The 43,477-nt window shown below is 33.6% G+C and carries 38 protein-coding genes; 18 read left to right on the top strand and 20 right to left on the bottom strand.

Annotated features, from left to right (window positions below; genetic code table 11):
- Nucleotides 1-222 precede the first annotated feature (222 nt).
- Both trpS and AC2A1C_RS12360 read left to right on the top strand, forming a co-directional pair.
- Entirely contained in the window at nucleotides 223-1,194 is a 972-nt protein-coding gene (gene trpS / locus AC2A1C_RS12355) for a tryptophan--tRNA ligase (protein WP_484026044.1), read from the top strand.
- 281 nt (nucleotides 1,195-1,475) lie between these two features.
- On the top strand, nucleotides 1,476-2,312 hold the full coding sequence (locus tag AC2A1C_RS12360) for a T9SS type A sorting domain-containing protein (RefSeq protein WP_484026046.1): 837 nt from the start codon (nucleotides 1,476-1,478) through the stop codon (nucleotides 2,310-2,312).
- A gap of 48 nt (nucleotides 2,313-2,360) precedes the next feature.
- Here the strand turns inward: AC2A1C_RS12360 and AC2A1C_RS12365 are convergent, their stop codons facing one another.
- The 6 genes from AC2A1C_RS12365 to AC2A1C_RS12390 form a co-directional block, all read right to left on the bottom strand.
- Nucleotides 2,361-3,059 (bottom strand): YjjG family noncanonical pyrimidine nucleotidase, encoded by a 699-nt coding sequence (locus AC2A1C_RS12365; RefSeq protein ID WP_484026047.1) that lies wholly within the window; start codon nucleotides 3,057-3,059, stop codon nucleotides 2,361-2,363.
- 30 nt (nucleotides 3,060-3,089) lie between these two features.
- Nucleotides 3,090-3,224 (bottom strand): hypothetical protein, encoded by a 135-nt coding sequence (locus AC2A1C_RS12370; protein ID WP_484026049.1) that lies wholly within the window; start codon nucleotides 3,222-3,224, stop codon nucleotides 3,090-3,092.
- A 48-nt stretch (nucleotides 3,225-3,272) separates the two neighbouring features.
- Nucleotides 3,273-3,863, bottom strand: coding sequence for an RNA polymerase sigma factor (locus tag AC2A1C_RS12375; protein ID WP_484026050.1), 591 nt, complete (start codon nucleotides 3,861-3,863; stop codon nucleotides 3,273-3,275).
- Nucleotides 3,864-4,032: 169 nt separating this feature from the next.
- Nucleotides 4,033-4,521, bottom strand: a complete 489-nt coding sequence (locus AC2A1C_RS12380; protein WP_484026051.1) for a hypothetical protein — start codon at nucleotides 4,519-4,521, stop codon at nucleotides 4,033-4,035.
- 101 nt (nucleotides 4,522-4,622) lie between these two features.
- Entirely contained in the window at nucleotides 4,623-5,903 is a 1,281-nt protein-coding gene (gene metK, locus AC2A1C_RS12385; protein WP_484026053.1) for a methionine adenosyltransferase, read from the bottom strand.
- 152 nt (nucleotides 5,904-6,055) lie between these two features.
- Nucleotides 6,056-7,009, bottom strand: a complete 954-nt coding sequence (locus tag AC2A1C_RS12390) for a LysR substrate-binding domain-containing protein (RefSeq protein ID WP_484026054.1) — start codon at nucleotides 7,007-7,009, stop codon at nucleotides 6,056-6,058.
- A gap of 295 nt (nucleotides 7,010-7,304) precedes the next feature.
- On the opposite strand from AC2A1C_RS12390, the gene AC2A1C_RS12395 reads away from it, so the two are divergent.
- Genes AC2A1C_RS12395 through AC2A1C_RS12410 form a run of 4 tightly spaced genes read left to right on the top strand, consistent with a single transcriptional unit; the run spans nucleotide 7,305 to nucleotide 9,969 of the window.
- Entirely contained in the window at nucleotides 7,305-8,075 is a 771-nt protein-coding gene (locus tag AC2A1C_RS12395) for an enoyl-CoA hydratase/isomerase family protein (protein ID WP_484026055.1), read from the top strand.
- Nucleotides 8,076-8,082: 7 nt separating this feature from the next.
- Nucleotides 8,083-8,520: a deoxycytidylate deaminase gene (locus tag AC2A1C_RS12400; RefSeq protein ID WP_484026056.1), complete on the top strand. Its 438-nt coding sequence runs from the start codon at nucleotides 8,083-8,085 to the stop codon at nucleotides 8,518-8,520.
- A gap of 31 nt (nucleotides 8,521-8,551) precedes the next feature.
- Nucleotides 8,552-9,460 (top strand): site-specific tyrosine recombinase XerD, encoded by a 909-nt coding sequence (xerD, locus tag AC2A1C_RS12405; protein WP_484026058.1) that lies wholly within the window; start codon nucleotides 8,552-8,554, stop codon nucleotides 9,458-9,460.
- The gene (locus AC2A1C_RS12410; protein ID WP_484026059.1) at nucleotides 9,457-9,969 is read left to right on the top strand and encodes an NUDIX hydrolase; all 513 of its coding nucleotides are present in this window, start codon (nucleotides 9,457-9,459) and stop codon (nucleotides 9,967-9,969) included. Before xerD ends, AC2A1C_RS12410 begins: the two co-directional genes overlap by 4 nt.
- Here the strand turns inward: AC2A1C_RS12410 and AC2A1C_RS12415 are convergent.
- The 10 genes from AC2A1C_RS12415 to AC2A1C_RS12460 all read right to left on the bottom strand — a co-directional run bounded on the left by AC2A1C_RS12415 (nucleotide 9,966) and on the right by AC2A1C_RS12460 (nucleotide 21,052).
- Entirely contained in the window at nucleotides 9,966-10,424 is a 459-nt protein-coding gene (locus AC2A1C_RS12415; protein ID WP_484026060.1) for a heme-binding domain-containing protein, read from the bottom strand. The genes AC2A1C_RS12410 and AC2A1C_RS12415 overlap by 4 nt on opposite strands.
- A complete protein-coding gene (locus AC2A1C_RS12420) occupies nucleotides 10,421-12,148 on the bottom strand; it encodes an Ig-like domain-containing domain (protein ID WP_484026062.1) in 1,728 nt (575 codons plus the stop codon). The genes AC2A1C_RS12415 and AC2A1C_RS12420 overlap by 4 nt, the downstream gene beginning before the upstream one ends.
- A gap of 85 nt (nucleotides 12,149-12,233) precedes the next feature.
- On the bottom strand, nucleotides 12,234-12,962 hold the full coding sequence (locus AC2A1C_RS12425; protein ID WP_484026064.1) for a sulfite exporter TauE/SafE family protein: 729 nt from the start codon (nucleotides 12,960-12,962) through the stop codon (nucleotides 12,234-12,236).
- A complete protein-coding gene (locus tag AC2A1C_RS12430) occupies nucleotides 12,953-13,402 on the bottom strand; it encodes a FixH family protein (RefSeq protein ID WP_484026066.1) in 450 nt (149 codons plus the stop codon). The genes AC2A1C_RS12425 and AC2A1C_RS12430 overlap by 10 nt, the downstream gene beginning before the upstream one ends.
- A gap of 2 nt (nucleotides 13,403-13,404) precedes the next feature.
- Nucleotides 13,405-14,856, bottom strand: coding sequence for a cytochrome c oxidase accessory protein CcoG (gene ccoG / locus AC2A1C_RS12435; protein ID WP_484026067.1), 1,452 nt, complete (start codon nucleotides 14,854-14,856; stop codon nucleotides 13,405-13,407).
- A gap of 94 nt (nucleotides 14,857-14,950) precedes the next feature.
- Nucleotides 14,951-15,829, bottom strand: coding sequence for a cbb3-type cytochrome c oxidase N-terminal domain-containing protein (locus AC2A1C_RS12440; protein WP_484026069.1), 879 nt, complete (start codon nucleotides 15,827-15,829; stop codon nucleotides 14,951-14,953).
- A 6-nt stretch (nucleotides 15,830-15,835) separates the two neighbouring features.
- Nucleotides 15,836-16,048, bottom strand: coding sequence for a cbb3-type cytochrome oxidase subunit 3 (locus tag AC2A1C_RS12445; protein ID WP_484026071.1), 213 nt, complete (start codon nucleotides 16,046-16,048; stop codon nucleotides 15,836-15,838).
- 12 nt (nucleotides 16,049-16,060) lie between these two features.
- Complete coding sequence (gene ccoN, locus AC2A1C_RS12450; protein WP_484026073.1) at nucleotides 16,061-18,340, bottom strand: cytochrome-c oxidase, cbb3-type subunit I; 2,280 nt, start codon at nucleotides 18,338-18,340, stop codon at nucleotides 16,061-16,063.
- A gap of 36 nt (nucleotides 18,341-18,376) precedes the next feature.
- Nucleotides 18,377-18,556, bottom strand: coding sequence for a cbb3-type cytochrome oxidase assembly protein CcoS (ccoS, locus tag AC2A1C_RS12455; protein WP_484026074.1), 180 nt, complete (start codon nucleotides 18,554-18,556; stop codon nucleotides 18,377-18,379).
- 120 nt (nucleotides 18,557-18,676) lie between these two features.
- Nucleotides 18,677-21,052: a heavy metal translocating P-type ATPase gene (locus tag AC2A1C_RS12460; protein ID WP_484026076.1), complete on the bottom strand. Its 2,376-nt coding sequence runs from the start codon at nucleotides 21,050-21,052 to the stop codon at nucleotides 18,677-18,679.
- Nucleotides 21,053-21,131: 79 nt separating this feature from the next.
- On the opposite strand from AC2A1C_RS12460, the gene AC2A1C_RS12465 reads away from it, so the two are divergent.
- From AC2A1C_RS12465 to AC2A1C_RS12475, 3 genes are read left to right on the top strand one after another with little or no spacing between them, the layout of a single operon-like run.
- The gene (locus AC2A1C_RS12465) at nucleotides 21,132-21,845 is read left to right on the top strand and encodes a Crp/Fnr family transcriptional regulator (protein ID WP_484026077.1); all 714 of its coding nucleotides are present in this window, start codon (nucleotides 21,132-21,134) and stop codon (nucleotides 21,843-21,845) included.
- Nucleotides 21,846-21,898: 53 nt separating this feature from the next.
- Nucleotides 21,899-22,714 (top strand): 3-methyl-2-oxobutanoate hydroxymethyltransferase, encoded by an 816-nt coding sequence (gene panB / locus AC2A1C_RS12470; RefSeq protein WP_484026078.1) that lies wholly within the window; start codon nucleotides 21,899-21,901, stop codon nucleotides 22,712-22,714.
- Nucleotides 22,695-23,546 carry a carboxylesterase family protein gene (locus AC2A1C_RS12475; RefSeq protein WP_484026079.1) on the top strand — a complete coding sequence of 284 codons (852 nt, stop codon included), beginning with the start codon at nucleotides 22,695-22,697 and terminating at the stop codon, nucleotides 23,544-23,546. Before panB ends, AC2A1C_RS12475 begins: the two co-directional genes overlap by 20 nt.
- Nucleotides 23,547-23,647: 101 nt before the next feature.
- On the opposite strand, the gene AC2A1C_RS12480 is transcribed toward AC2A1C_RS12475, so the two are convergent.
- A complete protein-coding gene (locus tag AC2A1C_RS12480) occupies nucleotides 23,648-29,146 on the bottom strand; it encodes a T9SS type A sorting domain-containing protein (RefSeq protein ID WP_484026080.1) in 5,499 nt (1,832 codons plus the stop codon).
- A gap of 264 nt (nucleotides 29,147-29,410) precedes the next feature.
- Here AC2A1C_RS12480 and AC2A1C_RS12485 point away from each other — a divergent pair, with 264 nt between their 5' ends.
- Nucleotides 29,411-30,109, top strand: coding sequence for an RluA family pseudouridine synthase (locus tag AC2A1C_RS12485; RefSeq protein ID WP_484026081.1), 699 nt, complete (start codon nucleotides 29,411-29,413; stop codon nucleotides 30,107-30,109).
- An 87-nt stretch (nucleotides 30,110-30,196) separates the two neighbouring features.
- On the opposite strand, the gene AC2A1C_RS12490 is transcribed toward AC2A1C_RS12485, so the two are convergent.
- From AC2A1C_RS12490 to AC2A1C_RS12500, 3 genes are all read right to left on the bottom strand, one after another.
- Nucleotides 30,197-32,401, bottom strand: coding sequence for a TonB-dependent receptor domain-containing protein (locus AC2A1C_RS12490; protein ID WP_484026082.1), 2,205 nt, complete (start codon nucleotides 32,399-32,401; stop codon nucleotides 30,197-30,199).
- Between the two features lie 72 nt (nucleotides 32,402-32,473).
- The gene (locus tag AC2A1C_RS12495) at nucleotides 32,474-32,983 is read right to left on the bottom strand and encodes an isoprenylcysteine carboxyl methyltransferase family protein (protein WP_484026084.1); all 510 of its coding nucleotides are present in this window, start codon (nucleotides 32,981-32,983) and stop codon (nucleotides 32,474-32,476) included.
- 95 nt (nucleotides 32,984-33,078) lie between these two features.
- Nucleotides 33,079-35,349, bottom strand: a complete 2,271-nt coding sequence (locus AC2A1C_RS12500; protein ID WP_484026085.1) for an aconitate hydratase — start codon at nucleotides 35,347-35,349, stop codon at nucleotides 33,079-33,081.
- A 298-nt stretch (nucleotides 35,350-35,647) separates the two neighbouring features.
- Here AC2A1C_RS12500 and AC2A1C_RS12505 point away from each other — a divergent pair, with 298 nt between their 5' ends.
- From AC2A1C_RS12505 to AC2A1C_RS12540, 8 genes are all read left to right on the top strand, one after another.
- Nucleotides 35,648-35,893 carry a DUF2752 domain-containing protein gene (locus tag AC2A1C_RS12505; RefSeq protein ID WP_484026095.1) on the top strand — a complete coding sequence of 82 codons (246 nt, stop codon included), beginning with the start codon at nucleotides 35,648-35,650 and terminating at the stop codon, nucleotides 35,891-35,893.
- A gap of 37 nt (nucleotides 35,894-35,930) precedes the next feature.
- Nucleotides 35,931-36,680 (top strand): WG repeat-containing protein, encoded by a 750-nt coding sequence (locus tag AC2A1C_RS12510; protein ID WP_484026086.1) that lies wholly within the window; start codon nucleotides 35,931-35,933, stop codon nucleotides 36,678-36,680.
- 224 nt (nucleotides 36,681-36,904) lie between these two features.
- Nucleotides 36,905-39,010 (top strand): TonB-dependent receptor, encoded by a 2,106-nt coding sequence (locus AC2A1C_RS12515; protein WP_484026087.1) that lies wholly within the window; start codon nucleotides 36,905-36,907, stop codon nucleotides 39,008-39,010.
- An 80-nt stretch (nucleotides 39,011-39,090) separates the two neighbouring features.
- Complete coding sequence (locus AC2A1C_RS12520) at nucleotides 39,091-39,762, top strand: T9SS type A sorting domain-containing protein (RefSeq protein ID WP_484026088.1); 672 nt, start codon at nucleotides 39,091-39,093, stop codon at nucleotides 39,760-39,762.
- Nucleotides 39,763-39,887: 125 nt separating this feature from the next.
- On the top strand, nucleotides 39,888-40,559 hold the full coding sequence (locus AC2A1C_RS12525; RefSeq protein WP_484026089.1) for a hypothetical protein: 672 nt from the start codon (nucleotides 39,888-39,890) through the stop codon (nucleotides 40,557-40,559).
- A gap of 19 nt (nucleotides 40,560-40,578) precedes the next feature.
- A complete protein-coding gene (locus AC2A1C_RS12530) occupies nucleotides 40,579-41,091 on the top strand; it encodes an acyl-CoA thioesterase (RefSeq protein ID WP_484026091.1) in 513 nt (170 codons plus the stop codon).
- 143 nt (nucleotides 41,092-41,234) lie between these two features.
- On the top strand, nucleotides 41,235-42,164 hold the full coding sequence (locus tag AC2A1C_RS12535; RefSeq protein ID WP_484026092.1) for a 2-hydroxyacid dehydrogenase: 930 nt from the start codon (nucleotides 41,235-41,237) through the stop codon (nucleotides 42,162-42,164).
- Between the two features lie 65 nt (nucleotides 42,165-42,229).
- The coding region (locus tag AC2A1C_RS12540; RefSeq protein ID WP_484026093.1) for a serine hydrolase domain-containing protein at nucleotides 42,230-43,477 on the top strand (1,248 nt) is incomplete at its 3' end.

The raw sequence follows: 43,477 nt of genomic DNA on the forward strand, positions 1-43,477 counted from the left end.
TACAAATGTAGATGTTATCGATGAGGAAAGATTAATCGCTGCTTAAGTCGAACTCACGTTATTTAGATTTGTGGTTTGGTGTAGAACCAAAATTCGGAGGTGAAAAGATTGAAATAAAGTAACTTTGAAGTGAAGCCTCTTTGTAAAGTTTTTTAACTTTCCTATTTTTGCCAATAGAATTTTGGAAAATCTAAAATCTAAAATCTAAAATCTAAAATTTTAATGTCACGAATTTTAACCGGAATACAAGCAACAGGAACTCCACATTTGGGAAATCTTTTAGGTGCTATTATTCCTGCAATTGAATTATCTGAACAGCAAAAAAACGAATCCTTTCTCTTTATTGCTGATCTGCACGCTCTAACACAGATCAAAGATCCTGAAATTTTTAAGCAAAACACTTACGAAACTGCTGCAGTATGGCTTGCTTGTGGTTTAGATACCGAAAAAGTATACTTTTACAGACAGAGTGATATTCCGGAAGTGTGTGAGCTTTCGTGGTATCTTTCCTGTTTTTTTCCTTATCAGAGACTTACATTGGCACATTCTTTTAAAGATAAAGCGGATCGTTTGCAAGATGTAAATGCCGGACTTTTCACCTATCCAATGTTAATGGCTGCAGATATTCTTTTATACGATGCGGAAATTGTTCCGGTTGGAAAAGATCAGTTACAGCATTTGGAGATTACGCGAGATGTGGCAGAAAAATTCAATCGTCAAATGGGTGATGTTTTTGTGCTTCCGGGAGCAGAACTTCAGGAAAACACAAAATATGTTCCGGGAACTGATGGATTTAAAATGTCAAAATCCAGAGGAAACATCATCAATATTTTTCTTCCTGAAAAAGAACTGAAAAAACAAATCATGGGAATCGAAACCGATTCTAAATCTTTGGAAGAACCAAAAGATCCTGAAACCGACAAAGTTTTTGCTATTTATGAACTGATTGCAGATCCTGCACAAACAGAAGAATTAAGAAAAAAATATCTTGCCGGAAATTTCGGATATGGACATGCCAAAACCGAACTTCTGAATTTAATTTTATCCAAATACTCAAAAGAACGCGAGCTTTTCAATTATTACATGAACAATCTGGAAGAATTGGAAACAAAATTGCAGGAAGGCGCAGAAAAGACTAGAAAAATTGCAGCCGAAACCCTGAAAAGAGTAAGAACAAGCTTAGGAATAAGTTAAGATCCTTTCCAAAAGAAAGGATTTTTTATTTACAAATAATTAAAATTCTCATTCATAACCAATAACATATCAATTTAAACTCTTTGCAATAAATATAAAGCATATCATTCTATTTATCATAAAACTGAGCTAATAAAAAAATAAAATATCATTTTTCAAAAATATAATCTAATAGCAATATAAAATTTTCTTTTCTGAAAGGCTGAAGAAAAAATACGAATTCTAATTCTGTATTACTTAGCCAAAAAGTACTTTATACTTTTGAAGAAAGAAAAAAACAAATGAAAGCAAAATTACTTTTTTTAACAGGTTTGCTATTTTTTGCAAACGGAAACTCTCAGCTTAAAACTATTGATCTGAGCAGTGGTGTGAACGACAACAATTCATTGATGGCTATCAATACTGAAGATCCGGATTGGAAATGTGTTTTGGCTGATAATACGATTGTACCTACAACAACAAGATCTGCGGAAGCCAATTGGTCAAATGCTTTACTTAATAATACGGATCATAGCCTTTGGATAAAAGGAGGTTCTCCGGATGTTGGTTATTATAACTACAAGAGTAAAATTTTTGAAATTCCTGCTAATGCTATCAATGCTGTACTTAATCTTCGAAGTTTGTCTTATGTGCGAAACTGGACAAGTCTTGTAAAAGTAAATGATGATAATTCTGAAACTGCTACACAAATAACAGCTACTATTTGGGATGCTGTAGATGGTGCGGTTGGTTGGTGGAATGGAAGAAGCCCCGAAGTGGTCAATTATTCTTTAGCTCCCGGAAAATATTATATTTTGGTAAAAGTATATTCCAATAATCCTACAAAATGGCAATCTATTGACGTTCACTCAAAAGTAACGTATGAGCTACCGACTTTTGGTGTTTCAGAAACCAAAAAAGATATTGATATTTATCCAAATCCTGCAACTGATTTCATTACAGTTAGTGATAAAAACTTTACTTCTTATAAGATAAGTTCTATTAATGGAGATCTAATTAATACCGGAAAAATTAATAATAGTAAGATTAATCTTCAAAATTTAAAATCAGGAGCATATCTTGTTACCTTAATTTCGGAAGAGCATAAGGAAATCACTAAAAAGGTGATAAAGAAATAAATTTTTATTGATTGATAATTTTAAACCTGTACTCGTGTACAGGTTTTTTTATAGAAAATTCTTAAGCTCAGTTAATGCTTTAATAGTTATAATATTTTCTGCTTCAAGATCATCATTAAAAACATCAAAAAATACAGCTTCCAGGCCAAAAGCTTTTGCACCTTCCACATCTGCAATCCAGTCATCGCCAATCATTATAGACTCTTCTTTTTTAGCCTTTGCTTTTTGCAATGCGTATTCGTAAATTTCAGGTTGTGGTTTTCGGATATTGATTTCATCGGCACTGGTAATGGTTGTAAAGTAATTTTTGATTCCTGAAAACTCGGTTTTTTTATACGTTACTTCCTGAAAACCATTAGACAATATGTGCAATTCATAATTTTTTTTAGATAAATATTCCAAAATTTCCAAAGTTCCGGAAACCAATTCGTTGTAATTCAGAATTTCATCAAGAAAATTATGCTCAAAACGTTGAGATAGAGGCTCATCATCAATTCCAAAAAAAAGAAAAGAATCATAAAAACGATGTTTCCGCAGATATTCTTTATCTATTTTCCCATCTCGGATCTGTGCCCAAAGATTTTCATTAATAGTAAAATATTCTTTGTGAAATTCTTCAAAATCAAGCTGATACTTTTCTCTTACATTCTCACGAATAAAAATATCTTTCAAAGTAAGCCAGGCGTTTTTACGGTGATCCCAAAGTGTATTGTCCAGATCAAAAAAAATATGCCTTATGTTTTTCATAAGGCACAAAGGTAATCAAAATTAATTTTTTTAGTTTTTAGAAACCGTATAACTTTTCCCGGCAGCTTCTACTACTGCAATACTTTTGGAAAATTTTAGTAGAAAGTCAATTGTTTGTTTTCTGGGTTTCAAAACTTTAACAGTAAGAGTGTTGTTTTTTCTCATAGGCAACTCCTTTTTTCTTTGAAACGTTGCTCTGAAAAAAATATTGTATCATCTTGTTAAAATAATATTATTTTCCTCCATAATTTTTCGGAGGTTGATTAAGGCATAGCGTACTCTTCCCAAAGTAGTATTAATGCTGGTATCCGTATGCTCTGCAATTTCCTTGAAACTGAGACCATCAAAAAACCGCAACTTTATTACTTCTTGCTGATTTTCAGGAAGGTAATCTAACATTTTAGTCAAATCTTCATTTATCTGATGCGTAATCAATCTTTCTTCTATATTCTCTTCTTTTTCTGCAATAAGGTCGAAAATAGAAAATTCTTCGCTTTCGAATGAAGTTTCCGAAACCTTGTTAAATTTAGCTTTTAATCTGAAATGATCTATAATAAGATTGTGAGCAATACGTTTTGCCCAAATAATAAATTTTCCCTCTTCATTATAACGGTTTTCCTTGAAGGTAATAATAACTTTCATGAATGTTTCCTGGAAAATATCATTAGCAAGATCTTCATCCATAATTTTGTAAAAGATGAAGGTAAATAAATCTTTCTGATGCCTTTCTATGAGTATAGAAAGAGCCTTTTCGTTGCCATTTTTGTATGTGGTAATAAGTTGGCTATCTGAGTACGTATTCATAAATTTTCCCTTTATTCACAGACTACTCCTCCAGATTTAAAAATCCGAAAAAAAAGGCTGTGTTAGTAATAAAGTAAAAATCTATTCGATAGCTAAAATTTTGAGTCTGTAAAAATAATAAAAAAGTTAATACTTTGTTAATTTTTTTTGCAAAAAAAGCATTTTTTTTCTATTTAGACAAATCATTTATTACTACAAGAGGGATATTTAATGTGAAATTGATATTCAGACCTTTCAATTCCTTCCCATTTATTCCTTGTTTATCTAAAGAAAATCCATAACCTCCTGACAAATCTACAATTCCAAATAATGTAACTCCGATTTTTGGAGCAATGTATTTGGTTGTCACTTCCGCACCTGCCAGAAAATAATATGAATGATAAAAATCTACATTTTTCTCAAAGTTCAGAAGAACATCTCCCTGAATTTTTGGAAGAATTGCAAATTTGGAATGTACCGAACCTATCATTGCAGAAGCTCCCAATCTGTAGATGACATCATCATTATTCAAAAAAAACAATCTTCCTCCTACTTCTCCAAAACTCTGATTTTGGTATGCATACCCAACATTCACCATCTTATGAACGGCAACTTGGGCATTCACTTTCTGAAAAAAGACCAGAAAAAAAAGCGGAAAGAGAACGAAGATTCTTTTCATTATGTTAAGTTGTTTTACGTTCAGCAAAGTTAAATGAAAATCAAAGAATAAAAAACTGCTTTACCAGAAGGAAAAGCAGTTTATTTATTGTAAAAAAGAAATTACAATTGAAACTCTTTTTTAATTTCCTCCACTTTATCCAATTTTTCCCAGGTGAAAAACTCAAGATTATCAATAGTTTTCAGCTCTCCGTTTGGTTTTTTGAACGATTTGCTGCCTACATAATAATCTCTTCCCATATGTCCGTAAGATGCGGTTTCCTGATAAATAGGATTTCTGAGTTTTAGATTTTGTTCGATAGCGAAAGGTCTCAAATCAAAAATTTTCTTCACTTTTTCGGCGATTTCTCCATCATTGAGATTCACTTTAGAAGTTCCATAGGTTGTGATATAAAGACCGCAAGGTTTCGCAACTCCAATTGCATAAGACACTTGTACCAAAACTTCGTCTGCAATTCCTGCTGCTACTAAATTTTTAGCAATATGTCTGGTAGCATAAGCTGCACTTCTATCTACTTTAGAAGGATCTTTTCCCGAAAACGCACCACCTCCATGCGCACCTTTACCTCCATAAGTATCTACAATTATTTTTCTTCCTGTAAGTCCGGTATCTCCATGAGGACCACCAATTACAAATTTTCCTGTCGGATTAATGTGATAGGTAATCTGACCATCAAATAGCTTCTGAATTTCCGGCTTTTGAATTGCTTTTACTCTTGGAATAAGAATTTCGATAATGTCTCTTCTAATTTGTGCAAGCATTTCCTCTTCACTTCCAAACTCGTCATGCTGGGTAGAAACTACGATAGAATCAATTCTTACCGGTTTATGATCATCAGAATACTCGATTGTAACCTGTGATTTTGCATCAGGTCTCAAATATTTTATTGCAGAATTTTCTTTTCTCAAAGCAGAAAGTTCTTTCAAAATAGAATGAGCCAAATCCAATGCAAGCGGCATATAATTTTCCGTCTCGTTGGTTGCATATCCAAACATCATTCCTTGATCTCCGGCTCCTTGAAGATTTGCCCTTGTTTCAAAATCTGCATCTTCTTTTACACGATCTACTCCTTGATTGATATCCGGAGATTGCTCATGAATAGCAGAAATGACACCACAAGAATCTCCATTGAACATATATTCTCCTTTGGTGTATCCAATTCCGTTAATCACATCTCTTGCTATTGTTTGTACATCCAGATATGCATCTGATTTTACTTCTCCTGCCAATACAACTTGTCCTGTTGTCACAAGAGTTTCGCATGCTACTTTGGAAGTGGGGTCAAAAGCTAAGAAGTGATCAATTAATGCATCTGAAATTTGATCTGCTACTTTATCCGGATGTCCTTCGGAAACAGATTCTGAGGTAAATAAATATGGCATTGTTCTATAATTTTAATCAAATTATTTAGAGGGAAAAGAGACTGAACCAAGCCAAAAGTCTGTTTTAGCATTTTTTACGGAGGTTGCAATCAGTCAAATTTTTCCTCATTAAAATTCAGAGGCAAATTTAATATAAATTTTCCGAAAAAAAATTACTGTGGCGAAACATTAATATATTCTTCCGGTTTTTGATTGTAATTCAATTTTTCTTTTAAAGATTGCTTGATAAAAACAGACATTTCATCAAGTATCTTTTGCTTATAGGTTGGTTTATAATAGATCAAAGTAATCTCCCGATAAGGAAATGGTTTTCTGAAGCGAATCACATTTTTTTTCTGCTCGTTAGAAAACTGATCTGTGGCAAGTTCAGGAATGATCGTCATACCACCAATTCTATCCACCATCTGAACCAAAGTATTAATATTGGAAGCATGAAAATCAAGATTTTGAGGCTTCAAACGATTTTCTTTTAGCTGACAAATATTTTCAAATTGTTTGCGAAGACAATTTCCTTCTTCCAAAAGCCAAACTTTGTTTGCGTCTATCTCATCTGGAACAATATAACTATCATTCTTGGTATCAGAATTTGAATCGGAAGAGTATAACATTAGTTCTTCATTGAAAAGGAAATCGTGATAAAACTCTTCTGCTGCATCAAAAGGAGTAGCAATAATTCCGGCATCCAATTCTCCCATTTTCATGGAACGGATGATGTTTTCCGTTGTCATTTCCTTTACATTTAATTGTATTTTGGGGTTCAACTGTAAGAAATCAAAAATTTCTGTCGGAAGTATATATGTAGAAACTGTTGGAATAATTCCCAAATTCAATGTACCTGCTAAAACATTATTAAGAAGACTTGCTTTATTTTTAAGTTCGTTTACAGAATCAATAACCTGTTTTGCTTCTTTTATGATTTCCAAACCTACGTCTGTTGTTCGGATAGGATGCGTAGTTCTGTCAAAAATTTTCACATCCAGTTCGTCTTCAAATTTTTGTATCATTGCGCTCAGAGTAGGCTGAGTAATGAAACATGCTTGTGCAGCTTTACCAAAATGTTTGTATTTATCAACTGCAATTAAGTATTCAAGTTGTTGGATATTCACTTCTAATTAGTTTTATCTATTGCAAATATAATATGTTTTAGCTAAAATCAATCAAAAAAAATAAAAACGCAAATGATAAATAGTAAAAAACAGCGTTTATCAAATATGTAAATCAATACAGAAGCAAATAATATTTTTTTCACCAAAAAAAAGAATACACAGCAAAAAAATCATAAAAAATCATAAAAATATATTAAAAACATGTTAAAAAAAAGAAAAGCTTCTTTTTCTACTTCTTTTTATATAATTTTTCTTAATTTGCATATAATTTAAGTTTTAACCTTTCTCTGTAAGAATGACGTACGAAAATATCATTTTAGATAAAAAAAATGCAATTTCAATTATAACAATAAACAGACCTCAAAGTCTTAATGCACTGAATTCCAAAACAATATCAGAATTAAGTGCAGCTCTTGAAGACTTAGAATCTGATAAAAAAATAAGGGTAATTGTAATTACAGGAAGTGGAGAAAAGTCTTTTGTAGCGGGAGCTGACATTAAAGAATTTAGCGATTTTGGAATGGAAAAAGCTGAAGAACTTGCCAGAACAGGTCAAGAAAAACTTTTTAACAAAATTGAAAATCTTAATAAACCGATAATTGCTGCTGTAAATGGATTTGCATTAGGTGGCGGATTGGAATTAGCAATGGCTTGTCATATCCGTTATGCTTCAGAAAATGCAAAATTAGGTCTTCCTGAAGTTACATTAGGTCTGATTCCAGGATATGGAGGAACACAGCGATTGCCAAAATTAGTAGGGAAAGGTCTTGCAAATGAGTTAATTTTCTCAGCAAAAATGATTTCTGCAAACCGAGCCAAAGAAATAGGATTAGTAAATGAAGTCTTCTCTTTGGAAGAACTTTTGCCAAAAGCGAAAGAACTTGCCGAGACTATTTCTAAAAACTCACCTATGGCTATTGCAAAAGCTATTAAGGCTGTAAACCTCTCTGATACAGAAAAAGGATACGAAGCTGAAATAAAATTTTTCGGGGAAATGTTTGAAACAGAAGACAAAAAAGAAGGGGTAAATGCATTTTTGGAAAAAAGAAAGCCACAGTTTCAATGAAAAATGAATGAAATTTAGTAAATTTGATATAGCATATTTGAAAATGGCGATGGAATGGGCCAAACTTTCTTATTGTAAAAGAAGGCAAGTAGGAGCTCTCATTGTTAAAGACCGAACGATTATTTCTGACGGATACAACGGAACGCCTTCAGGTTTTGAAAATTGCTGTGAAGATAATGATGGAAAAACACATTGGTATGTTCTCCATGCGGAAGCCAATGCAATATTAAAATTGGCAAGCTCCACACAATCCGCAAAAGGAGCAACTCTATATCTGACATTATCTCCATGTAAAGAATGCAGCAAGCTGATTCTACAATCAGGAATTAAAAGACTTGTATATATAGATGATTATTCAGATAATGATGGAATAAAATTTCTAAAAAATCATGAGATTGAAATACTTAAAATACCCGAAAACGAATTAATACAACTAGTGATATAAGATAGAAAATGAACCTTTAAAAAAACACGTGATGAATTGGACAAACAGAATCGATGATTTTGCGAATTTTCTAAAATTCGAAAGAAATTTTTCAGACAACACTTTGGAAGCGTATGTACGAGATTTAGGCAAACTAAAAGAATACGCAGAAGAAGATTTGGGAAACATTTCTCCTGAGGAAATTACCTTTGAGCAACTTCAGGATTACATTTACAAACTTTCCAAAAAGAAGTTAAGTGAACGCTCACAGGCAAGATGGATATCTTCCATCAAAGCATTTTTCAAATACCTTTTAGAAGAAGAAATTCGAGAAGATAATCCGGCTGCTTTGCTGGAAGGTCCAAAACTTGGCCTTTATCTTCCTGATACTTTAAGCTTTGATGATGTAGAAAAAATCGTTAATTCAATTGATACTTCTACAGAATTAGGCAAAAGAAATTACTGTATTATAGAAGTGCTTTATGGATGCGGACTTCGCGTTTCAGAACTTATTGATCTTAAGATTTCTAATATTAATTTCAAAGAAAGCTATCTGAAAGTTGAAGGAAAAGGAAATAAAGTGAGATTTGTACCATTAACTGAGCTCACTATGCAGATATTGAAAGAATATATCTACCAGATACGACCTAAAAACAATATCAAGAAAAAATCAGAAGATATTGTTTTTCTGAATTCTCGCGGTTCTGCAATGTCCCGAGTAATTGTATTCCTGATTATTAAGGAAATGGCAGACAAAGCCGGAATTAGCAAGAATATTTCGCCGCACACTTTCCGCCACTCCTTTGCTACACATATGTTGCAAAATGGGGCAGATCTGCGTTTTATTCAAGAAATGTTAGGGCATTCCAGCATTACTACTACCGAAATTTATACTCACCTTAAAAATGAAGAATTGCGTGAAGCTATACTTAGCTATCACCCGCGAAATGCAGCCGTATGATTGATCTGAAGTATTGTCCGAAATGCGGGAATGAAACTTTGAAATGGGACGGAGAAAAAAAATGGAGCTGCTCCAGTTGCGATTATGTGATGTTTCACAACGTAGCTGGAGCAGTTGCTGTTCTTGTTATTTATAAGGACGAAATAATGTTTACCCGTAGAAATCAGGAACCGAAAAAAGGAAAATTAGATTTATCCGGTGGTTTCACCGATCCGAAAGAATCTGCTGAACACACCTGTGCAAGAGAACTTTATGAGGAGCTTAAACTAAACGTAGATGAAACAAAACTCCAATATTTGGGAAGTTTACCCAATGTTTACCTTTATAAAAACATCCCATATAATACTTTGGATCTCTTTTTCAAATACGAAGTAGAAGACAAGTTTGATGTTTCATTAGAAGAGTCGGAGGTTTCGGAAATTGTCTGGCTCAAGAAAGAAAACATCAATATTGAAGATATTGCTTTTGATTCGCAAAAGCAATTTTTCAGAGAATATCTGAAAAATTAATATCTACCGGATTTCAGGATTGATTCTAAATATTCTGCCAAAACAACAGTTTCCGCAGCGGAAAGTTTTGCTTTTGGGTGATAAACGGTATAACCAGCCAAAGGCATTCTTTTTTGCTTTAAATCTGCCGCACTATTCTCCAGCATATTTTTTTTCAGGTCATTGTTGAAAGTTCTCCATTCTGAAAAATTCAGATGTTCCCTACCTTCATTTACATGATGCTTAATTGACCATGAAATAGGAGCAATGTAGGCATAATTAGGATAGATGGTCTCATTGGAATGACAGTCATAACATGCATTTTTCAAAATTTCCTTTATGTTTTCCGGGGTTTGATGGATATCAACAAAATTATCTTTTTTGTTGACCGGTTTGTTCGTTCTATCTATCGGAATAAACTGAATAACGGCAATAAAAATTAAAAACCAGTAAAGAATTGTTTTAAAAATTTTCATTTTTTAGGAGTTTCAATATTTTTGATTTCAGTGATTTCCGTAGGTTTTTCTTCAGCTTTTGGAAGTGTTTCCGTAGGTTTTTTGGTTTCTTTCAGATTCCAGTTTTCTACAATTTCCCATAAAGGTCTCGCTGTAATTTTTTTGCCCAAATCATATACATCTTCCGGATATATCCCATGTTCAAAATCTGATGCATCCCAAAATCCGTTTTCATTATTATCCACCAAAATTTTTATGGAGTATGTAGCCGGTTTTATTACGTCAAATTTAATTTCAGAGTCCTTTGTATATTTGGAATACACCACTTCGTCTTTATCATTTAAAAGCTGAATCCAGAATTTTTGCTGAGGCGTATTGGTAAGTTTTAACTTTATACTGCCATAGTTTTCAGATTTATCCGATTCAAAATCAAAACGATAAGATTTGGCATTTTTATCAAAATATGAGAAGACCGTTTCTTTTGGAACCGTTAAAGAATATTTTTTGCCTTCTTTGAATTCCGCGTTCACAATAATCTTAAAGGGATTAGTTTCAGATATTTTGGCAGTAAACGGTTGGCTGATACTATCCGAAACTAAAGACCATCGATCAGTATTTATCTTATCCAAAATATAGCTCGAGCTGATCTCAAAGTTATTTTTGGGGGGAAGAAGATTTCCTCTATTGTTTGTAAGCTGCATTTCATTTTTCTGATTCATTCTGTAGAAAATAGAAACTGTATCTTTTTTAATTTCAGTATCATAGCTGAATTTTAGCTGATCGCTTTTTTCAATACCTATATTATCTTTTTTTGCATCAAACCAAATAAATACGGAATCCGATTTTGGTGCATGAGTTACTTTGTAATTTTTGAGATTTTCATTTAAAGATAATGCTTTCACATCATTAGGATTTCCCTGAAACAACATAAGAACACCTCCCGGATTTTCTTTTAATTCCGTGTATTTAAATTTAGGTTTAGATGGAAAAAGATCAACATTAAGCCCAGAAATACTTTTCTCTAAAGTAATATTATCTTTAAGGAAGCCCACATTTTCAACTCCGTCATCAAAAATAGAATTGCCATTTGTATCTTCAAAAGCTAAAACCTTGTAAATTCCGGGTGATAGATAATTCAGCTCATAATATCCATCTGCATCTGCCATTGTAATATAATATGGCTTTTGCTTATAATTGATCGAATCTGAAGCCTTATACAATCCGATTACCAAACTTTTTTCATTGCTTGATGACGAAGATTGTCCTGAAGTTGAGGATTTTGTTGTATTGGATTTTAGTTTATTTTTTATTTCGCCACTTATATATAGATCGTCGATTTTCTCGCCTGTAGAAAATGCAAAATTAAAATAGGGAAGTATATTGCCTTCATTATTATCTTTTATAGCATTTCCGAAATTGAAATTATAAGTTGTATTTGCCTGCAAAGTATCTGTCCATTGAATCAAAATATACTTATTGGCAAGATTTGAAGGAAGTATTTTTTTAATTTTTTTAATGGGGGGAGAAATAATAAGATTTTTGCTGACATTGTTCAGCATTACATATTCATCAAAATCAAGTCTTAATTCTTTCAAATTTTGGGAAACATTCACTCTTGTAGTATCTATATTAGAGCCCACAAGTAAAGGCGGAATAGAATCTTTATTCCCACCAACCGGCGAACCTACCCTTGCGCATGAAAACAATAATAATGAAACTATGAAAAGTAAAAAAAATCTCTTCATAAAATTTTTTTAGCAAATTTAAGAATTTATTTCCCCTTTGAAATCAAATAACAACTTGTTTTGAAAACAGTAGCAAAATAATAGATTAATGACAATTATGATCTTGCATATCAGAAGGATTGTGCACCTGCATTGCAGAAGAAGGAGGAGAAAGATAAGGAATCCCCAATTCCAACCCTCTCAAAATAAAAAGACCTCCTAAAATAATCATCAGTACGGGAATTATTTTTAAAATTTTTGTTCTGAAAGCCTGATTCATAAGATTTCCAGCCAAAACCACAGCAAACATAAACGGAAGTGTACCCAAACCAAAAAGCATCATAAAAAGTGAACTTTGCCAGATTCCTCCTGCTGCAAGAGATGCCGTCAAAGCCATATATACCATTCCGCAAGGAAGAAATCCATTCATAATTCCTGTAAGAAATCTTGATATGTAGTCCGCTTTTTGTAGAAATTTACCCAAATTCAATTTAACAGAATATAAAAATTTGGATAAAAAGGGGATTTTCGAAGCAAAATCTTTCCCACCAAAAGAAAATATTGCCATTATAATGAGAAGAATACCCGAAATAATAGTAAGGATATTTTGAAAACCACTGATCTCAAAACCCTCTCCTACAATTCCTAATAAAGCTCCTAAAAAAGTATAGGTAAAAATCCTTCCAAACTGATAGGTAAGATTTTGGAAATAATAATTAACTGCTTGTTTTTTCGTCAATCCTAAAGAAAGAGCAATAGGACCGCACATTCCGATACAATGAAAACCGGAAGCAAACCCCAATCCTAAAGCTGATATTACAAGCGCTATTTCCATTGAATGTCAAAATCTCGTTGATATTTTATATTCTTCGATACCCATTTTAGTTTCAAAGTATAACTCCCTTTTGCTATCACTTTTTCAGGAATCAGGTACGAATTATCAGGAGACAAGGAAAAATCTTTTTTAATATCCAGATTTTGATCGTCTGTTCTGAAAAGGTAAAAACTAAATTTCGTATTCTGATTATTAAAATTTTTTGGAAAATCTATTTTAATTCCCGAATTATTTAAAAGTATTGCAGGTTTTTCTGCTAATTTATCTGTACGATTTTTAGCATCAATTACCTCCTGATATTGTAATTCCTCTTCGTAATAATTTTTAGAAATAAGTTCGGAATTTTTCTGCCCGTTCGGAAACAGAAAAATCATTCCCAAAATAAACAGGATAAAAGCGGCAAGCGCAATTACAACACCATGTCCCCAAGAAATCTTCATATTTAAAATTGCATTTTAAAAGGTCCTTCAAAATAAGTTTCGTAAGAGTCAATCATTTTACCACTTTTATCAAAAACTCCAATGGTAATATTTTGCTTAGAAAGTTTGATTTCACTTTCCGGGAAACTGATATTAATAGTTCCTTTAGAAATATCATCTTTTTTTGCTTTTATGATACTTTCATTGCTGTATGTAATTTTTCCGTTTTTCGGATCAAGTACCTTAAATGTAAGTGCAATGTTTTCATTGGATTTATTAAGAAGTGTGTAATTAAAAGTATTCACAATTCTTCCATCCTTCACAAAAAATGTACTTCCAGCCGGTTTTATAAATTTGGCTTCCATTGTACCCCTGTTATACAATAGGAAACCTAAAAATCCTACCAAAAGTGCAAGAAAAGCTGCATAGGCTTTCATTCTAGCTGTAAACTTGAATTTCGTTTGATTTTCAATTTCAGCTTCTGAAGCATAGCGAATCAATCCTTTTGGAAGACCTACTTTTTCCATTACTTCATCACAAGCATCCATACAAGCAGTACAGTTTACACATTCCATTTGCAATCCATTTCTGATATCTATTCCTGTCGGACAAACGATAACACACTGGTTACAATCTATACAATCTCCTTTTCCTGCTGCTTTTCTATCCTCTCCTTTTCTCCATTTTGATCTGTTTTCTCCTCTTTTAAAATCGTAAAAAACATTGATGGTTTCTTTATCTATTAAAACTCCCTGCAATCTTCCATAAGGACAAACCAATGTACAAACCTGCTCTCTGAACCAAGCAAATACAAAATAAAATGCTGCTGTAAAGAGAACCATTACCATAAAATTAGTAGGATTAGCAAGAGGGCCTTCTTTTATAATTCTAAAAACTTCCTCATATCCGACAATATACATAATCATAAAATGCGTTATTATAAGAGAAATAATAAGATATATAGTCCATTTCAATCCTCTTTTCCATATTTTCTCTGCATTCCACTCTTGTCGGTCAAGTTTCATTTGTTTATTCCGGTCGCCTTCAATAGCATATTCTATTTTTCTAAAAATCATTTCCAAGAAAATAGTTTGCGGGCAAATCCATCCGCAGAAAATTCTCCCGTATGCAACGGTAAAAAGAATAATAAATATTAATGAAGCTATAGCTCCCAAAGTAAGGATAAAAAAATCTTGAGGATAAAAAGGCTGCCCCAAAATGAAAAAACTACGATCAATTACATTAAACAACAAAACAGGATTTCCATTGATCTTCAAAAACGGAACTCCGAAAAGTATTATCAATAAAAGTATAGCAACTATGGTTCTGTAATTTGTATATTTTCCCTTCGGTTTACGAGGATATACCCATTTTCTTTTTCCGGATTGCTCCATAGTTCCTACAGAATCCCTGAAAGTTTCCGGATCCAAAACCTGGCCTTGTCCACCTCTGTATTCTACTTCTGATTCAGACATTTTATAGAATGGTATAAATAAAAAAACATAATTCCCTGCTTAAAGTTGATTCTCAAACAGCGAATTATGTTTCATGAATTTTGTTTTTAATTTATTATTTCTCCCAGTTGGCTTTAGTTCCTTGCGGAGCCGCACCTCCTTGTGCAGGAGTTACATCCGGAATTTCCTGATTAATATGGTATACATAAGCGGCAATTTTTTCAATTTCTTTTCCTGAAACTTCACCACCTTCACCAAATGCTCTCATGGTCGGGTTATTTTTTGAACCATACCAATCCATGTGGAAAACATTTTTAAATAACGTTTTTTCCGGTTGATTGATCCAAAAATCATCTGTTAAATTAGGACCAATACCACCACGACCATCCGCTCCATGACATGAAGCACAGTTCGTTTTAAATAATTCTTGACCTTCCGGAATATTATCCGCAGAATATACTGCTGTTTCTAAGGTAACTTTAGGAGCATTTTCATTATAAATTTCGATAGCGGCAATTTGTTCTTTATATTCCTGATCGTACTCTTTCAAAGGATGAGCAAAATCGGTAAGAAAATAAGAAGACACATATACAATACAAAACGCTACACCAAACCAGAAAAGACCAAGCCACCATTTCGGAAGCTGATTATCAAGTTCCATAATTCCGTCGAAACCGTGATCGATAAGAATATCTTTTTCCTCGGAAGAAGACTGTTGCTTGAAAGCACTTCTGTATAACCTTTTAAAATAAGGAACTTTTTTTTCTGCAAGATATTCCTGCTTTTCAGTCTCGGTAAGTTTTTTGAATTTATTGTTTTCAATAAGATCACCAATAGATCCATGTATAAAAGCCATTACTAAACTTATTCCTACTGTTCCCCAGAAATACGGATTGGAAATAAAAGCCCAACTCTGTACAAACAAATAGAAAAAAATAGTTAAAAGTGCCAGTATGATTAAAATATTTACGAAAACCGGTGTTCTTTGTCTCATAATAGTTTAGTTGTTTAATGTGTTGCTTTCGTCATTTTCTTTATTCTCGTCATCATTTAATGGTGCATTTTCCTGTTCTTTATAATATTTTTTAGGCCTACTGAAAACGAACCATACAATTCCCAAAAATAAAAGAATAAATAATATCATGGCTATTGTTTGGTAAAGACCTACATTGTCGCCGTTGGATAATATATCTTTAAAACTTTGGGGAATCATTATTTTATGATCTTAGTTGTTACTTGCTGTTTTTACTTCAGTTGTTTTAATATCCGTTCCCAATCTTTGCAAGTAAGCAATAACTGCAGTAATTTCTCTTTTTTCTAAAGGAATAAACTCTGCACCTTTTGCTTTTTTCTCATCTTCAAAATTCTTTTTAACATCAGCTGCTTCTGAGAAAATATCTTTCACAATTTTGGCAGACTGGTTATTTGCCCAAGAATCTGCGGAGTCAATTTCAGCCGGAGTGTACGGAACTTCAAAAGAGTTTTTCATAAGGAGCATCTTATCCTTCATTTTTGATCTGTCCAAAGTATTTCGGATCAACCAAGGATAACGCGGCATAATAGAACCTGCAGATGTAGATCTTGGATTATACAGATGCTTAAAGTGCCATGAACTTGGATTTTTCCCTCCTTCTCTTTGCAAATCAGGCCCTGTTCTTTTAGAACCCCATAAGAAAGGATGGTCATATACGAATTCACCAGCTTTAGAATATTGTCCGTTTTTACCATTGAAACGAATAACTTCATCACGGAACGGTCTTACCATTTGAGAATGACATGCATTACATCCTTCACGAATATATAGATCTCTTCCTTCAAGCTCTAAAGGTGAATAAGGCTTTACAGCAGAAATAGTAGGAACATTATCTTTAATGGTAAGTGTTGGTACGATTTCTAAAAACCCTCCGATTCCTATCGTAATAAAAGATAAAATGGACAAAATCACAGGCATTCTTTCTAACCATAGATGTAAACCTTCTCCTTCTTTTCTGGCATTACTTATATTCGCTAATGCAGGAGCTTCTGCAGGAACATTTTTCTGGAATGATCCTTGTCTTGCAGTAGCTATTAAATTAACCACCATCAAAATTGCACCAGAAAGATATAATAATCCTCCAAAGAATCTCATTTGATAATATGGTATAATTGCTGTTACTGTATCCAACCAGTTTTTCCAAAGCAAAGTTCCGTCAGGATTAAATTGCTTCCACATAAGACCTTGAGTAAATCCGGAAATATACATAGGTACCGCATAGAAAATAATTCCTAAAGTTCCCAACCAAAAATGCCAGTTTGCTAATTTTGTTGACCACAGTTTAGTTCTCCAAAGAATCGGAACCAAATAATAGATTACACCAAATCCAATAAAGCCATTCCATCCAAGAGCTCCTAAATGTACGTGACCAATAACCCAGTCTGTAAAGTGTCCAATTTTATTTAACGTTTTAGTTGCTAAAAGTGGCCCTTCAAAAGTTGCCATTCCATAACAAGTAACTGCAACAACAAAGAATTTCAAAATAGGATTTTCACGCACTTTATCCCAAGCTCCTCTTAATGTTAAGAGCCCATTCAACATACCTCCCCAAGACGGAGCAATAAGCATTATGGAAAATCCAGTTCCCAAAGCTTGAGCCCAAGCTGGTAAAGCAGTATACTGCAAGTGGTGAGGTCCCGCCCAGATATAAACAAAAATCAGGGACCAAAAGTGGATAATGGAAAGTTTATATGAAAATACAGGTCTGTCTGCAGCTTTTGGAAGATAATAATACATTAATCCTAAAACCGGAGTTGTAAGTACGAATGCTACTGCATTATGTCCGTACCACCATTGTACTAAAGCGTCTTTTACTCCAGCATATACAGAATACGATTTCCATCCTGTGAAAGACAATGGAACTTCAAGATTATTAAAAAGGTGAAGCATCAATACTGCAATCCACGTTCCGATATAGAACCAAATCGCAACATATAAATGTCTAACTCTTCTTTTAGCAATTGTTCCAAACATATTAATACCAAATAACAACCAAGAAAAAGCGATCAAAATATCTATTGGCCACTCATGCTCTGCATATTCTTTTGAAGTGCTGATTCCCATTAGAAAAGTAATCACCACAGAAACAATCATAAGCTGCCATGTCCAGAAATGAATCCAAGAAAGTGCATCGCTGTACATTCTTGTCTTTAAAAGTCTTTGCAGAGAATAATAAATCCCTGCGTAAACATAATTACAAACAAATGCAAAAATCACAGCACTTGTATGCAGCATTCTGATACGTCCGAAACCAAATGCACCTTGAGTATTAATTAGTCCTTCCATGTTACCGGAAGACAAACTTTTGATCGTTGTATCATCCGTACCAAAGAAAAATTCTGGAAGTTCAGGATAAAAAAGCATTAATGCCGCAGTAAGCCCCAATAAAAAACCTACAATTCCAAATACAACTGTAGCTATGAGAAACGCTCGCACAATACTGTTGTCATAACTAAACTTTTGTGTTTCCATATAACTGATTATCTTTTAACTTTTAAAACTTTTTGTTCACTTTTCATCCTCTTTATTTGTGCATTCTTCATCTTTTGTCTCATCATCCAATAATATCCTTACAGCAGGTGACTCATCATCTTCAAATTGTCCTTTTTTTGCATTCACAATGAAAATGATAAGGAAAACTACAGCTAAAGAAACGCTGCATAATATCATAAGATAAAGTATATCCATATCTATTGCAAAATTATGAACTTATGAGCGCCCAAATTTAGTGAAAAATAATGATTTTAGTCAGCTAATGTTAATTTATGTTAATTTAAAACGCTTCTAAATAACAATACACTCTACCAATCAAAAATATTTCCGAGAACGAACCCAAGTTGCAAGAGATGTAAATGCTACCACTGTAATTGAACTGATAGGCATCAAAATCGCAGCTTTCAGTGGAGAAAGATTCCCTGTAACAGCAAATGACAATCCCACAATATTATACAAAAAGCTAATGACAAAAGTGATTTTTACGATAGTCATCGCATCTTTAGTCAGATCAAGATAATTTTTGATTTTAGTGAGTTTTTCTCCGTTCATAATAACGTCTGAAGAAGGAGTAAATGTATTGGTATCATCCGCAACAGCAATTCCTACATTGCTTTGTTTCAGTGCACCTGCATCATTCAGCCCATCTCCGAACATGGCAACTTTTTGGTTTTTATTTTGTAGCTCCTGTATAAATTCAAGTTTGTTTTCAGGACTTTGATTGAAACGCATTTGTGAAACATTCGGAGCTTTTTCTTTGAGAAAATGTTCTTCCGAAGAATTATCGCCACTTAATATATCAATTTGATAATCATTAAGTTGTCTAAACATTTCTCCTAAATTCTCACGATATTCATTTTTGAAAACATATTTTCCAAGAAAGGTCTCATTCTTTTTGATGTAGACTGCGGTCTCCAGATTTTCTGCGTTTTCTCCCACAAATTTTGCAGAACCAATTTGATAATGATTGCTTCTCACATCAGCTTCATACCCTTTTCCGGAAATTTCCTTAAAATTTTCAATTAGTAAATACTCATCTTCCAAAGGAAGAAATTCGTACAAGGATTTTGACAATGGATGGTTGGAATTTTTCAGTAAAGACTTAATATTTTTCAAATCAAATTCCTGAATATCAGTTCCTATAAAACTAATTTGAGCCTTTTTATTGTATGTGATAGTTCCTGTTTTATCAAAAACCAACGTATCAATTTTGGCTAATTTTTCAATCGTCAAAGTATCCTTTACATAAAATTTATTCCTGCCCAAAATTCTCATTATATGCCCAAGAGTAAATGGAGCAGAAAGCGCCAAAGCGCATGGACAAGCCACAATAAGAATAGCCGAAACTACCTGGAACATTTTTTCAGTATCTATTCTTGCCCAATAAATTGCGGAAAGCAAAGTAATCCCTAAAATAATGAATGTGAAATATTTACTGATGTGATTTGTGAGTGTATCAAGTCCGGTTTCGTATTTTTTGAAGGCTTCCTTGTTCCAAAGTTGTGTAAGATAACTTTGATCTACATTTTTGATCACTTCCAGTTCCAGAACAGAACCAATTTGTTTCCCACCTGCAAAAATCTTGTCTCCCGGATTTTTTTGAACGGTAGCACTTTCTCCGGTAATGAAGCTGTTATCAATATTTCCGTCACCATTTATCAAAACGGAATCTACCGGAATAATTTCCTGATTTCGAACTAAAATTCTGTCTCCTATTTTAAGCTCTGAAAGTAGAATATTCTGTTGTTTTCCTCCGGTTTCCAATTTTGTTACTGCAATCGGGTAAAAAGATTTATAATCCCGGTCATAAGAAAGTGCACTATATGTTCTTTTCTGAAAAGTTTTTCCCAAAAGCATGAAAAACAAAAGTCCACACAAAGTATCAAAATACCCTGGTCCGTAATCTGTAAGCACTTCATAAATGCTTCTTCCGTACAAAACCAAAATTCCCAGAACAATAGGAACGTCAATATTCACGATTTTGTTTTTGAGACCAAACCATGCCGATTTGAAATAATCTGATGCAGAATAAAAAACAACCGGAGTTGCGAGCAAAAACATCAGAAAACGGAATAAGTGTTTGTATTTCAGCATCCAAAAATCTTCACCACCAATGTATTCCGGAAAGCTAAAAAACATACCGTTTCCGAAAGCAAAACCGGCTACTGCCAGTTTTATAAGCAGCGACTTATCCAGATATTCTTCTTTTTTATCCGCAGTTTCAAGATTAATGACGGGTTTGTAGCCAAGATTGGTAAGAAATTTTGCAAGTTCGCTCAATTTCATTTCATTGTGGTTGAAAGAAATCTGAAGTGTTTTTCTTGTAAAATGTACCTGAGAATATTTGATATTCTTGTTCAATGTATGAAGGCTTTCTAAAAGCCAGATACATGAAGAGCAATGAATTACCGGAATTTTAAATGTAACCAAAGATGTATTGCCTTCGGAAAAATCTGTAACTCTCTCAAAAATTTCCGGCGTATCCAGATAATCGAATTGCGAAGTATTTTCATCGGGTCTGATTCCGGATTGCTTATTCAGTTCATAAAAATTCCCTAAATTATTTATATTCAGGATTTCATAAACCGATTTGCATCCATTACAACAAAATAATTTTTCATCAAAAAGAATATTCTCTTTGTCGATTTTTTGCCCACAGTGGAAACAATTTTCTGATACTTTGCTATTCATTTCTGATTTGCAAAATTATAACAAAATTATTTGCCTTTGGCATCAAAAAACTCTATTTTTGCTAACAAATGTCATATTAATGTCTTTAGAAAAGCAGATCGCTATAGAAAAAAACCTGATTGAAGCCTTTGATATTGAAGAACTAAAAAAAAGACTTCAAAAGGAAGACTATGAACAGATTACTGCCACGAAAAAAAACCTTAGCTTTCAGAAAGGAGAAATTATTTTTGAAGATGGCGAATTCCCCAAAGGTGTGTATTTCATAAAAAAAGGAACAGCAAAACTCTCCAAATCCGGAGCTTACGGAAAAGATCAAATCCTTCGTTTTATAAAAGAAAATGATATGATCGGATATCGCTCTTTACTTTGTGGAGAGCCTTTCCAAGCCAAAGCCGAAGCTATGACAGATTTGGAAGCTACGTTTTTGTCTTCCGAAGTTTTTCTTCATCTTTTAGAAGTAGATCCCAAACTTTCGTATGCTATGCTTCAGAAAATTGCGTATGAACTGGGAGAATCTTCTAATACCATTACTTTTCTTGCACAAAAAACAGTACGAGAAAGACTTGCAGAAGTTTTACTTTTATTAGAACAAAAATTGGGTACTGATCCGGAAGGTTTTATCAAAATTTCTCTCACAAGAGAAGAAATTGCAAACCTCATCGGAACGGCTACAGAAAGTGCCATTCGTTTGATTTCCGAATTCAAGTCCGACAAATTGATTGAAGTAGACGGCAGAAACTTCAAAATCCTGAATCACGAAAAACTGATTAAATTGGGGCATGTTATCATTTAGTTGTATTCAATGAAAACTGCTCATTTACAACATTTAACTTATTATCCAAAACAATGTCTGTACATTCCGAAATAAAAAAAGTAACCACCGAAACTTTGCGAAAAATGAAATTCGACAAAGAAAAAATCTCGATGATTACTGCCTATGATTTTACTACTGCAAAAATGGTGGATGCAGGTGGTGTAGATGCTATTTTGGTGGGAGATTCAGCTTCTAATGTAATGGCCGGCTACGAAACTACTTTGCCCATTACTTTAGATCAAATGATTTATCATGCGCAAAGTGTAGTTCGTGGGGTGAACAGAGCTTTGGTAGTAGTAGATTTACCTTTCGGAACATATCAGAGTAATCCTGAAAAAGCATTGGAATCTGCCGTAAGAATTATGAAAGAATCTGAAGCTCATGCTATAAAACTAGAAGGAGGAAAAGAGGTTTCAAAGTCCATCAAAAAAATCATCAATGCGGGAATTCCTGTAATGGGACATTTGGGTCTAACACCACAATCCATTTACCAGTTCGGAACCTACAAAGTAAGAGCAAAGGAAGAAGCGGAAGCAGAAAAATTGATGAATGATGCCAAACTTTTAGAAAAACTAGGTTGTTTTGCTTTGGTTTTAGAAAAAATTCCTTCCGAGTTGGCTAAAAAAGTTTCGGAAAGCATTTCTATCCCTACAATTGGAATCGGAGCAGGATCTCACTGTGATGGGCAGGTTTTAGTGTATCATGATATGGTAGGAATGAATAAAGATTTTACTCCAAAATTCTTAAGACGATATTTGGATTTGTATACCGAAATTACCGGAGCTGTCGCACAGTATGTAAAAGATGTGAAGGATGTAAATTTTCCGAATGAAAAAGAGAGCTATTAAAACAATTTATTTTATAGCCTTTCTTATTCTGTTAGTAAACTGCAATTCTCAAAAAGTAGTTTTCGGAACTATGGAAATGCATACAGATAAAGATTCCTTAAAATCTAAAGAAAAGGTAAATTTCATCAAGAAAATTGATTTTTCTGATTTTAAAGCCAAAATAATTTCAGATAAAAATTTGAAGTTAAATTATCGGTTTCTTAGTCCCGAAAAAAATGATCCTCAAAAAAAGTACCCTCTTATCCTTGTATTTCATGGTTCCGGAGCAATAGGAAATGATAATGAAAAGCAAATGGGTGTTTTATCCAAATTATGGTTACTTCCAGAAAATAGAAAAAAATATCCGGCTTATGTTTTGTCTCCACAATTCCCGGTAAGATCTTCTAATTATCATATTGATGAAACACGAAATGTAAATGTATCTGAATCAAATGAATATTTGGATGTACTTTTGTCTCATATAGATTCTCTTAAACAGGAATATAATATAGATGAAAACAGAATTTATGCAATAGGATTTTCAATGGGAGGTTCAACAACATCTAATGCTTTATCTAAACGACCAAATCTATTTGCTGCCGGAATTAATATTTCGGGAGTTTCAGAATTTGACAAGATAAATGAAATATCAAAAATCCCGATTTGGATCATTCATGGAAGTTTGGATACAGAAAATCCTTCACAAAGTAACATTGTATTTTTTAACGAATTTTCTTCAAAAGGGAAAATTGCATTTTGGCAATATCAGGATAAATATCATAATAATATTTTTTGTGAAGAACTATTAAATGAAATTCCTAACTGGCTTTTTAAACAAGTAAAAAGCCGATAATTTAAACCTAAATTCTACATTAGAATAACCATTTTTGGTGATAAAAAAAAGGCTGTCCAAAATTGGACAGCCTCTCTTTTGCGGTTTTTGTTGTTTTAAAATTATTTTTTGATAATTTTTACAACTGTATTAGAATCATTAATTCTTACTAAATATGCTCCGGAAATCAATCCTGAAAGATCGGTTTGTTTGTTTACAAACTTGCCTTCTTTTACCAATTGACCAGCCATATTGTAGACTTGATAATAATACTCTTTACTATCTTTTGCATCAATATACAGAAGATCTTGAACAGGATTAGGGAAAACCGTAAGTTTATCCTGCTTCACCAGTTCTTCAACCTTTGTGGTTGTTAATACATCCGTCGCTTTTTGGACTCCGGCATTGGTAACAGGAATACCCGGTAATGGACCTCTTGGTATACCATTATCTTCTTGTTTTACACATCTGCAATTCATTGCTGCATAAGGATCTATATCTGTATATTTTACAAGAATTCTGGAATGTCTGTCAAAACTCATATAGGTAGCTCTTCCTGTAAGATTTTGCTGTAAATTAGCATACCATATTCCCCCAAATTCGAGGTTAGGATCAATTATACTATTTAATGCTTCTGTATTTGTTACAAGTCTTTTGCCTCTAATATGACCTTTAGGGTAATTCCCTACATTGTATAAACTATTATTGAATACAAACCCTACTGTCCTATCACCATTAGTATAGGTAGACCATGGCAAATGAGAAATGACTGAACCGTAATAACCTGTTTCAGAAGGGCCAACAATTTGACCGATTTTTGTCTGACCACCTTCTTGATATGTTATATATTCAGGGTTGTTTTTTAAGCTCCAAGGTGAAGATTTTGTAGGAGTTGTTCCAGTCTCGGGAATTCTCCAGCCATTGGGACAAGGATCAAATACCGATTTTTTACCTCCCAATCCCCATCTTTCTGCATATAAACCATGATAGTTAGTATCAAATAACCAGTCGGAACCAAGAATATAATCTATGTCAGAACGTGTAGGATATTTAACCGTTGGCATCATAAACTTCAGCGGGTTGGCTACAGAATAACCCAGTATTTTTTCTATTCTTACATCTATTTTATCAGCTGCGCTTTTATAAGCATCATAATTCACTACATTATTTGAAATAAAAGTAGCTTCCGATAAAGTTGAATATGTTACAGTTCCATTGTTATTGGTACTACCGGTAAATACATTAAATTTATTAGTATTATCAATAACTATTGGTGCTACTTTAGTAAAAGTAGGTAACGGGTCTTTTCTACCCCATTGATAATGTAACCCTTGTGAATTATTCAGTTGTAGCTGGCTGGCTGATGAATATGGATAAACATAAGAGGTTGGCATAACATCTATGGCTCCCAAGTTTCTATCCATGATGGTTGTTTTCATAATGGTTCCATACTGCGTATAATTCACATAATTATCTGTAGCAATAGGCGTATCATTTGTATAGGTTACAGAATTTACAGCAGTATTGGTTACCCAAATATGCCAACTCCAATACACCGGATTATTAATTGAACCATTATGCAAGGTAACTACTGCATTTCCGGCTGTATTCGCCTTTATTTTAACGTTGATATTAGCCTCTTTGGAAGACGGATTATCTATCGTTAATTCCGGTATTAAAAGTTGATTATCTGTCCAAAGGACATTTGCTTTTAAATTATCAAAATTTGAAGGATTTAAAATCTGCGCATTGCCCAAATAATTACTTTGTACAGAAAAGGCTTTACTTACAGGGATAGAGATTACTTGGTCTGCAGTAGATTTTGTAATCATGTAACTATTAGGATTATCTAATCCTACTAAGTATGTTTCCGTTTCAGTAAAAAATGTAGTGGGAAAATCATAATTATTTTTTACAAATAATGGATCTTTGATACATCTACATGCATGGGCGTTGTTCGTTGCATAACTATGGGCAGGATTATAAACGTACAGGCCATATACATTAGGATAATTAGGAGCATCCGGTTGATAGTTGGCTGCTATCTGATCTGCTGCCGGAATTAATCTTAATGCACTGGCTACTGATGAATAACCACTAACGGTAGTCATGGTTGCAGTCCACAGATAGGTTTCGAGCTGGTCTGTATGGGATGCTTTCTCATGATAGGTGCCATCACTACTTAACCCTCGTCCTATCCAACCGGTTCCTGGGAATATCCCTATGTTGTTGCCTGCCACATTGGTCATATCAAAACCATATTGTGGATATACTTTTATACCGGCAAGATAGGGTTTTAAATTGGACAACCCCGGAAAAACATTTGATACACCTTTAGATGACACATGTAAAGCTGAAAGCGGGCTATTTGTTTTAGGACCAAAAGGGGTAAAATCCATTCTTACATCTTTTGAAAATGAAGCAACTAACATCGAAGGCAATCTCCATCCATTAGGACATGGATCATATGAAGATTTATTTCTATAAGATTGTGGAACTGTAATATCTGTTGCTTGTACTCCTTTGGAATTATCTGACCATAAATTAACTTTACTTAATTCGTTGATTTGTAATCCATCAACCTGCCCAAACCAATTGTAATAGTGCGTACCATAGTCAGAGATACCATAGGTAGATAATACGGGATTAATACCATTAGACGCATCATCTTTTACATAAATCAGACTTAAAGGTTTTTTTATGGAAATTTCGATATTATCTTTAATTTTCGCTTCTGACTTATTTACAAAAGTTATTAGACTATTAAAGTTTTTATAGTCATTAAAAGGACTGTTTGTAAAATTTAATCTTGGCTTTGCTTCGTCATGTACAATTTTTCCTAAACTACCTGTTATTTGATAATAACTGGCATCACTATTCTCCAATGATGGAAAAGGATCTTTTCTACCCCATTGGTACACGAGACCTCCATTTCTATTCCAACCATCCCCATTAAGAGAATTGCCAATAGCTCCAAGATTTCTGTCCATCCAACCCCATTCAGTATTAGGAATAGTTTCTACGGTTCCATTAGCCAATTCCCTTTTTACATCATCATAACTTTTATAGGTAGAACCATTTGTTGGATCATCAGTTACCCAAATATGCCAAGACCAATAAACTTCTCCGTTTACTTTATAGGCGATAACCGCATTTCCTTCTTTTACTTTATTGATAGGTACTTTTATTTCTGCCTCTTCACCAGTTCCTACAATTGTTAAGGCATAATTTGCTTGAGACTTTATCAATCCCATATTATCTTCCCACAATACATCCGCAGTTATTGTTCCGGCAGGTATATCTGTACCTTTCATATAATTTCCGTTTCTCCACATAACATACGCTTTTTTTACTGGGATATAAAGACCATCTACGTCTGCACCATCATATTTTCCTGTAGCTGGATTAAATGCTTTTCCGGTAAAAATATAGCTATTAGGTGCTTTTGTCCAGTCTATAGAGGTATTTACATTAATAGTTCCTTGTAAACTTACCTGTCCGCATCCTCCTGTAGTAGAAACGGAATAATTGAAAGTACCAGAAACAGTAGGAGTTCCGCTTATAGTTACATCTGTTCCGTTTACTACTGCTGTTACTCCTGCCGGAAGCCCAGTTACAGTAGCTCCTGTAGCTCCATCAAATGTATAAACGATAGAAGAAATAGGAGTAGTTGTATCTACTGTTTGTGCATTTGAGCCTGATGTCAATACCAAACTAGCATTAGGGTTTACCGTTACGGTCATAGTTGCAGTTGTAGCACATTGTCCTGCATCTGGTGTAAAGGTATATTCGGTAGTTGCTTGGTTATTAATAGCGGGAGACCATGTTCCAGTAATATTATTGTTAGAAGTTGTAGGTAAAGTAAATGTACCTCCCACACAGATTGGAGTTACTTGGTTGAAAGTTGGTGTAACCAATGTTGTACATCCACCACTACCATAACATAGTTGCTGGATAGGAGTCAAAAACATATGGATAGCCGGTACAACATTATTTGATACTTCCACAGTAACATTATCAGTTGTGTATGCATTATAACTTGCAGAAATTTTATAAGCCATGCCTTCTGTAGAAAGGTTAGAATGAAGTTGGTCATATAGCAAGACTCCATTTGCATGAAATAATTTAACTCTCACGTTATTACCCGACCACTGATTTACAGGAATGTAAATAGTATAATTCGCGCCATTTCTATTCATACAAATACCCTTGGCCTTATCCGCACATTGCTCTTGTTTAGTAAAGTCATTCCATTGATCTTCCGGTAAAGCCGCCAATGTTTTGGTAATAGGTACGTTGGTAGCACTACTCAATTCATAGGTCAATGTTTGATCCCACCATGGTCTGCAATCAACTTTTATGTAATAATAGTTAGCACCGTTTTTAGTTATGGTTTTCAGTTCACTAGCCGCTATATTACCCTCAACCTGTAAATTACCATTGAGCGCATATACTCGATATTTCAAACTGTTAATGTTCCATGTGCCATCAGCAGGGAAAACCATCTCTGCATTACCATTGTGTAGGCGGGTCATACAGACATCTGTTTTGGGTGCACAACTTTGATTTAAACTCGCTGCATCCCATTGATCTTGCGGCAAAGCTGCCAAAGTTTTGGTAATAGGTACGTTGGTAGCACTGCTTAATTCATAGGTCAATGTCTGATCCCACCATGGACTACAATTAACTTTTATATAATAGTAATTTGCCCCATTTTTGGTAATTGTTTTCAGTTCACTTGCAGTTATATTATTCTCAACTTGTAAATTGCCATTCAGAGCGTAAGCCTTAAACTTTAATCCCGCGGTATTCCATGTACCATCAGCAGGGAAAACCATCTCTGTCCAACCGTTGTGTAAACGGGTCATACAGACATCTGTTTTGGGTGCACAACTTTGATTTAAACTCGCTGCATCCCATTGATCTTGTGGCTGGGCTGCCAAAGTTTTGGTAACAGGTGCATTTGTTGCACTGCTCAATTCATAGGTCAATGTTTGATCCCAATACCCCCATGCGTTACTATTAACTTTTGCATAATAGTAATTTGTTCCATTTTTGGTAATCATTTTCAGCTCACTTGTAGGTATGCTTTGTTCAAGTAGTAAACCGCCGTTCTGGGCATACGATTTAACCTTCAATCCTGTGGTATTCCATGAGCCATCTGTCGGGATAACTATTTCGGTATAGCCATTATGCAAACGGTTGATACAAAAATCTGTCTTGGGTGCGCAACTTTGATTTAAACTCGCTGCATCCCATTGGTCTTGTGGAAGAGGTGCTAAAGTTTTGGTAACAGCTGCATTGGTGGCACTGCTTAGTTCATAGGTAAATGTCTGATTCCAATTGGAATCCCATGTACTGTAATTAACTTTTACATAATAGTAGCTTGTACCATTTTTGGTAATCGCTTTCAACCCGGTTGCAGGTATACTTTGTTCGGACTCTATACCGCCATTCATATTATATGCCCTAAACTTTAATCCGGTAGTATCCCATGTGCCATCGGCAGGGAAAACCATCTCTGCCCAACCATTATGTAGGCGGGTCATGCAGACTTCACTATTTTGTGCAATTGCTAATGCATAAAATAGTAAAAAAAAATACAGAAATCTTTTTTTCATTAATTTATAAAGTATTTGTTAATCCTACTCTATTGAAGGTTTTTCGGAATCCACCTTTTATCCTAATTCTATTAAAAAACTATTTTGTGCAAACCTATGCCCATTATGGGCAAAAAAAAATACCATAAAAATGGTATTTCCAAAAAAATTTATTATCATATAATCTTTTAGAATGATAAAAAATAAGATTTCTTATATTCAATAGTACTAATTATTGTAACGATAGTTTTTTCAGTATTTTTGGAACTTGGAATTATTTAAAAAATGACAGGTAACCAACGTTCAGATATTCAGTCTCAAATAGTATTTGAAGACAACCACCTCTTAATCATTAATAAAAAAGCAGGGCAGCTTGTTCAGGGAGATAAAACAGGTGATGAATCTCTATTGGAATCTATTAAAAATTTAATAAAAATAAGGGATCAGAAACCCGGAAATGTTTTTTTGGGTCTTGTCCACAGAATTGACCGCCCCACTTCCGGATTAGTAATTTATGCTAAAACTTCCAAAGCGCTTTCCCGTTTAACCCAAATGATAAAAAACCGGGAGATCAAAAAAACATATTGGGCAGTAGTTGCAAAAGAATGGATTCCGCAAAATCAAAGACTGGTTCATTATTTAAAGAAGAATGAAAAAAATAATAAAGCCGTAGTTTACATTAAACCAACTAACAACGCAAAAGAATCTATCCTAAATTATAAAATCCTAAAAACTTTAGATAACTACTTGCTTCTTGAAATTGATCTCGAAACTGGTCGTCATCACCAAATCCGAGCGCAACTATCAAAAATTGGAGTTCCTATAAAAGGTGATTTAAAATACGGTTCACCGCGTTCCAATCTTGATGGTGGAATCCATCTTCATGCCAGAAAATTAGAATTCATTCATCCGGTAACCAAAGAAAAAATTGAAGTTTTAGCTCCTGTTCCGCAAAATGATGCGGTTTGGAAAGCGTGTGAATAAGGATTAAAGCATTATAAAGATGCTTCGACTTTGCTCAATATGACATTTATAGTCTATTAAATCTAAGCAAAGTCGAAGAATAAAAAATTAAGGTGCAGTTGGGCTGTTTCCGTTTTCTTCTTTAGTATTTTTCAGCAAATTCGGATCTTCTTTTGCCAACTTATTTTTCGTAGGAATTTTATAATTGAAAGAAATTCCAAAATTCTGAGCATCAAAACGATTTCCCAAGAAAATATTAGAATTATTATAAAGCGTGGTTACAGCATTTCGGTTGGTTTTGAAAATGTCATTTGCAAAAACGGAAACCGTAAGCTGATCTTTCATAAATTTTTTGGTAGCTGTAATATCAAAACTTTTATACCAAGGATGTTCCATTCTATAATAATACCAATTTCCTTTTGACATTGTAGAATATGTTGCTACAAATTTTATATCTGAAGGCAAAACAACTTGCGCCATTAAGTGAAAATTCCAAAAGCCGTCATTTTTATTATTCGGAAGCTCATGAAGCTGATAACCGGTATAAAAATACAGAAAATTGATTTTATCCGGATTGAAATCAAATTTCATGATATCTTTTATCGGTTTATAAAAAATCATAAAAGGAATCGGAATTCCAAAATCAAAATTATGGATTCGCATAGACGGAATGTTGATAAATCCATTCGCAACTCCGTACACTTCCTGTCCGTTTACGAAATGATTGTCTTTAAAAAAGTAACTTTTATCGGCTACTTGTACATTCTGATCTTTTGCCACGCTTAAATTATATCCGATAAATGCATAATCAAAAGCCGAAATTTTTGCTTCAAAATTATCATAAATGGTAGGTTGCAAAAACGGATTTCCACTAAATCCGATATTCGCATTTTGATAGTTAGTATTATTCGGATTGAGGGAAGAAACAGAAGGAAGTTGAATTTTTCTATTATAATTCAGGGCAAAATAAACCTGTTTCATGAAATTATACTGCACACTTGCATTCGGAAAAAGCCAAAATTCATTGTAGGGAATTAAATCCTGAGTTAAAGTATTGGTTTCATTATCAATTGTTTTTCCGTAAATATCATATCCTTCTCCACGAAGTCCAACCGTAAAATCCATTTTTTTGAATTTTGCCTGAGCTTCCGTATACATACTTACCGTTTGTCTTTCATATTCAAGATTTTTGATTCCCGCATCTTGAGTATCAAACATCAATTTTTCGTAAAGTCCACCTACGGAAATTTTTCCTTCGTCTAATATTTTTACCGGCTGCGAATAATCTACTTTGAAATTTCCGGTCTTTTGTGTGGAATTGGTTAAGAGTGTATTATCTCTTATATAATTATTTTCTACGAAATAGCTCCCTGTTTGGTTATAATTAGACGTGTAAAGATTGTAACCTGCCTGAAAATCTAATTTTTTTGCTTTATCGTCAAATTTTACCTGATATGTTAAACTCGCATCATGACGTGTATTTTTTGTTTTCCCAAAATCTGAAGTAGTATAATTATAAACGGTCGGAACTTGGTTCACTTCTTCTCCAAATAATCCGAAACTGTTAGTTTTTGCATCATTTTTGGTAAAATTCAGGTCATAATTAGCTAAAAGTCTATCTTTTCCAATATCAAATGTAAGAGCAGTTTTTACAAAATAATTCCGCTGAGTACGATCTGTAAATGTTCCGGTGATTTTATCAATTTCACTTTGTCTATAATTTTCACCATAGTTTTGTCCCACATTCAGTTGCCATCCGAATAACGGATTTTTAGCATTTAGTAAAATGGAATTGCTGGTTCTGTTCCGGAATTTATCATAATTTGTAAACGCATATCTTCCCGTATACGTTGCAGAAAGATATTTTTTTGCATTTTTATTGGTGATGATATTGATAATTGCACCTCCCGAAGTTGCCGGAAATTCTGCTCCTGGTTTTGTGATAATTTCGATGCGATCAATAGAATTGGCGGGCATTCCTTCCAGATAAGAAGTAAGCTGATCTCCATAAATTCCAAGTGGACGACCATCCTGAAAAACATCCAACTGCTTTCCCTGATACATCATTCCTGCAACATCAGAAACAATAAGACCGGGAAGTTTTTTCACTCCTTCCATCAGTGTTCCGCTGTTCAGATGTGGCTGTTCAGAAAAATCGAAAATAGTTCTGTCTGCTTTTTGTTCTACTGCTTTTTTTGTTTTGGTAATGGTAACACCTTCTATTTTCTTTTCTTTTGTATCATTATCTTGCTTTTCTTGTGCAGAAACAATTACTGAACTTAAAAAAGATAGAGCCAAAATAGTTTTTTTCATAATATTTTTTACTACTTTGTTAGACGCAGGAAAAAATTGTTTGTTACAAAAAAATTATACAAAATACATGATTTATAACATGTTTTTCATGGCTTTTTCTTCCTGATAAATTCGGATGATCAAGATAACAAGATATATAGGAAGTATAAAAAACATGCTCTTCCATGCGTTACACAACAAAGTAATTCCTATAATTTCTGGGATAACATTCAGGAAATAGTTGGGATGGCGCACTATACGAAATAAAAATGATTTAACAATTTTATGATTAGGAGCAATGTAAAGTTTAAGCGTCCAAATATCACGCAATTCATATATTACATAAAAAAGCATAATAAAGGAGAATATTAAAAGTGCAACTCCTATTTTTGAGTATAAATTAAATTTGGCTTTACTAACCAGTGCTTCATAAAGAGAGCTGAAATATAAAAGAATATGAAAAATAGTAAGCAAATTAGAATTGAGCTTGCCATATTCAACAGCACTCTCCTTTTTTAATTTTTTTTCGTTTCTGATAGATATGAATAACGATATAAGTCTTACGAAGAAAAATAGAATAAAAAAGATAAAGATGGTTTTCATAGTTATTAAGTTTGTGATTATATAAAAGTAAAGTTTTTTAACAAAAAAAGCAGTTTCAAAATGAAACTGCTTTTTTATGATTTATTAATTTAAAATTAATTCTTTTCTTGTTGTTTGATTAAGTTTAGTGCAGAACCCGCTTTAAACCAATCAATTTGTTGGTTGTTATAAGTGTGATTTGCAACAACGATATCTTTAGTTCCGTTAGAATGAACAAACTCTAAAGTTAATTGCTTTCCTGGAGCAAACTGATCTAAATCTAAGAAGTTTACAACATCATCTTCCTGAATTTTGTCATAATCTGCCTCATTTGCAAAAGTTAAAGCCAACATTCCTTGCTTTTTAAGGTTTGTTTCGTGGATTCTTGCAAAAGATTTTACCAAAACCGCTTTTACGCCAAGATGTCTTGGTTCCATTGCAGCGTGTTCTCTTGAAGAACCTTCACCATAGTTTTGGTCTCCAACAACAATAGAAGGAATTCCGGCAGCTTTATAGGCTCTTTGTACAGCAGGAACTTCACCATATTCACCAGTTAATTGATTTTTAACGCTGTTTGTTTCCATGTTGTACGCATTTACAGCTCCAATCAACATGTTATTTGAAATATTATCAAGGTGACCTCTGTATTTTAGCCATGGTCCCGCCATAGAAATGTGGTCAGTAGTACATTTTCCGAAAGCTTTGATTAAAACTTTAGCATTTTCAATATTTTTTCCGTCCCAAGCAGGAAATTCTTCCAATAACTGAAGTCTGTCTGAAGTTGGACTAACATTTACCTGAACAGAAGAACCGTCTTCAGAAGGAGCTTGATAACCATTGTCTTCTACCGCAAATCCTTTTGATGGTAATTCAAATCCTTTTGGTTCATCCAGTTTTACCTGTTCACCATTTTGGTTAGTTAAAGTATCAGTAATCGGATTAAAATCTAATCTCCCTGAAATTGCTACTGCAGCTACCATTTCCGGAGATGCTACGAAAGCATGAGTATTTGGGTTTCCATCTGCTCTTTTTGCAAAGTTTCTGTTGAAAGAGTGAATGATGGAATTTTTTTCTTGTTTTTCTGCACCTTCTCTGTCCCATTGTCCAATACATGGTCCACAAGCATTGGTGAAAATTCTGGTGTTTTCAAATTTTCTGAAAGAATCTAAGAATCCGTCTCTTTCTGCTGTAAATTTTACTTGTTCAGAACCTGGGTTGATTCCTAAAATTGCTTTTGGTTTTACACCTTTTGCAACAGCATCTTCTACAATAGAAGCAGCTCTTGAAAGATCTTCATAAGAAGAATTGGTACAAGAACCAATAAGAGCCCATTCAACTTCAAGAGGCCAACCGTTTGCTTCAGCTTTAGCTCTGAATTCAGAAACAGGAGTTGCTAAATCCGGAGTAAAAGGACCATTTAAATGAGGAGTCAATTCAGAAAGGTTGATTTCAATTACCTGATCAAAATATTGTTCAGGATTTGCATATACTTCAGCATCACCTGTTAAATGTTCTGCTACTTTATCTGCTGCATCTACCACATCTTGTCTTCCTGTAGCAGCTAAATATCTTCTCATGGAATCGTCGTACCCAAAAGTAGAAGTGGTAGCTCCAATTTCAGCACCCATGTTACAAATCGTTCCTTTTCCTGTTGCTGAAAGAGATTCTGCACCTTCTCCGAAATATTCTACGATACATCCTGTTCCTCCTTTTACGGTAAGAATTCCTGCCACTTTTAAGATAACATCTTTTGCAGAAGTCCAGCCGCTCATTTTACCGGTTAATTTTACACCGATCAATTTAGGCATTTTCAATTCCCAAGCCATTCCTGCCATTACGTCTACTGCATCTGCACCACCAACACCAATAGCAACCATTCCAAGACCTCCTGCATTTACTGTATGAGAATCGGTACCGATCATCATTCCGCCAGGAAAAGCATAATTTTCCAAAACTACCTGATGGATAATACCAGCTCCCGGTTTCCAGAAACCGATTCCATATTTATCACAAACAGAACTCAAAAAATTAAAAACTTCTGAGTTTTTATTAACAGCTTCCTGTAAATCTTTATCCGCTCCTACTTTTGCCTGAATAAGGTGGTCTGCGTGTGCTGTGGAAGGAACCGCCACTTTTGCTTTCCCGGCTTGCATAAATTGTAAAAGCGCCATTTGTGCAGTTGCATCTTGCATTGCTACTCTGTCCGGAGCAAAATCTACATAAGAGTTTCCTCTCTCATATGCTTGTGTAGCATTACCCTCCCAAAGGTGGGCATATAATATTTTTTCTGATAATGTAAGAGGCTTTCCTACCACTTTTCTTGCTGCTGCAATTCTTTCAGGATAGCGCTCGTACACTTTTTTAATCATGTCAAGGTCAAAGATCATATTATATGTTTTAGTTTTAAAAAATGATTTTTATGAATTTCCAAAATTACAAATTTTTAAAAAGTTTTATTGTTAAAATCATTTAGAATAAATATAAATTAACAATTAAAGAAATCTATTTTTTGTAATTTCGCTAAAGAAAATATTAATGAAATTACTTTAGAAATTGAGATTTGCTGCTTATTTTAAATTTTTTATAATTCTCCTCATATTATTGGGAATCGGAATTTTTTATTATCTTTTCGATCCTGCAAAAGAATCTTCTTTTTTAAGATGCCCATTTAAATCATTAACAGGATTGGATTGTCCCGGTTGTGGATCTCAAAGAGCGTTTCATGAATTACTGCATCTGAATGTCCCAAAAGCCTTTCATTACAACCCTCTTTTTGTAATAATGATTCCATATACATTGCTTTTTTCCGTTTTTCAGATAGAGGATATTAAAACCAAATTTCCTAAAGCTAAAAAACTACTTTTTGGAAAAAAAATGATATACATTATCATATTTATAATATTGTTATTTTTTGTTTTCAGAAATCTTTAGTTTCTAATTTTGGCAATACTTTTGTAAAGTGATCTATATGAAGAAAATATTGAATTTGGTATTTATAATTCTATCTGTATTTGCATTTGCTCAAACTAAAAAAACAGTAAAAAAGGCAAAAACCAATAAAAGTATTCAGGCAAAAAAATCGACCAATCAGGATTTGATTAAGATCAATGATTCTATCCCTGATCTTATTCCGCAAAGAATAGATGGAAAACTGGGGTATGTAAATCAGAAAGGAAAAACAATTATCCAACCGGAATACAAATTCGGAACATTTTTTTGGGAAGACTGCAATCTGCTGAATTCTCCCAATGAAAAAATCAGAAAATTCGGAACCAAAGATTTCGCATCCGTTTCAACGGAAAATATGGATTACAGAATAAATAAAGCCGGAGAAAAAGTATACACCTTCAAAAGTGAGGATTTAGGAAAATGCCCAATCGTACATAAAAAGCAGATTTTCCAGCCTTATTTTCTTCATGGCTTTTACGGAATTGTGGATGCCACAAAATTTGACAATCCTCAAGATTATAAACAATATCAGATCTATCCGCAATATCAATACCTTTATATAATGGAAGGTGATGATCTTAAAAATCCGATGATTATTGCTTCATCAAATGACAGATTCGGAATTATAGATATATACAACAGGATAATCATACCTTTTGAATACAGCGATATAAAGCGAAACTACAGTTGGAAAATGGGCAGAATGTTCGAAGTGACCAAAGATGGAAAAAACTATTATTTTATAGATTCAAAAAATAAAGCATATTAATTATATTTTGTAATTTTGTATTAGAAATTAAAGGGGTGCTGTAAAAAGCTGAGATTATACCCAATGAACCTGGAACAGGTAATGCTGTTTAGGGAAACATTCATTATAATTGATGAATGATAAGTGATAAATGATATTTCAAATCAATTATCAATCATAATTTATCAATTATAAATATAGTCGCCCCTTTTGTTCCAATAAATTTTAATTAAAAATTTAAAAGAATGAAAGGATTTATTTTTTCAGGACTGTTTATCAGTTCGCTTTATCTTGCACAAAGCAATTCCTTGGATTCCATAAAAACCCAAGAAATAAAGGGAGTGAATTTCACCAAAAGATTACCTGTTGTCAAAGAAATCATCAATGTTCAGAAAGATTTGGATCAAAAAAATCTTGGACAGGATTTGCCTATTTTATTAAAAAACCAGACTTCCATTGTTTCTACTTCTGATGCAGGAAACGGAATTGGATATACCGGTTTCAGAATTCGTGGAGTTGGAGGAAATTCCATCAATGTAATGATGAACGGGATTCCGTACAATGATTCGGAAAGTCAGGGAACTTTTTTTGTGAATGTTCCGGATCTTACAAGTTCAGCTTCACAAATTGTTATTCAGCGTGGAGTCGGAACTTCTTCTAATGGAGTTTCTGCTTTTGGAGCCAGCGTAAATGTAATTTCCAAAGATCCTGCCAATGAATTTTATGCGAAAACAGACAACAGTTATGGCTCTTTTAATACTTATAAATATTCCGCAGAAATTGGTTCCGGAAAATTTTGGAAAAACCGTCTTTCAGTAATGGGACGTTACACCAAAATACATTCCGATGGCTATATTGACCGCGCTTTTTCTGATTTGAATTCTTATAATTTTTCAGCGTTATTTGAAGAAAATAAAACCAAACTTCGTTTTCTCGCTTTTGGAGGAAAAGAAAAAACGTATCAAGCCTGGAACGGAATTGATAAAGCAACATGGGAAACCAATCCGAAATTCAACTATTCCGGTGCGATCTATGATAAAAATTGGGAAAATATTGTAGGTTTTTATAATAATGAAACGGATAATTATCGCCAGAATCATTATCATCTTTTATGGAATCAGAATTTTAATGAAAAATGGAATCTGGAAACCACTTTTCATTACACGAAAGGAAAAGGCTATTATGAAAATTACAAGCAGGGAGATCCGTTTTCAAGGTATAATTTACCAAATTTTAACGGAGAAGAATATTCAGATTTTATTCGTAAAAAATGGCTGGACAATGATTTCTATGGAATTTTCTCCACACTTTACGGGAAATTCGAAAATCTGGATCTGAATCTCGGAGCAGTTGCCAATCAATATTATGGAAGACATTTCGGAAATGTAACCGGTGTTTATTTCTCTGAAATTCAAGAGCATGAATATTACAGAAATCGCTCTTTAAAAAATGAGATTTCCGGATTTGCGAAGGCGATTTATCGCCTTAACGATTTTGAATTATTCGGAGATTTACAACTCAGAAATATTGATTACAACACCAAAATTTTACAGCAAGGTGACGATGAAGGTGCTAATCTGGATAAAAACTGGCTTTTTTTCAATCCAAAATTTGGAATCAGCTATCGAATTAATTCTGGAAAAATATTCCTCTCTTATGCACATGCACACAGAGAACCCAATCGTGATGACTTGTTTGTAAATCCTGAAACTCAGGCAGAAAAATTACACGATTTTGAAGCAGGCATCGAAAAAACATTCGGAAAAGTACAATTTTCTGCAAATGCTTATTATATGAAATATGTGAACCAATTAGTATTGACAGGAGCTATCAATAATGTGGGAGCATTTATCCGAGGAAATTCCGGTAAAAGTTATAGACTTGGACTTGAACTGGCAGCTTTGGCTAATGTTTCAGAGCAATGGCAAATTTCTGGAAACATTGCTTTTAGCGACAATAAAAATCTGGATTTCAAGCAAGAAACAGAAAACGGAATACAGAATTTAGGACGTACACCAATTTCCTTTTCTCCTGATTTTGTTGGAAACATTTTGATTAATTTCAATCCAACCAAAAATTTTAGTATTGGTTGGCAAAATCAATATATCGGAAGTCAGTTTTTGGATAACTCTAATAATAGAGATTTGAAATTGCCAAGCTATTTACTTTCAGATCTGAACGCACAATATTCTTTTCATTTCAAAAAAACAGATGTTATTTTTAAATTTTTACTCAATAATATTTTTGATAAAAAGTATGTAAATAACGGATATGTTTATAATAAAAATCCTTATTATTTTTCCCAAGCAGGAATTAATTTTATGTTTGGTATCAATTTAATATTCAGATAATTAAAATAAATGAAAAATTTATGAAAAATATTGAAAATTAATTATATTTGTAAACTGTATAATTCAAAAAATTTATAGAAATGAGAAAAATTTATTCTTTATTGATGGCACTGATAATCAGTGTTACAATGTCTGCACAATTAACCACTCAGGTGATTAGCCCCGGAGTTTTTAAAATTACTTATGGTGCATCCAATGATTATACTTTTTATGATCCGGGATTTGGAGTTCCGACATTTTATGTACATTGCTGGATTCTTACTTCTGATAATACACAAGGTGTTTCTTTTGATGATGCTTGGACCAATTCCAATGTTACCATGAACTGGGATTCCGGTGCTGGTGCATATGTAGGAACAATAAATCTGAATACGAAACTTTTCACAAATTCTAATAATACTGTAGCCGGCGGAACTACTGTACAAAAAGTAGGGATTGTTTTCAAAGATTTACAAAATGGCGCTACAAAACAATCTGCAGACTATTATGTACAAGGGCCAACTACGCTTCCTATACTTGCAGTTTCTGAAGCATCTTTAGCAAAAAAATCTTCTGTAATTGAAGGAAAACTGTACACAGCTAAAAAAGGAATGCTGAATGTAGCGATTTATGATTTTAGTGGAAGAATGATTAAAAATATGAATGTAAAAGCAGACGGAAACGCAATCGAACTTAATCTTCAGAAAAAAGGAAATTACATCCTGAATATTTCTGATAGTAAGTCTTCCGAAAGCGTAAAATTTGCTTACTAAAAACTAAAATTAAATTTTTCTGAAAGCTGTCTCACGGACAGCTTTTTTATTTTAAAATCACGAATAAAAAAACTAAATTTGCTGCCAATATGAATCTGTATTTTCACATTCTGGAATACTTGAAAATGAATACCAAAACGGAGATTTCCGGTTTTGGCGTTTTTGGTGTTAAAAATACAGGCGCGAAAATAAGCAAAGAACAAAGCATTCTCCCTCCTGCAAAAGAAATCGTTTTCTATACAGATTATGCAGCAAAAGACAATGGCTTTATCTCATATCTTTCTCAAAAAGAAAAAGTCTCAGAATTTGACGCAGAATTAGAGCTGAAAAAATACACCAATCAATGGAAAAGTAAGTTGGAAGCCAATCAGGAATTTGAACTTGAAGGAATCGGAACTTTTAGAAATCAGGAAGATCAGATTCACTTCAAAGGAGAAAGAATAGAAGAATTAAATCCTGATTTTTATGGTTTGGAAGAAATCCGAATTTCAGAAATCAAAGCATCGAATATTCAAAACGGAATTTCCGATGAGATGATAGAGACGAAAGGTTCTTACAAATTCAATTCTTCTATTTTGTGGATTTTCCTTGTAGCAGTTCCGGTTTTGGGAATTTTATATTTCGGAATTACAAAGCAGGAAATGATTTTTGGAAAAAAAAGTAATCTTTCCGTTAAAAATTCCACTCACAGAATTGAAAGTAAAAAACCAGTAGATTCTTTAGAAAACAAGACCATTCAAGATACATTGAAAAACGATTCTCTGAAAACTCCTGCACAAAAAATCATTCATAAATAATCGGATTTTTACAAATCAAATGAGAACAAAAAAAGCAATAGAATCTTTAACGATAATGACCAATATCGTTCTTCCGAACGAAACCAATTCTCTTAGAAATCTTTTTGGGGGTGAGCTTTTGGCAAAAATGGATCGTTGCGCTTCTATTTCGGCAGCAAGACATTGCGAAAGAAGAGTGGTTACAGCTTCTGTAAATCACGTTTCGTTTAATCATCCGATTCCTGAAGGTGGAATTGTAGTTTTGGAATCTAAAGTTTCCCGTGCTTTTTCTACTTCTATGGAAATTTATGTAGACGTTTGGCTGGACGATCCTATTGCCGGAAAAAAAATCCACACCAATGAAGGTATTTATACATTTGTTGCTGTAGACGAATTCAACAAACCTGTTCCAATTCCGCAAATGGAACCTGAAACCGATCTTGAAATTGAACGCTTTGCCGCTGCACAAAGAAGAAAAGAACTTTCCCTTATTCTTTCAGGAAGAATGAAACCTCAGGATTCTGTAGAATTGAAAAAATTGTTCATTTCTTAGCCAATAGCTAACCACAAAAAACCAAAACAAGTCATATATTTAGCTTCTCTAAAGTTTGCAAAATATAGTAATTCTCTTTTGTGAATTTTGAACTTCAATACATATAAAAACTTTTGCTTCTTTTGTCGTAAAAATGATAAAAAATGAAAATCCTTCAGCTTGATAAAAATCATCCTTTAATTGCCGAACAACTTTCTGCAAAAGGTTTTATTGTGGAAGAAGACCATCAATCCGGCTATAATGAAGTTTTAGAAAAAATAAAAAATTACGAAGGAATTATTATCCGAAGCCGAATTCCTTTGGACAAAAATTTTCTTGAAAATGCTTCTCACCTAAAATTCATTGCAAGAGTTGGAGCCGGAATGGAAAATATTGATGTACCAAAAGCAAAAGAATTAGGAATTGAACTCATCAATTCTCCGGAAGGAAACCGTGATTCTGTTGCAGAACATGTTTTGGGAATGCTATTAATTTTAATGAACCGACTTTTCATTGCTTCCAACGAAGTGAAAAACGGAATCTGGAAAAGAGAAGAAAATAGAGGCGATGAACTTCTCGGAAAAACGTTTGGAATTATCGGCTACGGAAATATGGGAAAAGCTGTTGCGAAAAGACTTTCAGGATTTGGCTGTACTGTAATTTTTCATGATATTCTTACTGATCTTTCGGATGAATTTGCGACACAGGTTAGTTTGGAAGAATTAAAAAAACAAGCCGATATTGTAAGTCTTCACATTCCAATTACACCGGAAACTTATCATTTGATTGACGAAAAATTTATTTCCGAAATGGGGAAAAATTTTTATTTCATTAATACAGCGAGAGGAAAAAATGTAAAAACGAAAAACTTAGTTGAAGCCATAAAATCCGGGAAAATAAAAGGAGCTGCGCTCGACGTTTTGGAACATGAAAAATCTTCTTTTGAGCATCTGGAAACAGAAGATTCTGACCTTCAATTTTTGCTAAATTCCGAAAAAGTAATCGTTACTCCGCATATCGCAGGATGGACTGTACAAAGCAAAGAAAAACTGGCACAGATTATTGTGGACAAAATTTTGTTAAAATATTCTTAATCTCTTTTCAGTATTATTATTTTATGTTTCAAATTGGCTAAATTGCTCGCCCGATATTTGAAGAAATGAAAAGATTTTTTACCGTATTGCTTCTGGCATTTTTATGCATTGCTTCTTCCTGCAAAAACACAGATAAATTTTCTCAGGAAGAAAATTCCAAACTTCCGAATTACGGAAATGTAAATCTTGATGATGTTTTTTCTAAAAGCGATAGTGAGCTTTCGGATGAAGATTCGGTAAAACTTTTTCTGAATAACTATTACAAAACAATTTGGGAAGGCGGAAACCTGAGTGGAGGGATTTTGGTCGCAAAAGGTGACAAAATTTTGTTTGAAAATTACAGAGGTTTTGCTCAGGAATTTGCTCAGGAACCAATTACTAAAAATACACCTCTTCATGTTGCTTCTGTTTCCAAAACCCTTACAGCAATGGCTGTGATGAAATTGATAGAAGCCGGAAAATTGAAACTCACCGATCCTGTCACCAAATTTTTTCCAAAATTTCCCTATCCACAAGTGCAGGTTCAGTATCTTCTCAATCAACGAAGCGGGCTTCCTAAATATGAATATTTCATTGATAAAATTCAGCCTGCTCCTGCGGAACTTTCTAAAAAATTTCTCTCCAATCAGGATATTTTAAATCTTTTAATTCAATATAAACCGGAACTGGCAAGAGATACCAATACAGGATTTATGTATTGCAATACCAACTATGCACTATTGGCATTGATTGTAGAAAAGGTAACCAAAACTCCTTTTCCTGAAGCCATGCAAGAAATTGTTTTTAGACCTTTAAAAATGAATAATACCTATATTTTTAAAGAATCTGACACTTTGAAAGCTGCAAAATCTTTTTATAACGGAGGTAATAGATTATATCCTTATGATCGTTTGGATTTGATTTATGGAGATAAAAATGTTTACACTACTCCGAATGATCTATATCATTTTTCAAAAGCTCTGTTTTCTAAAAATTTTCTAAAACCAACTTTTATGCAAATGGTATTCACACCTTACAGTAATGAAAAGGCAGGAATTAATAATTATGGTCTTGGTTTCCGGATGAAAATTTTTGACAATGGAGAAAAACTGACTTATCATAATGGATGGTGGCATGGAAGCAATGCTGTTTTTGCCCATCTTTTGAAGTCAAAAGTTACCATTATCGCAATTGGAAATAAGTATTCCAGAAAAGTATATTCTGCACTTGCACTTTCGAGCCTTTTTGAAAATTTTCCTTACGAAACTGAAAAACTTCAAAAAGAAATGAAACCTGAAGACAGTGTAAAGATTGATTCTACAGATTCCGTAGGA

Source organism: Chryseobacterium sp. HNCC26DJ241 (assembly GCF_057180505.1).

Bases quoted from the DNA above. Each gene is read 5' to 3' on its own strand.
- trpS (WP_484026044.1), top strand. From the start codon at position 223: ATGTCACGAATTTTAACCGGAATACAAGCAACAGGAACTCCACATTTG.
- AC2A1C_RS12360 (WP_484026046.1), top strand. From the start codon at position 1,476: ATGAAAGCAAAATTACTTTTTTTAACAGGTTTGCTATTTTTTGCAAAC.
- AC2A1C_RS12365 (WP_484026047.1), bottom strand. From the start codon at position 3,059: ATGAAAAACATAAGGCATATTTTTTTTGATCTGGACAATACACTTTGG.
- AC2A1C_RS12370 (WP_484026049.1), bottom strand. From the start codon at position 3,224: ATGAGAAAAAACAACACTCTTACTGTTAAAGTTTTGAAACCCAGAAAA.
- AC2A1C_RS12375 (WP_484026050.1), bottom strand. From the start codon at position 3,863: ATGAATACGTACTCAGATAGCCAACTTATTACCACATACAAAAATGGC.
- AC2A1C_RS12380 (WP_484026051.1), bottom strand. From the start codon at position 4,521: ATGAAAAGAATCTTCGTTCTCTTTCCGCTTTTTTTTCTGGTCTTTTTT.
- metK (WP_484026053.1), bottom strand. From the start codon at position 5,903: ATGCCATATTTATTTACCTCAGAATCTGTTTCCGAAGGACATCCGGAT.
- AC2A1C_RS12395 (WP_484026055.1), top strand. From the start codon at position 7,305: ATGACGTACGAAAATATCATTTTAGATAAAAAAAATGCAATTTCAATT.
- AC2A1C_RS12400 (WP_484026056.1), top strand. From the start codon at position 8,083: ATGAAATTTAGTAAATTTGATATAGCATATTTGAAAATGGCGATGGAA.
- xerD (WP_484026058.1), top strand. From the start codon at position 8,552: ATGAATTGGACAAACAGAATCGATGATTTTGCGAATTTTCTAAAATTC.
- AC2A1C_RS12410 (WP_484026059.1), top strand. From the start codon at position 9,457: ATGATTGATCTGAAGTATTGTCCGAAATGCGGGAATGAAACTTTGAAA.
- AC2A1C_RS12415 (WP_484026060.1), bottom strand. From the start codon at position 10,424: ATGAAAATTTTTAAAACAATTCTTTACTGGTTTTTAATTTTTATTGCC.
- AC2A1C_RS12420 (WP_484026062.1), bottom strand. From the start codon at position 12,148: ATGAAGAGATTTTTTTTACTTTTCATAGTTTCATTATTATTGTTTTCA.
- AC2A1C_RS12425 (WP_484026064.1), bottom strand. From the start codon at position 12,962: ATGGAAATAGCGCTTGTAATATCAGCTTTAGGATTGGGGTTTGCTTCC.
- AC2A1C_RS12430 (WP_484026066.1), bottom strand. From the start codon at position 13,402: ATGAAGATTTCTTGGGGACATGGTGTTGTAATTGCGCTTGCCGCTTTT.
- ccoG (WP_484026067.1), bottom strand. From the start codon at position 14,856: ATGTCTGAATCAGAAGTAGAATACAGAGGTGGACAAGGCCAGGTTTTG.
- AC2A1C_RS12440 (WP_484026069.1), bottom strand. From the start codon at position 15,829: ATGAGACAAAGAACACCGGTTTTCGTAAATATTTTAATCATACTGGCA.
- AC2A1C_RS12445 (WP_484026071.1), bottom strand. From the start codon at position 16,048: ATGATTCCCCAAAGTTTTAAAGATATATTATCCAACGGCGACAATGTA.
- ccoN (WP_484026073.1), bottom strand. From the start codon at position 18,340: ATGGAAACACAAAAGTTTAGTTATGACAACAGTATTGTGCGAGCGTTT.
- ccoS (WP_484026074.1), bottom strand. From the start codon at position 18,556: ATGGATATACTTTATCTTATGATATTATGCAGCGTTTCTTTAGCTGTA.
- AC2A1C_RS12460 (WP_484026076.1), bottom strand. From the start codon at position 21,052: ATGAATAGCAAAGTATCAGAAAATTGTTTCCACTGTGGGCAAAAAATC.
- AC2A1C_RS12465 (WP_484026077.1), top strand. From the start codon at position 21,132: ATGTCTTTAGAAAAGCAGATCGCTATAGAAAAAAACCTGATTGAAGCC.
- panB (WP_484026078.1), top strand. From the start codon at position 21,899: ATGTCTGTACATTCCGAAATAAAAAAAGTAACCACCGAAACTTTGCGA.
- AC2A1C_RS12475 (WP_484026079.1), top strand. From the start codon at position 22,695: ATGAAAAAGAGAGCTATTAAAACAATTTATTTTATAGCCTTTCTTATT.
- AC2A1C_RS12480 (WP_484026080.1), bottom strand. From the start codon at position 29,146: ATGAAAAAAAGATTTCTGTATTTTTTTTTACTATTTTATGCATTAGCA.
- AC2A1C_RS12485 (WP_484026081.1), top strand. From the start codon at position 29,411: ATGACAGGTAACCAACGTTCAGATATTCAGTCTCAAATAGTATTTGAA.
- AC2A1C_RS12490 (WP_484026082.1), bottom strand. From the start codon at position 32,401: ATGAAAAAAACTATTTTGGCTCTATCTTTTTTAAGTTCAGTAATTGTT.
- AC2A1C_RS12495 (WP_484026084.1), bottom strand. From the start codon at position 32,983: ATGAAAACCATCTTTATCTTTTTTATTCTATTTTTCTTCGTAAGACTT.
- AC2A1C_RS12500 (WP_484026085.1), bottom strand. From the start codon at position 35,349: ATGATCTTTGACCTTGACATGATTAAAAAAGTGTACGAGCGCTATCCT.
- AC2A1C_RS12510 (WP_484026086.1), top strand. From the start codon at position 35,931: ATGAAGAAAATATTGAATTTGGTATTTATAATTCTATCTGTATTTGCA.
- AC2A1C_RS12515 (WP_484026087.1), top strand. From the start codon at position 36,905: ATGAAAGGATTTATTTTTTCAGGACTGTTTATCAGTTCGCTTTATCTT.
- AC2A1C_RS12520 (WP_484026088.1), top strand. From the start codon at position 39,091: ATGAGAAAAATTTATTCTTTATTGATGGCACTGATAATCAGTGTTACA.
- AC2A1C_RS12525 (WP_484026089.1), top strand. From the start codon at position 39,888: ATGAATACCAAAACGGAGATTTCCGGTTTTGGCGTTTTTGGTGTTAAA.
- AC2A1C_RS12530 (WP_484026091.1), top strand. From the start codon at position 40,579: ATGAGAACAAAAAAAGCAATAGAATCTTTAACGATAATGACCAATATC.
- AC2A1C_RS12535 (WP_484026092.1), top strand. From the start codon at position 41,235: ATGAAAATCCTTCAGCTTGATAAAAATCATCCTTTAATTGCCGAACAA.